The organism is Haladaptatus ordinarius (genome assembly GCF_054177595.1).
In genome coordinates this window covers 1-55,690 of record NZ_JBPEHH010000004.1, presented here as the reverse complement: position 1 = coordinate 55,690, position 55,690 = coordinate 1, and the positions used below count along the sequence as shown (strand labels likewise).

The 55,690-nt window shown below is 61.2% G+C and carries 57 protein-coding genes and 5 pseudogenes (1 of these 62 cut by a window edge); 29 read left to right on the top strand and 33 right to left on the bottom strand.

The genetic code is table 11. From position 1 onward, the window contains the following. The 4 genes from ACR3FF_RS03010 to ACR3FF_RS02995 all read right to left on the bottom strand — a co-directional run. Positions 1-838 carry the 5' portion of an ABC transporter ATP-binding protein gene (locus tag ACR3FF_RS03010; RefSeq protein ID WP_458185919.1) on the bottom strand. Its footprint begins 434 nt before the window's first position, so only the first 838 of its 1,272 coding nucleotides appear in the window; the start codon lies at positions 836-838; the stop codon falls past the left edge of the window. Continuing rightward, positions 838-2,304: an ABC transporter permease gene (locus ACR3FF_RS03005; protein ID WP_458185917.1), complete on the bottom strand. Its 1,467-nt coding sequence runs from the start codon at positions 2,302-2,304 to the stop codon at positions 838-840. The genes ACR3FF_RS03010 and ACR3FF_RS03005 overlap by 1 nt, the downstream gene beginning before the upstream one ends. Before the next feature lies 1 nt (position 2,305). Continuing rightward, positions 2,306-3,322 (bottom strand): ABC transporter permease, encoded by a 1,017-nt coding sequence (locus ACR3FF_RS03000; protein ID WP_458185915.1) that lies wholly within the window; start codon positions 3,320-3,322, stop codon positions 2,306-2,308. A 195-nt stretch (positions 3,323-3,517) separates the two neighbouring features. Beyond that, entirely contained in the window at positions 3,518-5,374 is a 1,857-nt protein-coding gene (locus ACR3FF_RS02995; RefSeq protein WP_458185914.1) for an ABC transporter substrate-binding protein, read from the bottom strand. Between the two features lie 321 nt (positions 5,375-5,695). Between ACR3FF_RS02995 and ACR3FF_RS02990 the strand changes: the two genes are divergently transcribed. The 3 genes from ACR3FF_RS02990 (at position 5,696) to ACR3FF_RS02980 (ending at position 11,464) form a co-directional block, all read left to right on the top strand. After that, positions 5,696-5,869, top strand: coding sequence for a DUF7556 family protein (locus ACR3FF_RS02990; protein ID WP_458185912.1), 174 nt, complete (start codon positions 5,696-5,698; stop codon positions 5,867-5,869). 176 nt (positions 5,870-6,045) lie between these two features. Beyond that, positions 6,046-6,465 (top strand): PPC domain-containing DNA-binding protein, encoded by a 420-nt coding sequence (locus tag ACR3FF_RS02985; protein WP_458185910.1) that lies wholly within the window; start codon positions 6,046-6,048, stop codon positions 6,463-6,465. Position 6,466: 1 nt separating this feature from the next. Further along, positions 6,467-11,464, top strand: a complete 4,998-nt coding sequence (locus ACR3FF_RS02980) for a DNA polymerase II large subunit (RefSeq protein ID WP_458185908.1) — start codon at positions 6,467-6,469, stop codon at positions 11,462-11,464. Positions 11,465-11,669: 205 nt separating this feature from the next. Here ACR3FF_RS02980 and ACR3FF_RS02975 read toward each other — a convergent pair. Next, positions 11,670-12,146 (bottom strand): annotated as a pseudogene (locus ACR3FF_RS02975) (IS110 family transposase); the annotation flags it as partial. Positions 12,147-12,429: 283 nt separating this feature from the next. Continuing rightward, on the bottom strand, positions 12,430-13,530 hold the full coding sequence (locus ACR3FF_RS02970) for a DUF373 family protein (protein WP_458185906.1): 1,101 nt from the start codon (positions 13,528-13,530) through the stop codon (positions 12,430-12,432). Positions 13,531-13,702: 172 nt separating this feature from the next. Here ACR3FF_RS02970 and ACR3FF_RS02965 point away from each other — a divergent pair, with 172 nt between their 5' ends. Beyond that, a complete protein-coding gene (locus ACR3FF_RS02965; RefSeq protein WP_458185904.1) occupies positions 13,703-14,521 on the top strand; it encodes an alpha/beta hydrolase in 819 nt (272 codons plus the stop codon). Positions 14,522-14,569: 48 nt separating this feature from the next. Next, the gene (locus tag ACR3FF_RS02960; protein ID WP_458185902.1) at positions 14,570-15,565 is read left to right on the top strand and encodes a radical SAM protein; all 996 of its coding nucleotides are present in this window, start codon (positions 14,570-14,572) and stop codon (positions 15,563-15,565) included. Between the two features lie 16 nt (positions 15,566-15,581). Here ACR3FF_RS02960 and ACR3FF_RS02955 read toward each other — a convergent pair whose 3' ends face one another. Further along, entirely contained in the window at positions 15,582-16,016 is a 435-nt protein-coding gene (locus ACR3FF_RS02955) for a hypothetical protein (RefSeq protein ID WP_458185900.1), read from the bottom strand. A 188-nt stretch (positions 16,017-16,204) separates the two neighbouring features. On the opposite strand from ACR3FF_RS02955, the gene ACR3FF_RS02950 reads away from it, so the two are divergent. The 5 genes and pseudogenes from ACR3FF_RS02950 (at position 16,205) to ACR3FF_RS02930 (ending at position 19,155) form a co-directional block, all read left to right on the top strand. Beyond that, positions 16,205-16,513, top strand: coding sequence for a hypothetical protein (locus ACR3FF_RS02950; RefSeq protein WP_458185899.1), 309 nt, complete (start codon positions 16,205-16,207; stop codon positions 16,511-16,513). A gap of 164 nt (positions 16,514-16,677) precedes the next feature. Further along, a pseudogene (locus tag ACR3FF_RS02945) lies at positions 16,678-16,935 on the top strand (TRAM domain-containing protein); the annotation flags it as partial. 37 nt (positions 16,936-16,972) lie between these two features. Then, a complete protein-coding gene (locus ACR3FF_RS02940) occupies positions 16,973-17,662 on the top strand; it encodes a Tfx family DNA-binding protein (protein WP_458186004.1) in 690 nt (229 codons plus the stop codon). Between the two features lie 22 nt (positions 17,663-17,684). Beyond that, on the top strand, positions 17,685-18,470 hold the full coding sequence (locus ACR3FF_RS02935; protein ID WP_458185898.1) for an SDR family oxidoreductase: 786 nt from the start codon (positions 17,685-17,687) through the stop codon (positions 18,468-18,470). Between the two features lie 22 nt (positions 18,471-18,492). Beyond that, complete coding sequence (locus ACR3FF_RS02930) at positions 18,493-19,155, top strand: Dph6-related ATP pyrophosphatase (protein WP_458185896.1); 663 nt, start codon at positions 18,493-18,495, stop codon at positions 19,153-19,155. 36 nt (positions 19,156-19,191) lie between these two features. Here ACR3FF_RS02930 and ACR3FF_RS02925 read toward each other — a convergent pair whose 3' ends face one another. The 4 genes from ACR3FF_RS02925 to ACR3FF_RS02910 form a co-directional block, all read right to left on the bottom strand. Continuing rightward, positions 19,192-19,455 (bottom strand): hypothetical protein, encoded by a 264-nt coding sequence (locus ACR3FF_RS02925; RefSeq protein ID WP_458185894.1) that lies wholly within the window; start codon positions 19,453-19,455, stop codon positions 19,192-19,194. A 44-nt stretch (positions 19,456-19,499) separates the two neighbouring features. Continuing rightward, on the bottom strand, positions 19,500-20,489 hold the full coding sequence (locus tag ACR3FF_RS02920; protein WP_458185892.1) for a mannose-1-phosphate guanylyltransferase: 990 nt from the start codon (positions 20,487-20,489) through the stop codon (positions 19,500-19,502). Between the two features lie 101 nt (positions 20,490-20,590). Continuing rightward, positions 20,591-21,187, bottom strand: coding sequence for an HdeD family acid-resistance protein (locus ACR3FF_RS02915; RefSeq protein ID WP_458185891.1), 597 nt, complete (start codon positions 21,185-21,187; stop codon positions 20,591-20,593). Between the two features lie 286 nt (positions 21,188-21,473). Further along, the gene (locus ACR3FF_RS02910; protein WP_458185889.1) at positions 21,474-21,785 is read right to left on the bottom strand and encodes a DUF7091 family protein; all 312 of its coding nucleotides are present in this window, start codon (positions 21,783-21,785) and stop codon (positions 21,474-21,476) included. Positions 21,786-22,000: 215 nt separating this feature from the next. Here ACR3FF_RS02910 and ACR3FF_RS02905 point away from each other — a divergent pair, with 215 nt between their 5' ends. The 3 genes from ACR3FF_RS02905 (at position 22,001) to ACR3FF_RS02895 (ending at position 23,985) form a co-directional block, all read left to right on the top strand. Next, positions 22,001-22,930, top strand: coding sequence for a replication factor A (locus ACR3FF_RS02905; protein ID WP_458185887.1), 930 nt, complete (start codon positions 22,001-22,003; stop codon positions 22,928-22,930). Position 22,931: 1 nt separating this feature from the next. Further along, complete coding sequence (locus ACR3FF_RS02900) at positions 22,932-23,585, top strand: RPA family protein (RefSeq protein ID WP_458185885.1); 654 nt, start codon at positions 22,932-22,934, stop codon at positions 23,583-23,585. Between the two features lie 163 nt (positions 23,586-23,748). Then, a complete protein-coding gene (locus tag ACR3FF_RS02895; protein WP_458185884.1) occupies positions 23,749-23,985 on the top strand; it encodes a hypothetical protein in 237 nt (78 codons plus the stop codon). Between the two features lie 9 nt (positions 23,986-23,994). Here the strand turns inward: ACR3FF_RS02895 and hutH are convergent, their stop codons facing one another. From hutH to hutU, 5 genes and pseudogenes are all read right to left on the bottom strand, one after another. Further along, the gene (hutH, locus tag ACR3FF_RS02890) at positions 23,995-25,566 is read right to left on the bottom strand and encodes a histidine ammonia-lyase (protein WP_458185882.1); all 1,572 of its coding nucleotides are present in this window, start codon (positions 25,564-25,566) and stop codon (positions 23,995-23,997) included. A gap of 31 nt (positions 25,567-25,597) precedes the next feature. After that, a pseudogene (locus ACR3FF_RS27385) lies at positions 25,598-26,029 on the bottom strand (DUF8121 family protein); the annotation flags it as partial. 263 nt (positions 26,030-26,292) lie between these two features. Further along, positions 26,293-27,552, bottom strand: coding sequence for an imidazolonepropionase (gene hutI / locus ACR3FF_RS02880; protein WP_458185879.1), 1,260 nt, complete (start codon positions 27,550-27,552; stop codon positions 26,293-26,295). Then, positions 27,549-28,478 (bottom strand): formimidoylglutamase, encoded by a 930-nt coding sequence (gene hutG, locus ACR3FF_RS02875; RefSeq protein WP_458185877.1) that lies wholly within the window; start codon positions 28,476-28,478, stop codon positions 27,549-27,551. Before hutG ends, hutI begins: the two co-directional genes overlap by 4 nt. After that, positions 28,475-30,235 (bottom strand): urocanate hydratase, encoded by a 1,761-nt coding sequence (hutU, locus tag ACR3FF_RS02870; protein ID WP_458185876.1) that lies wholly within the window; start codon positions 30,233-30,235, stop codon positions 28,475-28,477. Before hutU ends, hutG begins: the two co-directional genes overlap by 4 nt. Positions 30,236-30,321: 86 nt before the next feature. Between hutU and ACR3FF_RS02865 the strand changes: the two genes are divergently transcribed. Then, a complete protein-coding gene (locus ACR3FF_RS02865; protein ID WP_458185874.1) occupies positions 30,322-30,966 on the top strand; it encodes a helix-turn-helix domain-containing protein in 645 nt (214 codons plus the stop codon). Here the strand turns inward: ACR3FF_RS02865 and ACR3FF_RS02860 are convergent, their stop codons facing one another. After that, positions 30,967-31,800, bottom strand: coding sequence for a mechanosensitive ion channel family protein (locus ACR3FF_RS02860; protein ID WP_458185872.1), 834 nt, complete (start codon positions 31,798-31,800; stop codon positions 30,967-30,969). It abuts the gene before it with no gap. Between the two features lie 94 nt (positions 31,801-31,894). Between ACR3FF_RS02860 and ACR3FF_RS02855 the strand changes: the two genes are divergently transcribed. Then, on the top strand, positions 31,895-32,299 hold the full coding sequence (locus ACR3FF_RS02855; RefSeq protein WP_458185870.1) for a DUF8146 domain-containing protein: 405 nt from the start codon (positions 31,895-31,897) through the stop codon (positions 32,297-32,299). 27 nt (positions 32,300-32,326) lie between these two features. On the opposite strand, the gene ACR3FF_RS02850 is transcribed toward ACR3FF_RS02855, so the two are convergent. From ACR3FF_RS02850 to ACR3FF_RS02835, 4 genes are all read right to left on the bottom strand, one after another. Further along, positions 32,327-32,782: a DUF5814 domain-containing protein gene (locus ACR3FF_RS02850; RefSeq protein ID WP_458185868.1), complete on the bottom strand. Its 456-nt coding sequence runs from the start codon at positions 32,780-32,782 to the stop codon at positions 32,327-32,329. 69 nt (positions 32,783-32,851) lie between these two features. After that, complete coding sequence (locus tag ACR3FF_RS02845) at positions 32,852-33,436, bottom strand: cupin domain-containing protein (RefSeq protein WP_458185866.1); 585 nt, start codon at positions 33,434-33,436, stop codon at positions 32,852-32,854. 86 nt (positions 33,437-33,522) lie between these two features. Continuing rightward, positions 33,523-34,365 (bottom strand): polyprenyl synthetase family protein, encoded by an 843-nt coding sequence (locus ACR3FF_RS02840; RefSeq protein ID WP_458185864.1) that lies wholly within the window; start codon positions 34,363-34,365, stop codon positions 33,523-33,525. 42 nt (positions 34,366-34,407) lie between these two features. Then, positions 34,408-34,668: a hypothetical protein gene (locus tag ACR3FF_RS02835; protein WP_458185863.1), complete on the bottom strand. Its 261-nt coding sequence runs from the start codon at positions 34,666-34,668 to the stop codon at positions 34,408-34,410. An 87-nt stretch (positions 34,669-34,755) separates the two neighbouring features. On the opposite strand from ACR3FF_RS02835, the gene ACR3FF_RS02830 reads away from it, so the two are divergent. After that, positions 34,756-34,911, top strand: a complete 156-nt coding sequence (locus ACR3FF_RS02830) for a DUF2080 family transposase-associated protein (protein ID WP_458185861.1) — start codon at positions 34,756-34,758, stop codon at positions 34,909-34,911. 6 nt (positions 34,912-34,917) lie between these two features. Continuing rightward, positions 34,918-36,663: a zinc ribbon domain-containing protein gene (locus ACR3FF_RS02825; protein ID WP_458185860.1), complete on the top strand. Its 1,746-nt coding sequence runs from the start codon at positions 34,918-34,920 to the stop codon at positions 36,661-36,663. Here the strand turns inward: ACR3FF_RS02825 and ACR3FF_RS02820 are convergent. From ACR3FF_RS02820 to ACR3FF_RS02795, 6 genes are all read right to left on the bottom strand, one after another. Further along, positions 36,648-36,764 carry a methyltransferase domain-containing protein gene (locus tag ACR3FF_RS02820; RefSeq protein ID WP_458186002.1) on the bottom strand — a complete coding sequence of 39 codons (117 nt, stop codon included), beginning with the start codon at positions 36,762-36,764 and terminating at the stop codon, positions 36,648-36,650. The genes ACR3FF_RS02825 and ACR3FF_RS02820 overlap by 16 nt on opposite strands. Before the next feature lie 55 nt (positions 36,765-36,819). Continuing rightward, complete coding sequence (locus ACR3FF_RS02815; protein ID WP_458186000.1) at positions 36,820-36,915, bottom strand: methyltransferase domain-containing protein; 96 nt, start codon at positions 36,913-36,915, stop codon at positions 36,820-36,822. A 320-nt stretch (positions 36,916-37,235) separates the two neighbouring features. Then, complete coding sequence (locus ACR3FF_RS02810) at positions 37,236-38,189, bottom strand: electron transfer flavoprotein subunit alpha/FixB family protein (RefSeq protein ID WP_458185857.1); 954 nt, start codon at positions 38,187-38,189, stop codon at positions 37,236-37,238. Beyond that, positions 38,186-38,977, bottom strand: a complete 792-nt coding sequence (locus ACR3FF_RS02805) for an electron transfer flavoprotein subunit beta/FixA family protein (protein WP_458185856.1) — start codon at positions 38,975-38,977, stop codon at positions 38,186-38,188. The genes ACR3FF_RS02810 and ACR3FF_RS02805 overlap by 4 nt, the downstream gene beginning before the upstream one ends. Positions 38,978-39,053: 76 nt before the next feature. Further along, entirely contained in the window at positions 39,054-40,148 is a 1,095-nt protein-coding gene (locus ACR3FF_RS02800) for a helix-turn-helix transcriptional regulator (RefSeq protein ID WP_458185854.1), read from the bottom strand. A gap of 54 nt (positions 40,149-40,202) precedes the next feature. Further along, on the bottom strand, positions 40,203-40,511 hold the full coding sequence (locus tag ACR3FF_RS02795; protein ID WP_458185852.1) for a hypothetical protein: 309 nt from the start codon (positions 40,509-40,511) through the stop codon (positions 40,203-40,205). Between the two features lie 365 nt (positions 40,512-40,876). On the opposite strand from ACR3FF_RS02795, the gene ACR3FF_RS02790 reads away from it, so the two are divergent. Both ACR3FF_RS02790 and ACR3FF_RS02785 read left to right on the top strand, forming a co-directional pair. Continuing rightward, positions 40,877-42,130 carry a DUF7096 domain-containing protein gene (locus tag ACR3FF_RS02790; RefSeq protein ID WP_458185850.1) on the top strand — a complete coding sequence of 418 codons (1,254 nt, stop codon included), beginning with the start codon at positions 40,877-40,879 and terminating at the stop codon, positions 42,128-42,130. Between the two features lie 27 nt (positions 42,131-42,157). Beyond that, the gene (locus tag ACR3FF_RS02785; RefSeq protein ID WP_458185848.1) at positions 42,158-42,619 is read left to right on the top strand and encodes an archaellin/type IV pilin N-terminal domain-containing protein; all 462 of its coding nucleotides are present in this window, start codon (positions 42,158-42,160) and stop codon (positions 42,617-42,619) included. A 52-nt stretch (positions 42,620-42,671) separates the two neighbouring features. Here the strand turns inward: ACR3FF_RS02785 and ACR3FF_RS02780 are convergent, their stop codons facing one another. After that, positions 42,672-43,298 (bottom strand): methyltransferase domain-containing protein, encoded by a 627-nt coding sequence (locus ACR3FF_RS02780; protein ID WP_458185847.1) that lies wholly within the window; start codon positions 43,296-43,298, stop codon positions 42,672-42,674. A gap of 51 nt (positions 43,299-43,349) precedes the next feature. After that, complete coding sequence (gene engB / locus ACR3FF_RS02775) at positions 43,350-43,970, bottom strand: GTP-binding protein EngB (RefSeq protein ID WP_458185846.1); 621 nt, start codon at positions 43,968-43,970, stop codon at positions 43,350-43,352. Between the two features lie 105 nt (positions 43,971-44,075). On the opposite strand from engB, the gene ACR3FF_RS02770 reads away from it, so the two are divergent. From ACR3FF_RS02770 to ACR3FF_RS02760, 3 genes are all read left to right on the top strand, one after another. After that, the gene (locus ACR3FF_RS02770; RefSeq protein ID WP_458185844.1) at positions 44,076-45,404 is read left to right on the top strand and encodes a TIGR00341 family protein; all 1,329 of its coding nucleotides are present in this window, start codon (positions 44,076-44,078) and stop codon (positions 45,402-45,404) included. A gap of 34 nt (positions 45,405-45,438) precedes the next feature. Next, complete coding sequence (locus ACR3FF_RS02765; RefSeq protein ID WP_458185842.1) at positions 45,439-46,155, top strand: SIMPL domain-containing protein; 717 nt, start codon at positions 45,439-45,441, stop codon at positions 46,153-46,155. A gap of 69 nt (positions 46,156-46,224) precedes the next feature. Next, on the top strand, positions 46,225-47,493 hold the full coding sequence (locus ACR3FF_RS02760; protein ID WP_458185840.1) for a DUF389 domain-containing protein: 1,269 nt from the start codon (positions 46,225-46,227) through the stop codon (positions 47,491-47,493). Here ACR3FF_RS02760 and ACR3FF_RS02755 read toward each other — a convergent pair. Continuing rightward, a complete protein-coding gene (locus ACR3FF_RS02755) occupies positions 47,490-48,449 on the bottom strand; it encodes an NOG1 family protein (protein WP_458185838.1) in 960 nt (319 codons plus the stop codon). The genes ACR3FF_RS02760 and ACR3FF_RS02755 overlap by 4 nt on opposite strands. A gap of 99 nt (positions 48,450-48,548) precedes the next feature. Between ACR3FF_RS02755 and ACR3FF_RS02750 the strand changes: the two genes are divergently transcribed. The 5 genes from ACR3FF_RS02750 (at position 48,549) to ACR3FF_RS02730 (ending at position 51,443) form a co-directional block, all read left to right on the top strand. Continuing rightward, positions 48,549-48,929 (top strand): DUF5518 domain-containing protein, encoded by a 381-nt coding sequence (locus ACR3FF_RS02750; protein WP_458185836.1) that lies wholly within the window; start codon positions 48,549-48,551, stop codon positions 48,927-48,929. Between the two features lie 67 nt (positions 48,930-48,996). Continuing rightward, positions 48,997-49,311 (top strand): ASCH domain-containing protein, encoded by a 315-nt coding sequence (locus tag ACR3FF_RS02745; protein ID WP_458185835.1) that lies wholly within the window; start codon positions 48,997-48,999, stop codon positions 49,309-49,311. A 103-nt stretch (positions 49,312-49,414) separates the two neighbouring features. Continuing rightward, positions 49,415-49,894 (top strand): DUF8215 family protein, encoded by a 480-nt coding sequence (locus ACR3FF_RS02740; protein ID WP_458185833.1) that lies wholly within the window; start codon positions 49,415-49,417, stop codon positions 49,892-49,894. A gap of 10 nt (positions 49,895-49,904) precedes the next feature. Next, positions 49,905-50,714 carry a DUF7983 family protein gene (locus tag ACR3FF_RS02735; RefSeq protein ID WP_458185831.1) on the top strand — a complete coding sequence of 270 codons (810 nt, stop codon included), beginning with the start codon at positions 49,905-49,907 and terminating at the stop codon, positions 50,712-50,714. A gap of 102 nt (positions 50,715-50,816) precedes the next feature. Beyond that, the gene (locus tag ACR3FF_RS02730) at positions 50,817-51,443 is read left to right on the top strand and encodes a VOC family protein (RefSeq protein ID WP_458185829.1); all 627 of its coding nucleotides are present in this window, start codon (positions 50,817-50,819) and stop codon (positions 51,441-51,443) included. Between the two features lie 54 nt (positions 51,444-51,497). Here ACR3FF_RS02730 and ACR3FF_RS02725 read toward each other — a convergent pair whose 3' ends face one another. The 3 genes and pseudogenes from ACR3FF_RS02725 to ACR3FF_RS02715 form a co-directional block, all read right to left on the bottom strand. Further along, complete coding sequence (locus ACR3FF_RS02725; protein WP_458185827.1) at positions 51,498-52,766, bottom strand: aminoacyl--tRNA ligase-related protein; 1,269 nt, start codon at positions 52,764-52,766, stop codon at positions 51,498-51,500. A 197-nt stretch (positions 52,767-52,963) separates the two neighbouring features. Further along, positions 52,964-53,107, bottom strand: a pseudogene (locus ACR3FF_RS02720) (MBL fold metallo-hydrolase); the annotation flags it as partial. Between the two features lie 53 nt (positions 53,108-53,160). Then, positions 53,161-53,535 (bottom strand): annotated as a pseudogene (locus ACR3FF_RS02715) (transposase); the annotation flags it as partial. Positions 53,536-53,818: 283 nt separating this feature from the next. Between ACR3FF_RS02715 and ACR3FF_RS02710 the strand changes: the two are divergent. Next, the gene (locus ACR3FF_RS02710; protein ID WP_458185825.1) at positions 53,819-54,178 is read left to right on the top strand and encodes a MarR family transcriptional regulator; all 360 of its coding nucleotides are present in this window, start codon (positions 53,819-53,821) and stop codon (positions 54,176-54,178) included. A gap of 132 nt (positions 54,179-54,310) precedes the next feature. Further along, positions 54,311-55,690: transposase (locus ACR3FF_RS02705; protein ID WP_458185823.1), on the top strand; the 1,380-nt coding region annotated here is incomplete at its 3' end.

Below are 55,690 nucleotides of genomic sequence, written 5' to 3'. Positions count from 1 at the left end.
CTTCTTGTAACTCCTCTAAGAGTTCGAGAATCTGCGCCTGAATCGTCACGTCCAGCGCCGTCGTCGGTTCGTCACAGATGAGCAGTTCGGGGTCACAGGCCAGTGCCATCGCGATGACGGCGCGCTGGCGCATCCCGCCGGAGAACTCGTGTGGATACTCTTTGACGCGTCGAGAGGCGTCCGGGATACCGACCGCTTCGAGCAGATTGATCGCTTCCTTGGTCGCCTCCGACCCGCGAAGTCCCTGGTGGAGGCGGAGTGCCTCCTTGATCTGGTTTCCGACCGAGTAGACCGGGTTCAGACTCGTCAGAGGGTCCTGGAACACCATGGCGATGTCCCCGCCGCGCACGTTTCGAAGTGCCTTCTCCGACATCTTCGTCACGTCGACGTACCCATCCGTAATCTCACCGTCGCGCCGTTCCGTGACGAACACGAAGTCGTCGTCGTCAGCGAGCTGTTCGATTGCTTGCTCGCGAGTCGACACGTCGTTGCTCGTGTCTGCGAGAATCGATTCGAGGTCAGCGTCCGAGGCGTCGAACGTTCGACCGCTGTACGAACTGGCGAAATCCCGGACCACGTCGAGGTCGCCGAACTCGATGCTCCCACCGAGGATCCGACCCGGTGACTTGATGAGGCCCATGATAGAGCGTGCAGTGACGCTCTTGCCGGAGCCGGATTCGCCGACGATACCGACCGTCTCACCACGTTCGATGTCGAACGAGATGCCGTCGACGGCTCGGATGACCTCCTTGTCCGTGAAGAACGCCGTCTGGAGGTTCTCGACCTCCAAGAGGGTGTCTCCGCGGGCGGTCTGTTCGGTGTGTTCTTGGACCGCCATTATGCACCACTCCCTCCTGCTGCGGCGACTTCAGCGCCGCCGTCTTCGCCGGTCTGGCTCTGTGGGTCGATGGCGTCGCGGATGCCGTCACCGAGCGCGTTGAACGCGGTCACGACGAGTACGATGAGCACGCCCGGGATGAACGAGACGTGCCACGACTGCGTCGCCACGTACTGCTGGCCGACGTCCACGGCACGACCCCACTCCGGCGTCGGAGGACTGATGCCCAGTCCGAGGAACGACAGCCCTGCCACCGCGATGATGATACCGCCGAGGCTCATCGAAGCGTACACGAGTAGATAGCCGAGGATGTACGGAGCCATGTGTTTTTGCATCGTCACGCGGGGTTTCTGGCCGAAGCTTTTGGCAGCGTCGATCCACTCCTGTTCGGCTACCTGGAACGCTGGACCACGCACCGCACGCCAAAGGAACGGCCAGCCAGTTCCGGCGAACAGTAACGCCAACAGGAACCCGCCGTTGTAGATGTCCGCTATCCACGTCCCTTGCAAGACGAACGAGAGCAAGATGAGGAACAACAGTCTCGGGAGAGACATGATGGAGTCACCCACGATGACGACCCCGAGGTCGATCAGACCCTTGTAGTACGCCGTCAGCAGTGCGAAGCCTGCAGCGACGAGACCGCTCAGACCGATGGCGACGACGCCGATGAACAGAGACACCCGCGCGCCGTGTACCATGAAGGTGAACATGTCCTTCCCGGTCGGCATCGTTCCGAAGGGGTGCCATCGCCCGTACTCGTCGTAGGTCATCGGACCGACGTTGCCGCCAGCACCTTTCGAACGCGACCCGAGGTTCGCCTCACCGATGAGAATCGTCTCGACCTGTCCGGTGTCCTCGTTCAGATACTTGATTTCGTACGAGTAGGGGTTCTGGATGGTCTTCTCGACCGTCGTCGGGCCGAGCGCGGGGGCGAATATCGCCATCACGACGAACAGGAAGACGATGACGAATCCGAACTTGCCCCACGAGTGGCCCCGGAATCGGTTAACCATGTCGTCACGCGGGGTCCACTCGGCGTACCGGTAGTGCTCTCGGAACGTCAGGTAGCCCCGCCAGACCCAGTAGAGGAACACGAACGCGTACGCGTACACGAGCGCGACGCGAAGCGCCCAGACGATAGCCGGCGAGAGGTTGAGGAAGGTTCCTTCCCAGCCACCCTGTGGCATCTGCCAGCCAGTGTTGTCGAAGTTCTTCCGCGTGAGCAGTGTCGGAAGGTCGGCCAATGCGTCACCGACGGCCGCGAACGGTGCGGCAATCGGTGCCAAAAACGACAGTTTGTCCATCAACTGGTTCCACGGAATCGCCATCACGCCGCTCGCCAACGCACCGAATTCGAGTGCGACGAGCAAGACGAATCCGGCGAGCCACAGCATGGCCGGACGTGGGTTGTCAGCGATACGTTCACGGAGGGGTTTTTCGTTTTCGACGTCAGGAATGCGACTCATATCAGCTACCTCCCTCGTAACCGACACGGGGGTCGATGATTGTGTACAGGAAGTCCTGTAGGATGTTGATTATCACGACGAGTAGGATGAAGACGAACATCAACGAACCGACCAGCGGAAGGTCGCCCTGGATGACCGCCTGGAAGAACAGGGAGCCGATACCGCTGATGTCGAACACCGTCTCGACGAGCACGGACCCGCCGATGAGCAAGAACGCCTCACCCGTGATGATGGGAACCAGCGGGATGAGCGCGTTCCGGAAGATGTGTTTCCAGACGAGCGACCGAGGCGGAACGCCTTTCGCTCGCGCCGTCTCGATGAAGTTCGAGTTGACCGTCTCCAGCACTGCCGTCCGACCGATACGCATCTCGTTCCCCATCGACGCGGACCCGAGCACGAGCGCCGCTGGAGCGATTTTCTTGATGGCCGCGAGAAGTTGTTCGGGGTCCGTGAGGTTGTTCAGCGGCGGTGGGCCGACGACGCCCACCGGAACGATCCAGTTCTGCCAGTTGAATCCAAACAGCAGACCCTCCGAGCGCGAGAGCACCTGCATCAGAATCACCGCCAACCAGAAGTTCGGCATCGCCCGCCAGACGATACCGCCGAACGACGCCGAGTAGTCGCTCCACGTGTTCGGGTTGAGTCCGGCGTAGAAGCCGAGGGGAATTCCGATGAAGATGGCGATGAGCACCGACCAGAATCCCAGCCAGATGGTACGTGGCGCGTACTCGAGAATCAGCGAGTACGCACTCCTATCAGGCTGAAGGACCCACGATTGACCCAGGTTAAGTGTGAACAGGTTGATCATGTAGTCGACGTACTGTTCCCAGAGTGGCTGGTTCAACCCGAGTTGGTCTTCGATTCGATTGTACGCCTGCGGGTCGCCCGTCGGACCTAAAATCGCCGCGACGGGGTCGAGCGGTCCGGCGCGGATGACGATAAACGTTATCGACGCCCCGAAAATCAAGACGGGGATGGACAGTAGCAGGCGACGAGCGAAATACCGCCATCGGCTCATGGCGTTTCGCTCACCACCCGTGCGCTCTCAGTCGTGTCATGCGGTATGTTGCACCCATTGATAACCGCGTTCATGGCTTGTTACGTCCCCGTATTTTGCGTTCCCATCATTATGTCTTGCGATAGCATTACCGCGATTTTTGTACAGAGACGCAGCTATCTGGACATCTCGGCAAAAATAAACGGTGAGAAGTCGTTACTTGCGGTCGCCGACCGTGACGTTGTTGTACATCTGGCGACTGTAGCCAGCGCCACCGTACTTGGGTGCGTCGACCCAGTCGTAGGCGAACCGCTCGCTGAGACCGTGGTAGGTGTTGAGGAACACGACGTCCTCCCAGTTGGCCTCCTCCATGGTGACGTAGGCTTCCTCGCGGGCCTTGAGCTCTTTGTCCGTCGGACCGGGGTTGTTCTGAATCTTCTCCCAGGCCTTCGTCGCTTTCTTGGATGCCGGGGTACCCGACCAGTTCGTGTACGCCTGCGGTGCGGACTTCGACGTGTCCGTCAGTGGCGGGTACAGCAGTCCGAGGAAGTTGTCCGGTGCGGGCCAGTCCATAATCCAGCCGAGCGAGTAGGCTTCGAGGTTACCCTTACGACCGCGTGACAGGAGCGTGTTGAAGGGTGCGTTGTTGATCTTCATGTCGATGAAGGCCGCCTGAAGCTGGTCGCGCAGGAGTTTGCCCAGTTCGGGCCACGTGGTCGAGGACTTGTACACCGTGAACTCGAAGCTGAAGCGGTTGTTGGGGCCGTAGCCCGCGTCCTTCATGACCTGCTTTGCCTTCTCGAGCTGAGACTCGTTGTAGCCGTACGGGTACTTGCTCTCTGCGTGGGAGTTGTACTGTTTCGCACCGCCGGGGTAGATCATCGGCGGGGTGAAGTGGTACGCGGGTGCGCCGCGTTGTTTGAACACTTCGTTGACCATTGTCTCCTGGTTCATCGCGTACGCGACCGCCTGTCGCACCGGTTTCGGGACGACTTCGGTGTTGAACCCGATGTAGTAGGAGTTGATGGTCGGGACCGAGAGGTAGTTCAGCGTGTTACCCTGTATCGGCCCGTACTTTCCGACCTGGCGACCCAGATCGTCTTCTTTGGTGTCCTTGACCTGCGCCGGGTCGTATTTGGACGTCGGGATGAAGCTGGAACCGTACCCCATGTCGGCGTTCTGGTTCACGACACCGTAGGTGTACATCGCCTCGGAGTCCGAAGAGATCTTCCAGTGAACGGCGTCGACTTTCGCCTTCTCGCCGTGGTAGTCTTCGTACTTCGTGACTTCCGCTTCGACGTCGCTCTTCCACTTCGTGAACTTGAACGGACCGGCACCGACGGGGTTCTTCGTGGCGAACTTGCTCTGTTTCATCTCGCCGTCGTGACCCTTGATGTCGCCGACGATTCCCTCGGGGATGACCGCGAAGGAGGTGTACGCGAGCATCTCCAGCGTGGCGTGGAACGGCTTTTCGAGCGTCATCTCCAGCTCGTAGTCGCCCGTCGTCTTGAGCGCCAGCGAGTCGGGTTTTGCGACGGTCAGTTCGTGCGTCTCGCCCTCGCTGTCCTTGTAGGTTTTCGTCGTCGACTCGTGTTTGACCGCGATGGAGTCGAGGATGAAGTACGCACGACGGGAGTTCGTGGACTCGGCGAGACGACGCCACGAGTAGACGACGTCTTTCGCCGTGACTTCCTTTCCGTTGTGGAATTTCACACCCTCTTTGAGTTTGAAAGTGTACGTCTTCTTGTCGTCGGAGAGGGAGTGTTCCTTGACGAGGAGGTTCTCGACGGAAACCTCACCGTTCGGGTAGTTCATCAGCGGATCGAAAATCTGCTGAATCACCGTACCGGAGGCCGTGTCGGTCGCCTTGACCGGGTCCAGCGTGCTCATCGTGGAGTTGATGAGCTGGAGTTTCTTTCCACCCCCGTTGTTGTTGTTGTTGTTATTGTTGTTGTCGTTGTTACCGCTCCCGTCGCCATCGTCACCGGTACAACCGGCGAGGGCAGCAGCCGTTGCCGCACCTCCAGTCGCCTTCAAAAACCGCCGACGGGTCAGGTTGTCAGTATCTGTCATCCACAAGAGCCTTGTGTGTCACGGCGGATAAACTTACCGTTTGGGATTGGCACCATTACCGTCTTAAACGGCCAGTTTATTGCAGTAAGGAGGCGCATCGGTTTTCTATATTGGACGGATTATTTCTATAGTTATAATAAAGAGAATGTCATAACTGCGCTGTAACGGAAGTAAGTGTCAATGGACGTATCATCCCCTATATTCATGAAATACCGCCTTACGGGCGACGTCATTCCGCATCTCCGTCTCGGTTATATCATTTTCTAGAATATGTTTCGTCGTTTCGGTGCGCTTATATCCCTTGGTACGCTTTCTCAAAGTATGACACCGGATACGGCTACAGTGTCGGTGCCTGTCGCAGACGACTCCGAGGTTATGGCCTCGGTGGATGATGGCGGACAGACGAAACGGCTCGTCATCGCAGACGTCTCCTGTGACGACGCGTGGATATCTATGCGCACGTCAGACGTAGCCTCGCTTCCGGCCTGGCGATAATCCCACTTTCGCTCCGTCGCTTTTCCGTCCGTTCGTGCTCCGAGCCACGACGTTCATATCAACCCACTGACTGGAAACGAGTGCTTTCTCGCGAAAGCGACACCTTCCGTTTCCAACAGGTCGGGAAACGGTGCGATACTGAACCTTTTTTGTCCCTGGTGCGGTTCCATGCAGACATGGACTATAGGGAGGTCACCGGAGAACGGGAGTTCGTCGCCCGGCTGGGACACGGGGCGGACTGGCGCGCAGAAATCGAGTCGCTGGCGGACGACGAGGGCATAGACGCCGCCTGGTTCGTCGCCATGGGCGCAGTACAGGACGCCGAAGTGTGGTTCTACGACCAGACAGACCAGGAGTACCGCGAGGTGCGCTTCGACGAACCGCTCGAAGTCGCGTCATGTGTCGGCAACGTCTCGCTCCTTGACGGCGAGCGATTCGCCCACACCCACGCTGTGCTCTCGCGCCGGTCGGGACAGGCACTCGCTGGGCATCTCGATTCGGCAACGGTGTTCGCCGGCGAGGTGTACATGCGAACCTTCGACGAACCGCTGGTGCGCGAACACGACGATTCGACGGACCTGGACCTCTGGCTGTAACATGCGGGAGGAAGACCGGCGATACTTCGAACGGCTGGAATCCCAGTTAGACCGAGCCTTCGACGTCGCCGAGACGGCGCGCGAAAACAGCGGTGACCCGAAGCCGGAAGTCGAGATTCCGGTCGCCAAGGACATGGCAGACAGAGTGGAGAACATCCTCGGCATCGAGGGCGTCGCGGCGCGCGTCCGCGAGCTCGAAGGACAGATGTCACGCGAGGAGGCGGCCCTCGAACTGGCGAAGGACTTCGCGGACGGGAACGTCGGCGACTACGAAACTCGCGCCGGGAAAGTCGAAGGGGCGGTTCGAACCGCAGTCGCCTTACTGACCGAGGGGGTGGTCGCCGCGCCCATCGAGGGAATCGACCGCGTCGAACTCCTCGAGAACGACGACGGAACCGAGTTCGTCAACGTCTACTACGCTGGACCGATTCGCTCCGCGGGTGGGACGGCACAGGCGCTCTCGGTGCTGGTGGCGGACTATACTCGCGCACTCATCGGAGTGGACGAGTTCAAAGCACGCGACGACGAAATCGAACGCTACGCCGAGGAGATCAACCTCTACGACTCCGAGACCGGATTGCAGTACTCACCGAAGGACAAGGAGACGAAGTTCATCGCCAAGAACATGCCCGTCATGTTAGACGGCGAGGCGACGGGCGACGAAGAAGTGTCCGGCTTCCGTGACCTGGACCGCGTCGATACCAACAGCGCCCGTGGCGGAATGTGTCTCGTTCTCGCGGAGGGTATCGCACTCAAAGCCCCCAAAATCCAACGATACACGAGGAATCTAGACGAAGTCGATTGGCCGTGGCTCCAGGACCTCATCGACGGTACCATCGGGACGGACGACACGTCCGAGGACGAAACAGCGGCAGACGACGACGCTGAAGAGACGGAAAGTGAGGAGAACGCGGAACCAGACGAACCGACGGGGCCGCCACGCGTCGAGCCCGCAACGAAGTTCCTCCGCGACCTCATCGCCGGACGCCCCGTCTTCACCCACCCCAGTCGAGCCGGTGGCTTCCGCCTTCGATACGGTCGGGCACGAAATCACGGGTTCGCAACCGCAGGCGTCCACCCGGCCACGATGCATCTGGTAGACGACTTTCTCGCGACCGGAACGCAAATCAAAACCGAACGCCCCGGGAAGGCGGCAGGCGTCATCCCGGTCGATACCATCGAAGGACCGACCGTCCGTCTCGCCAACGGCGACGTGCGGAGAATCGACGACAGCGCGGAGGCCCTCGAAGTTCGAAACGGCGTCGAGAAGATACTCGACCTCGGCGAGTATCTCGTCAACTACGGCGAGTTCGTAGAGAACAACCACCCGCTCGCTCCCGCGTCGTACACGGTTGAGTGGTGGGTGCAGGACTTCGACCACGCGGGCGCGGACGTGCAAGCGATGCGCGACAACCCGCACGTCGACCTGGACGACCCGTCGGCCGAAGAAGCGTTCGAGTGGGCCACGGAGTACGACGCCCCACTCCACCCGAAGTACACCTACCTCTGGCACGACATCTCGGTCACCGAGTTCGAGGCGCTCGCCGACGCTGTCACTGCGGGTGAGATTCGTGACGGTTCCCTCGTCCTCCCGAACGACGACGGGCTTCGCAAGACGCTCGAACGACTCCTCGTCCAGCACTCGCAAGGCGAGCGGATAGAGATTCCCGACTGGCGACTGCTCGTTCGCTCGCTCGGCGTCGACGGCGACCTGACCCGCAGGTGGGACGACCTCTCCCAGCACGCCCGCGAGTGGGGCGAACGCGAGGACGGTGACAACGCCGTCGAGGCGGTCAACGAAGTCGCCCCGTTTCGGGTCAGAGAGCGTGCCCCGACCCGAATCGGGAACCGGATGGGCCGCCCCGAGAAATCGGAAAAGCGCGAGCTCAGTCCGGCGGTCCACACGCTCTTCCCACTCGGCGAGGCGGGTGGCGACCAGCGCGACGTGGCGAAAGCCGCCGCCCACACGGACGGGATGGCCGGCACGCGCGGTGAAATCGAAGTGCAAGTCGGTCGCCGGGAGTGTGCCGACTGCGGTAACCGGACATTCGAATGCCGGTGTCCGGAGTGCGGCGGAAACACCTTTTCGCACTTCGAGTGTCCGGACTGTGACACCGAAGTCGAGCCTGACCAGTCTGGCCGCGCGGAGTGTCCCCGCTGTGAAATCCCCGCCACCAGCGTCGAACGACGGACCGTGAACGTGAACGAGGAGTTCCGGAACGCCCTCGCGTCTGTCGGCGAGCGCGAGAGCGCCTTCGACGTGCTGAAAGGCGTCAAGGGACTCACCTCGTCGAACAAGACCCCCGAACCCATCGAGAAGGGAATCCTCCGGGCGAAACACGGCATTAGCGCGTTCAAAGACGGGACGGTTCGCTACGACATGACCGACCTCCCGGTGACCGCGGTTCGTCCGTCGGAACTCGACGTGAGCGCCGACCAGCTCCGAGCACTGGGATACGAGACGGACATCCACGGCGAACCCTTCCGGCACGACGACCAGCTCGTCGAACTCCGGATCCAGGACATCGTCCTCTCGGATGGGGCGGCAGAACACCTGCTCAAAACCGCCGACTTCGTGGACGAACTGCTCACCGATTACTACGGGGTCGACCCGTACTACGAAATGGACGAGCGCGAGGAACTGGTGGGCGAACTTGTCTTCGGAATGGCTCCCCACACATCCGCGGCAGTGGTCGGGCGAATCGTCGGCTTCACCAGTGCGGCGGTGGGATACGCGCATCCATACTTCCACGCAGCGAAACGTCGGAATTGCTTCCACCCGGAGACGAAGGTGTGGTATCGAAACGAGGACGAGGAGTGGCAGTACGACGAGATTCAGCAGTTGGTCGAAAAGCGATTGGAAAGTCCGAGAGAAGACGATTTCGGTGCGTTGGTAGAAGAGTTGGATTGTGAAATCCTGGTTCCCTCGATAGACGACTCCGGAAACGTCGTTCGGAAACCCATCGAAGCCGTCTCGAAACATCCCGCACCAGACCATCTGGTCGAAGTCGAAACGCGAAGTGGGCGAGAGATTACTGTGACGCCTGACCACTCGATGCGTCGTTGGACGCCTGACGGAGTCGAAGAAATCGAAGCACGCGACTTAGCTACTGGTGACGAAATACCCTCTCCAAAAGAAATCGAGTTTGAAGGAGAATGCCTCTCGATTGATCTTCTCGAAAAGTTCCTGCACCTCGACTCCATCCCGAACGAGGACTTGATGGTGAGAGGACTTGGCAAAGAGAGACTCAAGAACCTCTTTGATTCTGCGACTAGCGAGAGAGGCTATCTTAAGCCAGTCGCAGAAAAATTAGGTAAAAGCGATTCCTCGGTTTACAATTGGGTCAGCAGAGACAGTGTTCCGGTATCGGTGTTCATTGAATTACTCGGTACCCGAAGAATCCTCGAAGAACTCCCTCAAGATATCGAGCTTGGTATTCGTCGCGACACTGCTTCGATGAGCCGAAGCCTGACTGTTGGGCCGGAGATAGCGAAAGTCCTCGGTTACTACACTGCAGAAGGATTCACTCGCTCTGAAGAAGGTGGATTCTACCAGATGACCATCTGCACACCCGATGAGGAACCTCGGAAACATATCATTGAAACCCTCGAAAACGAACTTTTGGCGACGCCCTACGAAGAGAACGAATGGAAAATTACGACTTCGAGCAGACTGGTTACTTTACTCTTCGCAGAAATCCTTGACGCTGGTAGTTCCGCTGAAGAGAAACGAGTCCCAAACTGCATCGTGAATTCTCCGAAATCCGTCATCAAAGAGTTCCTTCGTTCTTACTTCAGCGGCGATGGGAGTGTGGCAAGTGATAGAGTTGATATTCGCGCACACACTGTCAGCGATGAGCTGAAGAACGACCTCGTGGCGATGCTGAAGCGGTTCGGGGTTGTCAGCAAGGTGTACACGAAACTTCGTCGCCCTTCTACGGGAGCAGTCGCCGAGTTCTACGGCGAAGAACCGACATCTGAATTCGAATCTTGGGTTCTCAAAATCACCTCAGAAAACGCTGCTCTCTTCGGAAACAAAATCGGATTCGATCTAGAAAGGAAGGCTGAAACGCTAGAAAATGTTCTTGATTCTACTCCAATCCGATCTCAGCGTATCTTCAGTGATGGCGGTGAGCTCTGGCTTGATGAGGTCGAATCCGTCGAAATTGTGGAGAGCGATACCAAGAATACGTATTCGCTAACCGTCGAAGATACCCACACACTCGTCGCAAACGACCTCTACGTCGGCCAGTGCGATGGCGACGAGGACTGCGTGATGCTCCTGATGGATGGCCTGCTCAACTTCTCGAAGGAGTTCTTGCCGGACAAGCGCGGTGGTTCCATGGACGCCCCATTGGTGATGTCCTCGCGCATCGACCCCTCGGAAATCGACGACGAGGCGCACAACATGGACATCGTCGACCAGTATTCGCGGGAGTTCTACGAGGCCACGCTGGAGATGGCCGACCCCGAAGACGTGGACGTCACCATCGCGGAGGACTACCTCGGTACCGACGAGGAGTACACGAACTTCCGGCACACCCACGACACGTCGAACATCGCGCTCGGACCCGACCTCTCGGCGTACAAGACGCTGGGGTCGATGATGGACAAGATGGACGCGCAGTTGGAGCTGGCCCGAAAGCTCCGGGCGGTGGACGAGACGGACGTGGCAGAGCGCGTCATTGAGGGACACTTCCTGCCGGACCTCATTGGAAACCTGCGGGCGTTCTCCCGACAGGAGACGCGATGTCTGGACTGCGGCGAGAAGTACCGGCGGATGCCCCTCTCGGGCGAGTGCCGGGAGTGTGGCGGGCGCGTGAACCTGACCGTCCACCAGGGGTCGGTGAACAAGTACATGGACACCGCGATTCAGGTCGCCAACGACTACGACTGCCGCGAGTACACGAAACAGCGACTGGAGATTCTGGATAGGTCGCTCGAAAGCGTCTTCGAAAACGACAAAAACAAGCAGTCTGGCATCGCCGACTTCATGTGATTTCCGCGAGGAACGGCGTGAGAGCGGATGATTTTTGGTTCAGCTTTTGCGAGGAGTGGTCTGCGAACGAAGCAAGCAGACCTGACGAAGTGAACTACCCCGCCCTCCCGCGTTCGGGCCTCCTCGGCCCTCACTTGTTGCGGTGGGAGCTTCCTGTTTCTGTGTCGAAACGTGCAGACCCCGTTTCCACAGCGTCCACAAGAGCGAGGAACTCTCGTCCCTCGACACTCAGCGGTTTTACTTTCCTCGTGATGCCGTTATCGGCGAGCAAGCTGTGGATTTTGTTGGCGAATTTGGTCCGATCTTCGACCAATGTCTGTCGCCCGCGCACTCGTGCGCGGGCTTCCCGAATCTCGTCGGGAGGAACGTAACTCTCCGGAACGGAGTTCAGCCGGAGCAACCGCACGAGTTCTTTTGCGTCGACGCGATCAGTTTTCTTGTCCGACTGAGCGATGAGCGTCAGTTTGCCTGGATGAGCGACGGTTACGTCCAAGTACTCCGCGAGAGTATCATGAACGTGGTAGTAATTGCTGGTCGCCTCGATCACCGCACGAGACCCAGCGTATCGCTGGGCGAGGTCGTCGAGGTTCGCGTCAAGAACGCGAACCTCGACAATCTCGCCAGCGTCGTCCATTACTGCCACCTGTGCGTACCGCTTGTGTAAGTCGATTCCGAGGTACATGGTCTGTACCTCCGGGATAGAACGCCGGTGCGTGAACCAGAAATTCACCTATGCGGGCTTTCCCGGATGCCGCGAGGCGCGGCATCCGGGCTGTTGCGCCCATAACTCGGCTTCTTTCGCACTCGGACCAGTCAGCACCACGCGCTCTCCGGCGCGGAATACAGCTCGGTCTCTTGCGTCCCATGCTTGATTTACGCTCCGATGGGATAGCAGAATTTCCATCGAGTCAGCACGGCTACTGAAACGTGTTATCGTTTGAGGATTCCAATAGGGCCAAGGTGGCTCAACTCGCTCGCGCTTGCCCGGAGCGCGAGTACCGCGATTCGGCGATGGCGAAGACGAGCGTGCTGGTCAGTCCCAGCAGCGTTCCCGCGGTGAGCATCCCCGCGAGAAACTCCAGTGAGGCGCGGTCGATGAAGTAGGCGCTAACGGCGTACAAAACGCCGCCGATGGCGAGGACGTAGAAGGGGGCGTTCAGATAGCGCCACTCAAACTCGTCGTCGAGGTACTCGTCCGTTATCTGGCCGAGGCTAGAGGTGATACCCGCCGCAGAGAACCACACCACTGCGCCGTAGACCAGCGACGCGAGCACCCTGAGCGCGCCGATTTCGACGCCCTCGTACTCTGCTCGCACGGCCTCGAGCGTCTCCACGCCGCTGACGCCGCCGATGACGAGGAGGGCGGCAGCCACGACGTAGGTGATGAGCGTCACGCGACCGGCGTAGAGACTCGTCCGGGTCTTCTCTGCGGCGCGGTCGACCAGTCGTTCGAGGCCGAGGCCCCGAAAGAGGACGTACAGTCCGAGGAGGGCGGACGTCCCACCGAGCACGACGGCACCGGGCATCCCGTTTCTGTCCGCGAGGAGTGCGAGCGGGTAGATGAGCAGGAGGATACCGAGTGGGACGAGAATCGTTCCGCGCGTCTCGGGGTCGTTCAGCACCTGTTTGATGGTGTAGTACATCGACTCTAAGTCCTGGGCCTGCCGGACGACCACTCGCCGGACGCCGTCGACGGGAACGCGCGAGCGAATCACCGGAACGACGCTCTCGTCCTGTGCTCCGTCGGTGACGATGACGGTGGTTATCTCCTCGCTCGTGCTGATGCTCGCCAGCACGGTGTCTACTTCCGCGCCGACTTCTCGGTTGGCACTGATGTCGCCACCCTCGTTGCCGGTGACCACGGCTACTTCGACGCTCTCGTCCGCCTGGATTCGGTCGTAGAGGTGGACACCCTCGAACATGACGTTCACGTCACTGTCTTCGGGGTCGGCGGTGGCGAGCGCAACCGCGGCAGACTCGACTGCGTCTCGACCGATGACTGGAGTATCGAAGTCGGTTTTCCGACCGAGGTCGTCGTCGAGGTCGACACACAACACCAACAGCATGGACAGTTGGTACGCGGGGGATGTTTAACTGTTTTCGGGAGTGACGGGGCGGAACCGCCGCCTCGATATTGTCAAAATGTGCCGACCACCTGAGGAATATTTCAGCTAAAACGACGTATAGAGCGACATTAGGCAGCGGATAATAATACTGCCATGAACGAGTGTGATACCCATGAGTCGAACGCCGACGCGCCGACGCCTCCTCTACACGGTCGGGGTCGCAGCCACCGCAAGTCTCGCAGGATGCTCGTCCCTCACTGGCGACGAGACGACGACCGACAGCGGAACCACTGACGGTGGAACCACCGATACGCAAGCCGGAGAGACGACGTCGAGTGAAACGGCCACGACGAACGAGACGACCGACGAGACGATCACCGGAACTGCGCCACCAGAAGGCGGTGGTGACGTCCAGTTCGCCACCAGCGGTGGCGCGACGGTTCAGGGAACACTCCTCGGTGATGGCTCGTGTGGCATCGTCTTCGCCCACGGGGCCGGCTTCGACCGGAAGAGTTGGCTCCCAGAGGCGCGGAGACTCGCCGAGAAGGGGTACACCTGCCTCACCATCGACTTGAATCTGGACGACGGGAGCACGACCGCGGAGTACGTCCTCGCGGCAGTTCAGTATCTCCGCCAGCGAGTCGGCGTGAAGAACGTAGTGCTCGTGGGTGCGAGCGCGGGCGCGAATGCCGTCGTGCGTGCGAACGCGCAGGCGAAAGAGAATACAATCGACGGGACGCTCGCACTCTCGCCCGGGAAGGCGGCGGACGTTGCCAGCCAGATGCAAGGGTGGAAGTTGTTCGTCGTGGCCACGGAAGACGACGACCGATTCGTCCAGACGACAAAACAGATGTACGAGAATGCCTCGCGGCCCAAGCGCCACGAGATGCTCAGCGGGAGCGCACACGGACAGGAAATCTTCAAGTCGAATCCGTACGCGATCAGGTCGTTGATGAACGAATTCCTGAAGACGGTCTGTGGCGACCAGTAGCGCGATTCGCACGCTTTTTTAAGCTCGGGCGGTAAAAGCCGACAACGAATGATTTCCAAGGGCTGTGAACAGTGCGCCGAAGGTGGCAAGATGGTACTTTTCGTCTACGGCTACTGCGACCAGCGTGACTGTTTTTACTGCCCACTCGGTGAGAACCGGAAGAACGTGACCGACGTGTACGCCAACGAGCGACTCGTCGAGGACGACGAAGACGTGATTCGGGAGGCAAAGCGGATGGACGCCCTCGGCACGTCCATCACGGGCGGTGAACCACAGGAGGCGATGAACAAGACCTGCCGGTACCTCTCGATGCTGAAAGAGGAGTTCGGTGAGGACCACCACACCCACCTCTACACCGGTATCACGGGCGGACGGGAGAACATGCGCCGCCTCTCGGAGGCCGGACTGGACGAGATTCGCTTCCATCCGCCCTACGAGCAGTGGGGTGAACTCCACGGCACCAAGTGGGAAGACATCCTCTACATCGCCCGCGAGGAGGGACTCACCCCGTCCTTCGAGATTCCGGGTATCCGCGCCGAAGAGGAGTTCCTCGACTTCCTGGACGAGGGCGCGGCGGAGTTCTGTAACGTCAACGAGTTCGAGATGTCACAGGGCAACTACCGCCGAATGCAGGAAGCGGGCTACGAACTGCAGGAGGGCCACATGTCCGCGGTCGATGGGTCGAAAGAGGAGATTCTGGACGTGATGGGCGACCACCCGCGCGTGTACTTTTGCACTTCGGTGTTCAAGGACGCCGCCCAGCATCGCAACCGCCTGAAACGCATGGCTCGTCAGATTCGCCGGGAGTTCGACGACGTGACCGACGACGGCACCCTCGTCTACGGCAAGACGTGGACGTCAGAAGAGGAGTTCGTCGAACTCGGCGTCCCCGAGGAGTTCTATACGGTCAAGTCCGACCACATCGAGATCGCGTGGTGGTTACTCGAAGAGATGATAGAGGAAGGCGACGTCGAGCGCGGCGAAATCGTCGAGCAGTATCCGACCTACGACGGGCAGGTCGTGGAACGGACGCCGCTGGCCTGAAATCGGCCGGGTGAGGTCACTCGCTCGATTCTGATTCCGCCGATTCGGAATCTTCTGACACCCATTCTGTTTCTTCGAATCTCGCAGAGTCGGCGTCGGCAGGCCGTCTCCGGAACGCATAGTAGACGGCGAACAGTGGGCCGAGCGTGACGAGGATTCCGAATCCGACGAGAGGCCGCCCGAGGAGTAGAATCGAGTACACGAACGCGAACACGACGAAGAAGCCCAGGAGTCCGAGTAAGACTCTCGTCGACCCCGACATCGGTCGTGAATCGGTTTCGGCGTAGTAGGCGACGGTGAGGGCGAGTACGGCGTTTCCAGCGAACAGTCCGAACCCGGTACCGACGACCACGCCACCGGTAGCGAACCCGCTGAAGAGCGAGAGAATCCACGGTGGAAACCCGATAGCGAGTCCGAGGACGAGCAACTGATTGGGGGTAGGGTGGTTCATACTCACACGTGTCTGATGGATATAGAATACTTTTCGTATTCTATACCCATGATTTTCGACAGAAACGAGCGTGGCCGAAGTCGAAACGATGGTGAGCGTCCGAGTTCCGAGTCGGGAGACCGACAGCGTGTGGTCACGAGTTCGTAATTTCCGACGGCGAAGGTGGTCGGTGAAGACCGCACCGCAGCGTGACGAAGACCGGACTCGCGACACAGCAGGAACCACGGCACAGCAGGGATCGCCAGGACACCATTCCGCAACCGCGTGCTGACGGGCGGTCCGAACCGTCGGGGCCGCTCGTCTGCGGCGTCCCCGCCCCTCCCCGGTTGCTCGGGCGATTCGTGCGGTCGGCACGAATCGCCATCGCCGCGTATCGAACGCGGCTGGGCGGCCTTCCGCCACGCAGTAGCCGGTACCACACCCACCAGAAATCAGCAGGCCAATCGACCGCCAGCGAGCTAGCACACACACCGCGAGTGAATGAGCGGAGTGACTGAGCGAGCGGGCGCAAGGCCGACCATTGGGAGGCCGCCGCGCTTTTGATCAACCTTTTGCCAGGGAGGAAGGCCAGCGGGTGCGCGTACTGTCGCGCGCCCGCTGGCACCCGACCGCAGCAAAAGGTTGCGGAAGTGTTTAGACCCGTGCCACTAGATTCTACACCATGCCAGACTGTCCACTCGCCGACGACTGCCCCAGTTTCGAGGAACGAATCGACGGAATGGGTTGTCATCACTACGGCGACCGCGGTGGTGCCGAGTGGTGCAACCACTACAGCCAACCCATCCGTGAACTGAAAACCGCGCCGGTCAAACTGGGCGAGGAGGTCGTCGTCGAAATCGACGACATCCACGAGAGTGGATCGGGCGTGGGACGCACCGAAGACGGATTCATCGTCCTCGTCGACGGTATCCTGCCCGACGCTCGTGCGAAAGTGAAGATCACGAACGTCAAGAGCAATCACGCGACTGCCGACCCCGTCGAACGTCTCCCGATGGACCCCGACGAGGGAGACGACGAGAGCGAAGAACAGGAGACGGCACGGGACGACGACCGCAAGAGTCGCCGCCAACACCTCGGAAGTCGAGACAACTTCTGGGGCGGATAATCCCACCGGTGGACAGTCTTTCGCGAGTGGAGGACGGACAGTCAAACACACCAGAGGAAACCAGATGAGCGAAAAACTCGACGTGGACGACGTTCTCCGGCGATCAGGGTTCGACGCCGAGACGAGCGTGCTCACGCGGCGACAGGCGGAGGTGTTGGCGCTCCGCGAACACGGGACGCCACAAGCGGACATCGCCGACCGCCTCGGCACGTCACGTGCGAACGTTTCTAGCATCGAGTCGAGTGCCCGCGAAAACGTCAGTAAGGCCCGCGAGACAGTGGCGTTCGCGGAAGCACTCCGTGCTCCGGTCCGAGTCGAAGTCGAGCCGAACACCGACCTCTACGACGTTCCCTCGTGGGTCTACGAAGCCTGCGACGAGGCGGGAGTGAAGGTAAACCACGCCGCCCCGGAACTGATGAAACGAATCAGCGACGAGGCCGGTGCCGCTATCGAGGGACGGGAAGTTCGCGAACCGCTGCTCATCGGCGTCACACACGAGGGCGAGGTGACAGTTCGACAGCCGGTTCCCGAGGAATTTTAGCCTCCCTCGGTGACGAGGAACTATGCACCTCGGATTGGAGGGCAACACGGCACTGGTAACGGCGAGTTCGAGCGGACTGGGGCTGGCGAGCGCGAAAGCACTGGCCCGTGAAGGCGCGAACGTCGTCATCTGCGCGCGCGGCGAAGACGACCTCGCAGCCGCCGAAGAGGAAATCGACGGGATGGGCGAGGGAACCGTCCTCGCGGTTCCGACCGACATCACCGACCCGGACGAAGTCGAGTCGCTCATCGAGGCGACCGTAGACGAGTTCGGCGGTCTCGACCACCTGGTCACGTCCGCGGGCGGACCACCGAGCGGGCCGTTTCTCGACACGACCGAACGCGACTGGTACGCCGCCTACGACCTGTTGGTGATGAGCGTCGTCTGGCTGACAAAGCGGGCACACCCCCATCTCGTCGAAAGTGATGCGGGAACCGTCGTGAACATCACCTCGACGAGCGTCCGAGAAGCCATCGACGGACTCGTGCTCTCGAACGCGGTTCGCCGGGGTGTCGTCGGGTTGATGAAGACGCAAGCCCGCGAGTTCGCCCCCGACGTTCGGGTGAACGCGGTGCTCCCGGGCGCACACGAGACGCCCCGGATTCAGGAACTCGTGGAAGCTGCCCTCGAACGCGGCGAGTACGACAGCTACGAAGACGGCCTCGCGGACTGGGCGAGCGACATCCCGCTGGACAGGGTCGGCGACCCGATGGAACTCGGCGACGCAGTCGCGTTCCTCTCCAGCGACCGGGCGAGTTTCATCAACGGAGCAGCGCTCCCCGTCGACGGAGGGCGGCTACGAAGCTGAACACCGAAACGAAATCCAACCCATGGCGAACCCGACGACGGTGCTCTCGTGGAGTGGCGGGAAGGACGCTGCGTTCGCACTGTACGAACTCGGCAGAGACGACGTGAGCGAACTACTCACGACCATCTCCGAGAACGGTCGAAGTAGCATGCACGGCGTGCGCCGAGAGCTGTACGAGAGACAGGCCGATAGCCTCGGCCTCCCGATTCGGTTCGTGGAACTTCCCGAAGACTGCTCGAACGAGGAGTACGAATCGCGGATGGCGACCGTGATGGCCGACTACGCATCCAGTGGCATCGACCGAATCGCATTCGCCGACCTCTATCTCGAAGACGTCCGAAGCTACCGCGAGAAGCGACTCGCAGAGACCGAAATCGAAGGCGTCTGGCCGCTCTGGGAGAGGGACACCGCCGACCAGATTCGGTCGTTTCTCGACGCCGGATTCCGGGCGACCGTGGTCGCCGTGGATGGCTCCACGTTGGACACGTCGTTCGCTGGCCGAGACCTCGATACAGGATTTCTCGCCGACCTCTCGGACGACGTCGACCCGTGCGGTGAAAACGGCGAGTTTCACACGTTCGTCCGGGACGGCCCGGTGTTCGACGTGCCTGTGTCGGTGGAGGTCGGAAAAACGGTTACGCGTCGCGTCGGTGACGGCGAGTATCACTACTGCGACCTGCGATAGGCCTCGCTACGGCTCGCTACGATTAGTGACGGGTAGTCAGGATTCTATCTTCTCGACTATCTGTTTGGCCTCGTCGCGAGCCGTATCCTCGCCAGCCTGTTTCTTTATCAGGACGCTCTGGACTTCCCAGTCGTCGCTTCCTTCCTGCTTTCCAGTTCGGACCTCCGCCCCCTCGGAGACGTCCTGTGCGGCGTGCTCGGCCCAATCGGGCGTTCGAATCGTGTCGAACTCGTCGGGGTCGCGGAATCGGACGTGGATGTACTCGTCTTCCGTCTCGACCGACTGGATGGATGGCGTCATAGCGTTTCGGCTTCCACGCGGAGACGGAGAAAGGTGATGGCTAGTCAAAATAGGCCGTCTTCGCGCAATGCCGAGACGACCTCGCGCACGCGCTGAGCGTCCGATTTCGGGACGACCAGCACGCGGTCGTCGTAGGCCGCGACGACCAGGTCGTCCACGCTGACGAGACTCACGTGCTTGTCGCTGGCGACGACGTTTCCGCTCGCGTCGATGGCGAGGGCGTCGCCGAGGACAACGTTCTCGCCGGAGACGAGTCGTTCGAGCGCGTCCCACGACCCGAGGTCGTCCCACTCGAACCCGGCGGGGACGACGTAGGCGTCGTCGGTCCGCTCCATCACGGCATAATCGACGCTCACAGGGTCGACGGCGTCGAATCCGCGTTCGGGGTCGCCGTCTTCGAGCGCGTTTACGAGGGGGGAAAGTGGGGAATCGCGTGCCTCTCGCAGGATGGCATCCGGCGTCCACGCGAACAGGCCGGCGTTCCAGTAGAAACCCTCTTCGACGAATCGGTCTGCGGTCTCGGCATCGGGTTTCTCACGAAACTGTTCGACCTCGAAGTAGCTTCCGTAGTCGGGTCCGGGTTCGATGTATCCGTATCCCGTCGCCGGACGAGTCGGTTCGATACCCACGGTGATGACCCCCTCCGTTTCAACTGCAACCGAGGCAGCGCGACGGACAGTGGTCTCGAAGTCGCCCGCGATGTGGTGGTCGCTCGGCAGACAGAGCAGAACGCAGTCGCCGACCTGCTCGCGGATTCGGTGGGCGGCGTAGACGAGCGCTGGACCGGTGTCCTTCGGGTCGGGTTCGACGAGCACACCGGCTTCGGGTACGTGTTCGTGGACGAGTTGGGCGTGCTCCGCTGCGGTAGAGACGAACGTTTCGTCGGCGAAGCCTGCGCGCTCTACGGTTCGAGCGAGCAGGGAGTCGTCACCGAGGAGCGAGAGGAACTGTTTCGGGCGATGGCTTCGACTCGCGGGGTAGAGTCGCGTGCCGGTTCCACCGGCCATCACCAGCGCGACGAGCGGACGGTTCATGTCTCGGCGAAGGGAAGGAGGTGCCTAAAATCACCCTATCGACGCGCGATGGTCGCAACTCCTCTCTCTGGAACGTCGTTCGAAAAACGAGTGGTCGTCGTTCAGGCGCCGCGCGGTTCCGTCTCCGAGACGACCCCTTCGCGGGCCGCGGTTCGGGTTCCCTGGGCCATGAACATCATCGAAACGCCGGTCGCGAGCAGGTTCACTCCGAATAGGAGACCGACCGCCCACAGCGCGCTGGACGGGAATCCGACCCAGATGAGACTGGCGATGAGCAGAGCGAGGACACCGCTCACGACGAGTCCGCCCCAGCCACGCTCACCGCGAGCCTGGAAGCCCATGACGATTTCGACGATACCCTCGACGAACAGGAACACCGCCACCAGGATGGTCAGCGTCGTCAGTCCGACGACCGGGTTCGCCATCAGCGAGATACCCGCGATGGCGTAGATGACCGCGAGGAGTCCCTGTCCAACGAATCGCTTCCATCCGCCGGAGAAGGCGCGACCGACGTGGACTAACGACCCGACGACCAGTAGCGCGCCGAGCAGAATCGATAGGGAAACGCCTGCCACGAAGGGCGAGAAGATGGCGAGAACGCCGATCACCGCGATTATCGCACCCGCCACCATGGCTCCTCGCCACGGCTCTTCAGTACCCGATACCACTTTCGCACCGCTCTCCATCTCAGTACTCATTTGTATCTCCAAGTATCACATACGCTAGTATAGTATATAAATTAGTAGATTGGTTTGAAGGAAATCTCCGGGACGAAACCATTTGCCGAGAGAATCGGGTGGGAGGACACCCCGTATATCGAAGAATGGCGCCGTGTCTCCATCCTTCAACCAGACACGATTGGTTTCTGAACTGTCGTCGTTCGAGCGTGGTCGGGAAACGTCCCATTTCTCGACTGAACGGTCGTTCGGTTCGGAACCTGCGAGAAAAACGGCCGTCCAGAGCGGGTAGTCGAGACCCTGTATCTCACCACGTCTCGATGGTCCTCTCGTGGATGTCTTCGACGCAACCCTCGCAATCGGGATGGTCCGGATCGAAACAGGCCGGGCGACTCATCTCGTCGAGCGCCACCGCCCGGCGTTCGGCGTACCGTCGGCAGACGATCTTCGCTCGACCCTGTTCGTCCTGGGGTAGGTCCGCGAGCGTCGTGTCGTGGGCGTTTCGGTAGGCCTCTCTGGCTTCCTTCACCTGTCGGTCTGCCGACTGGCGGGCCTCGGCGTACTTCTTGCCCGCTTCCCGAACCTTGTTGCGCAGGAAGCGTTCGAGGCGGTCGTCCATACCCCTCGTTTGGTGGTGGGGGAACGAAAGGTTTCCCCGAACGGTGTGGCGTCCTGTGGACGGAATGCGCGTTCTTCGACGTCCCCAGATCGGGTTCGAGAAGGGCCAGTTCCAGCGCTTTCACTTTCACTCTGCATGCGCACGTAACCTTTTATATCATCGCGCACCAACCACGATACGTCTCCCACTGAAACCAAAGCGGAGACGGAGCAACCATGACCGATGTGCGACAGCACGCAGAAGAGATACACGAACAGTTCTCCGACCATCTCGACGTAACTGTAGACGACGTAGCCTCGCGTCTCGACAGCCTCGTCAACGAGTACAAAGTGCCGATGGAAGAGGCACGGCGAAGCGTCACCAGCCACTACCTGGACGAGGCGGGACTCGAACGCGACGACATCCGCACGGGCGGGACGAGCGAAGTGCAGGCCGCAGACATCGAAACCGACGAGCAGTGGGTGAACCTCACCGCCAAGGTCGTCGACCTCTGGGAACCGCGCAGCGACGCCGTCGGCCAGGTCGGCCTGCTCGGCGACGAAAGCGGCACCATCAAGTTCACCAAGTGGGCCAAGTCCGACCTCCCAGAACTGGAGGAGGGCAAGGTCTACCGGCTCGGCAACGTCGTCACCGACGAGTATCAGGGTCGTTATTCGGTAAAACTCAACCGCACGACGACCATCGAGGAACTCGACACCGACATCGAAGTCGGCGACAACGAATCCGAGGTCGAGGGTGCGTTGGTGGACATCCAGTCCGGCAGCGGCCTCATCAAACGCTGCCCGCACGAGGACTGCACGCGCGTCCTCCAGAACGGGCGCTGTTCCGAACACGGCGAAGTGGACGGCGAGTTCGACCTTCGAATCAAGGGCGTCCTGGACGACGGTGTCGACGTTCACGAGGTCATCTTCAACCGGGAAGCGACCGAGGAACTGACCGGCACCGAACTGGACGAAGCCAAGCAGATGGCGATGGACGCGCTCGACACGACCGTCGTGGCCGACGAGATGCGCGAGATGACGCTCGGCCACTACTACCGCGTGGCAGGCCCGACCATGGGTCGGTACCTGCTGGCGAACGATGTCGAACTCCTCGACGAACCAGTGGATGTCGAAGCGGTTCTCATCAAAGCGAGGTCGATGTAACATGAGTGAAGCACCTACCAGAGAAGTCGCACGCCGCACCTTCGCGGCCGAGTTCAACGACGCGAGTTACACGTTCAAAGAGTCGGAGGACGAACGCGCACCGGTCTACCTGCTCCTCCCCACGGGCGAGCGGGCGAACCGCGTGTTCGTCGTCGGAACCCTCACCGAGAAAGAGGACGTCGGCGACGACAACGAGTACTGGCGCGGGCGAGTCGTCGACCCGAACGGAGACACGTTCTTCGTCTACGCGGGCCAGTACCAGCCGGACGCCGCGGCGATGCTCCGCGAACTGGAACCACCCGCCTACGTCGCCATCGCCGGGAAGCCCCGGACGTTCGAGACGGACGATGGAACCGTGAACGTCTCCCTCCGCCCCGAATCCATCACCGTCGTCGACGAGTCGACGCGTGACCGCTGGGTGGTCGAAACCGCCGAGCGTACGCTCGAACGCATCGAAACGTTCGACGACGACTCGAATCGCTACGCCGCGATGGCGAAACAGGAGTACGACGCCGCCATCGAATCGTATCGGGACAACGCCATCAAGGCGCTGGAAAGTCTCGGTACGAGCGGCGATTCGAACGACGAGTCCGACACAGCTGACGGAGTTGGCGAGTCCGACGAAAGCGACGAGACCGAAACGACGGTACAGTAGCGTTTCACCTCTTTCGAGAGGTATCGAACGCGCAGATAGTAGTCACAGAGCACCGCCTATCGACCGATATCGGTTGGCACAGAACGCCAAACGTCAGAATTCCACATGATGTGTGACACACAGCGACGGACCGTGCGACGAACGACCCAGCCCATCGAGAGCGATGCCCGACGAACGTAGCTCACCGAGCGGTAGTTGGCAGGACGTATACGACGCGATGGAAGCTGATACGTCCGCCGAAGGGCCAGCACGGCCCTGCCCCGACTGCGGTTCGGAATCGACGCGGGTCTTTCGGCGGGTATTCGAGTGCGACGAACACGGCGTCTGGGCGCTCGACAGAACTGGCACCCCCCGGACGGGCGGTGACACGAGAACGGCGTGGCGACCGGAAGCCGACTGATGGCAGTCGCTACTCGAGCGGTTCGTCTAGTGCGTCTTCGACGCGCTCTTCGAGAAGACCGGACCAGACGAGCGTCTCGGCGGCGGAGATGTCGTCGTGGATGGGCCTGTCGTCGGTGAGCGGCGGCACGACCTCGCGAACTGCGTCGTAGGCCGCGCCAGTCCCGATACCGTGTTCGAGTTCGTCCGAGACGAATTCCGCGGCCTGTGCACCACAGAGGAGTTCGATACCGACGACAGCGAGCGCGTTTTCCACTGCCCGACGTGCGTTGTACGCGCTCTGTGCGCTCATGCTCACGTGGTCTTCCTGATTGCCGCTGACAGGAGTGTTGTCCATCGAGGCGCGACCGGTAGAGCGGTTCTCGTTCAACAGCGCCGCCGCAGTGTACTGGGCGATCATGTATCCAGAGCGAAGCCCGCTGTGCTCGGTGAGAAATGGCGGAAGGTGTGACTCCTGGACGTTCGGATTGAGCAACCGGTCGACCCGGCGCTCCGAGATGGCCGCGAGTTCGGTGACGGCGTTCGTCAGGTAATCCAGCGGGAGCGCGAGCGGGTCGCCGTGGAAGTTGCCGCCCGAGAGAACGGCGGCGTCGCCGGTTCCGCTCGCGCGGCTGTTGACCGAATCGGCAGGGAAGATGAGCGGGTTGTCGGTCGCGCTGTTGAGTTCGGTTTCGACTGCCTCGCGGAGGTGCGCGACGGCGTCCCGAACCGCGCCGTGAACCTGTGGAAGACAGCGAATCGAGTAGGCGTCCTGCACCCGGTCGCAGTTGCGGTGGGATTCGACGATTTTCGAGTCGGCGGTGAGTCGTTTGACGTTCCGCGCGCTCTCGGCGTGGCCCGCGTGGGGGCGAACGTCGGCGATGACCGAATCCGCCGACGCGGTGGTTCCCATCGTCACCTCGGTCGTGAGCGCGCCGGCGACGTCCGCCGCCCGAATCGCTCGCTCCGTATCGCGGACGGCCAGAGCGGCGAGGCCGACCGACAGTTGGGTGCCGTTGATGAGCGCCAGTCCCTCCTTGGCGGCGAGCGTAAGTGGGTCGAGCCCGGCGGTTTCGAGCGCGTCCGCGCCGTCCAGTCGCTCCTCGGCGACTGTCGCCTCGCCTTCGCCCATCAACACCAGCGCGAGGTGGGCGAGGGGTGCCAGGTCACCGCTGGCTCCGAGGCTCCCGCGCGATTTGACGACGGGGTGGACGCCCTCGTTTAGCATCGTCACGAGGTGGTCGACCACGACCTCGCGGATGCCAGAGTAGCCCTTGACGAGCGCGTTGACGCGCCCGACCATCATCGCCCGGACTTCCTCGCGGCGCAGTTCGCGGCCCGCACCGGCGGCGTGGCTCCTGACGAGGTTCTCCTGGAGCGTCTCGATGTCCTCGCGGGGGATTCGTTCGTCCACCAGTTCGCCGAAGCCGGTGTTGACGCCATAGACGGCTTCGCCGCTCTCGACGACCTCTTCGACGCGCTCGCGGGCAGTTCGAACTCGTTCGCGGGCTTCGTCGGGGACGAAGACCGTCGCATCGTCGCGTGCCACTCGCTCTACGCCTTCCGGTGTGAGTGATTCGCCGTCGATTCGGATTTCGGTCATCGTACTCTCACCTCAGTTCGTCTTCGAGCAGTCACCGTCGATTGCCCGAAAACGGGACTCGGTCGTCTACCTCTGCGACGTAACGTCCATCCAGCACTCCCGTGCCCGTGACGACCTCTCGGATACGGACGCCGATTTCGTCTAGCAACCACCCGTGCGGTCGAACGAGGAAGTTCACTCCGATGGAGCCGACGCCGACCGGGCCGAGGTCGGGAACGTCGAGCACGGTCGTTCCCTCGTCGGTGTCGTCGTGAAAGTCGATTTTCGGGTCCGGGCTGCTGTCGAACGTGTCTAAGTACACGTCCGGTGGAACGCCAGCCGGTGACCGCCCGAACCGCAACTCGACGCGGAACCGTTTCAGGTGCGTGTCGTTTCTGTGCCACGTGTGGAACTCCAGTGGGACGAGACCGCTCCCCAGTGGCGAACCGTACTCGATGCCAACGTTCAGGAGTCGTTCGTCGTCCTCGAAGAACGTCTAGTACGTACCCCGTTGTTCGTCCGTGCGCTCGGGAGAGTGGAGGGTGGTCGTTCGTCCGGGAATCGAACAGCCAGCCAGCGACGCACAAGCAGCGACGCTGGCTCCGTGAAGGAAATGGCGGCGGCGCATGTTCCTCGGTGTTTGCCCTCGTCGCAAGTACTTTGTGTTTTGATAGATCGGCGTTCGGGTCGGAGGGGGAACCGTGTTCGAGGTGACGTCCACTCCGGAACAACCCGCTACCGAGACGTCTACGCACGATGAACCACCTCACCGTCTTTCACCACGGCCTCGACTGCATTCACACCGAAGTTGTAGGGGACGTAGACGTAGTTCGGCGCGTCGAGCACGGCGAAGTCGCCGGGCGTTCCGGGCTGGAGCGTTCCTGTCCCGTCCTCGATGTCGAGCGCCTGCGCGGCGTGTTTCGTCCCCGCGACCAGCGCCTCGGCGGGGGTCATCCCCATCTCGACGCATGAAAGCGACGTGGCGAAACCCATGCTCTGGGAGTAGCAGTTCGGGTTGAAGTCCGTGGCGATGGCGACGGGCGCGCCCGCATCGAGGAACGCCCGTGCGTCGGCGTACTCTGCGCTGAGTCCGAAGGCGGTGCCGGGGAGCAAGACGGGCACCACGCCCGCCTCGGTGATGGCGTCGATGTCCGCCTGTGTCGCGTGAAGGAGGTGGTCGGCGCTCGTCGCACCGAGGTCTGCGGCGAGTTGCGTCCCGCCGATGTGCGCGAGTTCTTCGGCGTGAACTTTCGGGGTCAGCCCGTGTTCTGTACCGGTCACCAGCACGCGGCGCGACTCTGGCACGTCGAAGACCCCCTCCTCACAGAACACGTCGCAGAACTGCGCGATGCCCTGCGAGGCGACCGCCGGAATCTGCTCTTCGACCACCTCGTCCACGTAGTCGTCCGCATCTCGTCCCTCTGGAACCGCGTGAGCGCCCATGAACGTGGGAATCACGTCGACGGGATGCTGGTCGTCGGCCTGAGCGATGACGTCTAGCATCCGGAGTTCCGTCTCGGTATCGAGCCCGTAACCGGATTTCACCTCGACGGTCGTCGTCCCGTGCGCGAGCATCGTATCGAGGTGGCCGAGGAGGTTCGAGAGCAGTCGCTCGTCGCTGGCTTCTCTGGTCGCCCGGACGGTGCGAAGGATGCCGCCCCCCTCCGAGAGAATCTCCTGGTACGTCTTCCCCTGCAGTTTCGCCTCGAACTCGTCGGAGCGGTCGCCCGCGAACAGGGCGTGGGTATGCGGGTCGACGAACCCGGGAACGATTGCCTTTCCGCTGGCGTCGATTGCGTCGTCTGCGTTCTCCGGCGGATACTCGCGGGTCACGGGTCCGGATGCGCCGATGCGTGCGACCTCGCCGTCGACCACCGCAATCGCTGCGTCGGTGTAGATTCCAAGGTCGCCATCCTCCTCCACGGTGATTATCTGTGCGGCGTCGTGGACGACCACCGTTCGGCCGTGGTCAGAACCGCGGTCGGAACCGTGGTTCGGGTCGCTCATCGGCCACCTCCCAGCGCGGCGAGGAAGTGTGCGACCGCTCGCGCACCGGCACTCGCCGTTACGTTCTCGCGGTCGAGGTCGGGCGCACACTCGACCACCTCGAATCCTGCAACTCGGTCGTCGCTCGCGGCGAGACGAAGCATCCGGAACAGCTCACGAGACGAAATGCCGCCCGGTGTGGGGGCACTGACCCCCGGTGCGGCCGCGGCGTCGAGCACGTCCATATCGACGCTGACGTAGACGGCGTCCACGCCGTCCATCGCGGAGAGTGCGGTGTCGATGGCCGACACGGAATCCTCGCCGACTTCCTCTGCCGTGACGATTTCACCGTCTTGCTCGCGGACGAAGTCGGCGTAGGCGGTGGTCGTCTCGAAGTGTCGCGCACCGACGCAGGCGTACGAATCGAGTCCGGCGTCGAACAGTTGACGGTAGGGGGTCCCGCTGGTCGGGTCGCCGCGCACCTCGCGGACGTCGAGATGCGCGTCGAAGTTGACGACGCCGAGCGAACCGGCGTCCACGAGCGGTTCGGCGTTCGGGTACGTGAGGGAGTTGTCGCCGCCGAGGAAGACGGGGACGGTGTCTTGCTCGTGGACCGTAGCGGCGGTTTCGCGTACCAGCGACTGCGCTTCGTCGACCGACCCCGTCTCTTCGAGTCCAGTCACGTCGCCGAGGTCACCGACAGCCTCGACCGGCCCCGCGTCGAAGTGGTGCGATTTCGTCCCGGCCAGCGCGTCGCGTATCGCACGCGGGCCGTCCCCGGCCCCCTTCCGACCGATGACTGCGCCGTCGTACGGTTCGCCGACGAGGACGGCGTCGAACTCGGCTGCGCTGTCGAGGTCGGTCGGAGATACGACGTCCGCGAACTGCTCGTCGTTCGGGTCGGCGGACGTCCCCGCCCACTCGAAGGTGTGTGTCAACTCGCTCATCGTCGGTCCCGCATCGGTATTGGCACGTTCGATTTTTCGGCCTGTTCTATCGCCACGTCGTAGCCCGCGTCGGCGTGCCGAATCACGCCCATTCCGGGGTCGGTCGTGAACACGCGGCGAGCTTTCTCGGCCGCCAGGTCGGTGCCGTCGAGGACGACGTGGTTGTTCGCATGGAGCGCGTTGCCGATGCCGACACCACCCCCGTCGTGCACGCTCACGATGTCAGCGCCCGCCGCGCAGTTGAGCAGGGCGTTCAGGATGGGCCAGTCGGCGATGGCGTCAGAGCCGTCGCGCATGGCCTCCGTCTCGCGGTTGGGACTGGCGACCGAGCCAGCGTCGAGGTGGTCGCGCGTGACGACGATGGGGGCCTCGATTTCGCCCGCCGCGACGAGTTCGTTGATTCGGAGGGCGAAGCGTGCGCGTTCCGTGAGACCGTCTTCGTCGCCTCCGCTTCGATGCTCCTCCGGAGCATCGCTCGTCTCGTACCCGAGCCAACAAACGCGCGACGGAAGTCCCTGGAACTCGACCTGCTCCTGTGCGAGGTCGATCCAGCGGTGGAGTTGGTCCTTCTCGGGGAACAACTCTTTTACCGCTTTGTCGGTACGATAGATGTCGTCCGGATTGCCAGAGAGCGCGGCCCAGCGGAACGGTCCCTTCCCCTGGCAGAAGAGCGGGCGGATGTAGGCAGGAACGAAGCCGGGGAAATCGAACGCGTTCTGCAGGTCCCGGTGTTCTTTTACCTGCCCGCGGATGTTGTTGCCGTACTCGAAAGCGACCGCCCCACCATCCTGGATGTCGAGGATACCCTGTACGTGGCGTTCCATCGTGTCGAGGCTCTCTTCGACGTACGTTTCCGGGTCGCGCTCCCGAAGTTCGTCGGCTTCTTCGACCGTGTAGCCAGAAGGATAGTAGCCCTCCAGTTCGTCGTGGGCGCTCGTCTGGTCGGTGACGACGTCCGGAACGAAGTCACGGGCGAGCATCCCTTCGAGCATGTCGGCGGCGTTGATGTGGACGCCGACGGAGTAGGCTTCGCCCGCCTCGGCCGCCTCCGTCGCGTTGCGGATGGCCTCGTCCAAGTCGTCGGTCTTCTCCATGCAGTAGCCCGTCTCGATACGACGGTCGATTCGGGCTTCGTCCACCTCGGCGGCGATGCAGACGCCGTGGTTCATCGTCACTGCGAGAGGTTGGGCACCGCCCATCCCGCCGAGACCGCCCGTGACGACGATTTTTCCTTCGAGGCTGCTGTCGTAGTGGTCGTCCGCGAGGGCGGCCAGCGTCTCGTAGGTGCCCTGGATGATACCCTGCGTACCGATGTACGCCCACGAGCCAGCGGTCATCTGGCCGTACATGATGAGGCCTTTCGCTTCGAGTTCGTGGAAGTGCTCCCAGTCGTCCCACTTCCCCACGAGGTTCGAGTTGGCGACGAGCACCCGAGGAGCACGTTCGTGGGTCGTGAACCGACCGACGGGTTTTCCCGACTGGACGAGCAGCGTCTCGTCGTCGTCGAGTTCGCGCAGTTCGGCCATGATGGCGTCGTAGGCGTCCCAACTGCGGGCCGCCCGTCCCGTGCCGCCGTAGACGACGAGGTCTTCGGGGTTCTCGCCTACGTCCGGGTCGAGGTTGTTGTTCAGCATGCGGAGGGCTGCCTCCTGTCGCCAGCCCTTACACTCGATGTCCGTACCGGTCGGCGCGCCACGATACTCACGCCACTGGTCGCTCGGTTCGCCGACGCCGTGCGATTCTGCTCCGTCGTTCATACTGTGTCGTACGGACGCGAGCGCAAAATACCCAGGGCCACGCGTACGGAGGGTTCTTTAAATACCGTCCGCGAAAAGTGAGCGTGATGCACGAGGTCGTACTGCAAATCGGTCAACCCAGCGTGTGCGCGGACGCGACTGCGGGAACCGAGACGACCATCGAACTGTGGTGTAACGACCACTGTGACCTCCTCCACGTCAGCGGCCCATCGGGAGACGAAGCAGTGGACCACCTCGACGGACTCGTCGGCGTGCGTGAACTGCTGGTCGAAGGTGACGAGCGACTGGCGATGACCGAGGCCTGTCTGAAAGACCGCGAGGCCGACACGGTCGAACCGTTTCTCGCCCGGCACGGCTGTCTGCTCGTCCCGCCGCTCCGCTACGCCGAGGGCGAGAAGTGGTGTCGGGTGCTCGCCCTCGATTCGGCGAACCTGACCGACCTCTACCGCGATGTGGTGGACGAGTTTCCGGTGACCGTCGAATCGAAGCGCGAGATATCGACGGTGCCCGGCGACCGCCCACTGCTCACGCCCGAAACCGCCCTTCCCGACCTCTCGTCCCGACAACGGGAGGCGCTGGTGACGGCCTACGAGTGGGGCTACTACCGCATTCCGCGCGAGACGACGACCGCCGACATCGCCGAGGAGATGGGAATCGAGCGCCGAACCGTAGAGGAGCATCTGCGCCTGGCGGAGAACAAACTGGTCGAAGGGATGGTGACGTTCTTCTGATTACTCGGCCAGTGTGATACCCTCCTCGTCGAATCGTCGGTCGACCCGCCGGAAGAACTCCGAGCGGATTGCGACGAACTCCGAGTGGTCGGGGTCGTCAATCCAGAAGCGCACCTCGACGCCGACGCGAGAGTCGGTCATGTCGACGATTCGAACAGATGGCTCGGGGTCGTCCAAGACGGCGTCGTGGTGCTCGGCCACCGCCAGCAAAATTGCGCTCACCGCGTCGACGTCCGCCTCGTATCCGATGGGGAACTCGTGACGGATACGGAGTCTGTCGCTGGCGACCGGATTCGTCACGGCGTTGGTCGCGAGTACGGAGTTCGGGACCGTGATGAGTTCGTTGTCGAAGGTCCGGACGCGGGTCACCCGGAAGGTGATGTCCTCGATGACGCCCTCGTTTTCCGTCCACTCTATCCAGTCGCCGATGTTGAATCGCGGGTCGGTGACGATGAAGATACCACCGACGAGGTTCGACGCGATATCGCGGGTCGCGAAGCCGACTGCGATGGTCAACGCAGCCGCGAGCGTCGCAGAAGCGCCGAAGACGTCCACTCTGGCGAGGTCGAGCGCCAGGAGTATCCCCACGAACCAGATCGCCGCACGGACGACGCGCAGTATCGCCACCCGGATGGTGAGGTTGACGTTTCGAATCCGGAGCGCGCGGCCGACCAGTGGTTCTACGAGAAACCGACCGATAGCGTAGAAGACGACGAGCGAAACCGTGAAGACCGCGATTCCCCAGAGATATCCCGGAATCTTATCGAGCAGTTCCACGCTGTCGAGCAACTCCTGGGACAGCGCTCGAACCCGAACGGAAGCGTCTCCCGGCACGTGGATTCGTGACGGACGATACGCACCTCAGGGTTGTGGCCCACGCACGTCTGACGAATGCTTAAGTAGTGTCAGGTCACTAATCTACACAACGATGGGTAACAAGAACAAGACCATCTCCTTCCGGGTCAACGAGGACGCCTTCGAGACCCTGCGGGAGATAGCGGAGAAACGCGACATCTCGCTGTCGGCGGTGTTCCGCGACTACGTGGACATGCTGGTCGCCCACGACGGGAAGGTACAGGTCGTCCCCGAGAACCAGGTCGGCGAGACCGACGACACCTCGTTCCCGCCGAAAGTCGAAGTGCCCAAGAGCTTCGTCCGCGAGCACGAACGGCTCGAACTGGAGGCCGAGCACCTCCGCGAGCAACTGCAAGAACACAAGCAGTTCGTCCACCACCTCCAGACGAAGGTAGACGACGAGGGCGAAGAGGAGGTCATCCACCTCGAAGAGTTGGACGACGAACTGGAGACCGACGAACCGTTCCAACTCGGATAAGCGGTAGGTTGGCGATTTCGACGCAGATTACCCCGACAGCGAGTGTTTCTTCTGCCGGGCGCGCGCTTCCATCGATTCGTCGCCTTCCACGTTGGCGAGTTCCTCAACCGCTTCGAGCGTGCGCACCGAGTCGTCCAAAAACGAGAGGACGTCGCCCGAGTAGGCGTACACCATGTAGTCGTCGCTCATCACGTCCACGATGGCGTCGGGGCCGAGGCCACCCTCGCGCAGTTCCAGCAGATAGCGCATGAACTTCCGCTCCGGACAGCCACAGTAGGGGTTGCTCTGGCAGTCACAGTCGAGGAAATCCTCGGCGAAATCGAGGACGCGGTCCCGAGTCGCCTCGTCCAATTTCTGGAGTCCCTCGCCCTGAAAGAGGATGTCCAGCGTCGCACCCTTGAACGCCCCTTTCGGGATGTTGGTGTCCAACTGCGAGGAAATCTGACGATGGTTTTTGACGTAGATTTTGTCCGTGATAGCCACGCTTGATAGGTTCGTATTCGGTTCTGCCGGATAAGCGTGTCGTCGAGGGAGAATCGGACGAGATACCGATCAGCCGGCGAACGGTGGCGTCTCGAACTCGGCACCGCACTCCGAGCAGACGACGACCGGCCGGTCATCCTCGCCAAGCGTGACGCGGAGTTTGTGGCCACACTCGGGACACCCCTGCGGGACGCGCTCGGCACCGCAGTCCGGGCAGACGAGCGTATGCACGCCATCGCCAGTCTCCAGACGCATATCGTCGTGAGCACACTCGGGACAGTCCACGGGAATGCGCACGTCGTCGCTGTCGCGGGGTGCGCCGAAGGCGAGGACGGCGAGTTCGTCGTCGGAGTCGTTTCTCCCCGACTGGAACTCGCCGGGCGCGAATCTGATGATCTCGCCCGCACTGACGGTGATTCTCCCCCCACCGCTCCGTGGCGCGTACGTCTCGAAGGTCACTTCTCCCGCGACGACGACGAATACCTCCTCCTGGTCCATATGGGCGTGGAGACCGCCGGGGAGTCCATCACCGGGAGCGACCCGATAGTGATTTATCGCGACGTCGATCGTTCCCAGTGGTTCCGACAGTCCGTTCCGGTCGCTATCGTTCGCGACGGCGCTCGGTTCGACGTTGGCGATGGAAACGTGATTCATATCAGTCAGTTCGAGCGGTAGCAACAAATGCGTTTAGGAGGTGAAAGCGGCCTCTCGGAGAGAGGTCGTCCGGAATCGGCCGTACGTCAATGTTCGCGCGTGACGACGAACTGCGCGAAATCGCGCAGATAGTCCAGCGCCTCGGAATCCGGGGCGTTCACCCTGTCGAGGGCGGCCAGGGCCGCCTCGGACTGCTCGTGGGCCAGTTCGTTCGCCTCGTCCGCACTGAGGTCGGTGACCTGGACGATAGAGGGGCGGCCGATTTCCTCGTCCTGTCCGGTCGGCTTGCCGAGGTCGTCGGGGTCGGCAGTCTCGTCTAACACGTCGTCTCGAATCTGGAACGCGACGCCGACTCGTTCCGCGTACTCCCCGAAGGCATCGACCGCTTCCGCGTCGCTCCCCGCCGCCAACGCGCCGAGTTCGGCGGCGGCACGGAACAGGGCCCCCGTCTTCCGGCGGGCGAGTTCCATGTACTCCGACTGGTTCGACGGAAAGTCGACGAGTTCCGACGCCTCACCCATCCCGAGTTCGATCATCGACTCCGCGACGACCTCCATCGCACGGGGGTCGGGCGAGAACAGTTCGAACGCCTCACCGAGCATCCCGTCGCTGGCGATGATGGCAGGTCCGTGGCCGTACTCGGCCCACGCGCTCGGAGTTCCCCGGCGCACGTCAGAGCGGTCGATGATGTCGTCCACCACTAGCGAGGCATCGTGGACGAGTTCGATTCCCACCGCAAAATCGACCGCATCTTCGGCGTCCCCACCCGCCGCCTCGCAAACTAACACCGCAACCGTCGGTCGAACTCGCTTCCCACCCGAAAGCGCCGTGTGTGCCAGCCGCTCCGACAGTTCGCGTGGCTCGACCCGCTCGACGACCTCCTGCAACCGGTCTTCGACGAGCGTCCTGCGGGCCATCAGGTACTCCATTCGTGTGTGCTTCAGGACGGGGGACGCAAATACGTGACGGGTTCAATCCGCTGTCAATACGGCCCGAACCGAGAGAAACGTCGGTTCCTGCGACACGCGCTCGAACACCCCTGGAAATTTCCCCCGGAAGCTCTCGGTCGGCCGGGCCTCTTCCAGTCGGTCGAGTCGAAAGCCCGCATCGAGCAGTGGATTCACCATCGCCGAAAGCGGTCGACGGTAGGTCGGCACTTCGACTGGCTCGCCGAAACTCGTCCAGACTTCGCTCACCCGTTCGGTCTCGAAGTAGTTCTCGGGGTTGCGCAACTGCTACGAAAAACGGCAGTGAACAGCAGTCATTCCATACAAACCAACCCGTACCTTTATGTTTATTCGAGGTTTAAACAGTAGTATATGGCTGAGTTCACATTCGAGGGACGGGAAGCCCTCGAAAAAGAGGCAACCAAGATTGGTCACGGCGCACACGTCCTTGTGCCAAAAGCATGGCTTGGCAAGAAAGTCGCCGTCATCCGCCTCGAACAGCAAGAAACAGCAAACAGCGACGAGTAACTCCTGATGGCATCCACGCACCTCTCACTCCCGATTCGCCTCCCATTCGAGGAGCGAGAGCGACACGCTCGATTTGACACCCTTACGACTCGTATAGCGAACGCACTCGTCGAGCGATACTGGACGCCCGAACACCTCGAAGGAATTGACGACTACTCGTATCAAGCGTGGAAAGACTTCGACGAAACCGAAGCGTTCGCAGATGTTGACCTGTACCTCCCGAGCAGGTACAAACGCTGTGTGATGCAGAAAGTCGGTGAAACACTACGGAGCCACGCTGACAAGCGTGAGGCGTTCCAATCAATCCAGTTCGTTCTCCCCGACCACAAGATTCGACGTATCCACACCCGACGAATCAAAGAACGACTGTGGGATTCAGAGGAATACATCTCATCCGGGTATGTTGACTTGCTCATCGACCAACTCAATTCGTACTATGACCGCCACGGTCGGTTCCCCAAATCATACTTCGAGATGCAGAACTGCCCCTCGTACTCGAAAGGTGTCTTACCGTACTCCGCAGACGATGGCCCTACTTCGGGACAGGCTGTGAAGTACGGGTACGACGAGTCTACGCAGACGCTCACAGTCAACCTCAAAACACCAGACACGCTCGAACCAGAGACTCATGGTGATTGGACGTGGACAGAACAGGAGTTGGACAGCTACGAAGCGTTCCACGAACTGCTCGAACACGGCAATCTCTCCGCACCCTCCTTCCAATCCACGACAACGAAAACCGGGGCCGAATACTACGAACTCTCATTCCCCGTGGAAGTCGAACCCGCAGAAAAATCTGACGACGTGGAAACCGTCTTAGCGATTGATGGTGGACTCCGCAAAGACGCTACCGCTGTCGTTGTCAACGAGGACGGTGAGCAACTCTCTGTTCCGTATTTTATTCAGAACACGGAGCGGGAACGGATGAAGCATCTCGCTCGGGAACGCAATCAACTCAACGCCAAACTCGCGTATCTGCGACGAGAAGGTCGTGACCACACGGAACCGTTCAAACACGTTCACGCAGAGTATGAGCGCGTGAACAACAAGGTTCGTCACAAGCGAGAGCAACTCGTTCATGACGTTGCGAATCAAGTCCTCGCACTCGCGCTCGTGTACGACGTGGACGCGGTTGTTCACGAAGACCTGCGGAGTCTGTCACCGCCTCGTGGTGAGGGGCAACTCTCGTGGGAACTCAGTTCGTGGGCGCGTCGGGAGATTATCTCGAAAATCGAGTACCGGGCTGACATCGCCGGACTGCACGTGGAGAAGGTGCGTCCGGGCAACACGTCCCGGTCGTGCCCTCGATGTGGTGCGACTGGCCACACTACAAAGTCACCTGACCATTCGTTCGAGGTGTGGTGGGGTGGGCACTTCTGCTGTGATGACACACGGTGTGGCTATCAAGCCGACCGGGATTATGTCGGCGCTGTCAACGTGGCGCGTGTGTTTTACAGTGAGACGGTAACACTACACCACGAGTTCACGTCCTCGTATATCGGGGATTCTGAAATCGTGCCAGCTAGCCGTTCCGCTGGCCCGCGTCTCGTGTGCGGTGAAGCGCCTCTTGCGTTTATCGGACAGTCTAACAATCAGAGGGTGACTGCTGGTGGTGGGTCGGCGTTTATCGCGCCCGCTGTCACCCCGACAGAGACGAAAAACAATAGCAGTAAATCAAATTCCGTGTCAAGCCCAGCGGCACACACCACCTCTCAATTCGTGAAGAGGACTGCTGTTTACTGCCGAAAATAGGAACGGTGCCCACAGGAGAAAACGAGAAGTCCCCCGGTACGAAGCACGCGAGCCAGTTCCGCAAAGAGCGACGACCAGTCTTCGACGTAATCGAACGCCAGCGAACTGTAGACGAGGTCGAATCGGTCGGCTTCGAGGGGGAAGTCGATGCCGAGGTCACCGGAGAACGTTCGCCTCGGGCGCTCGTTCGCGGGCGTGTGTAAGCATCGCCGGACTCACGTCGAGCGCGGTTACCGTGGCACCGCGCTCCAGCAGAGACGCCGTCGTGATTCCCGGTCCACAGCCGGCATTGAGGACGTCCCACCCCTCGACGTCCGGAACCAGTCCCTGCGTCGTTGGGCGTTCGAGGTCGGCGTTGAAGGGCTTCGTCAGCGCGCGCTCGACGTAGCGTCGGCCAACGTCTCGTAGGCCGAGAGCGCCAACGGCCGCGCTCGCTCGTCGGTCATAGTGTCTCGTCCGCGAGCGAGAAGAAAAATGTCGCTATGTGACCCGTTCTCCGGGTTCAGAGACCGCGTACGACTCATTTTTCCTGCACTCACACCGTTCGAGCAGCAAAAATCTGGACCAAAAACCTAGCTGAACTGCTCGATGAGCTCCGGCACCACGTCGAAGAGGTCACCGACGATACCATAATCGGCGATGTCGAAGATGGGCGCGTTCGGGTCGGTGTTGATGGCGATGATGGTGTCGGCACCCTTCATTCCAGCGACGTGCTGGACTGCACCTGAGATACCGATGGCGAGGTAGACATTCGGCGTCACCTGCTTTCCGGACTGGCCGACCTGCCGGTTCTTCGGAAGCCACCCGTTGTCGACGATGGGACGCGACGAGGACAACGTCGCATCCGTCGCTTCCACGAGGTCTTCGATGAGCGGGAGGTTCTCCTCCTCTTCGATACCACGACCAATGCTGACGAGGAACTCCGCTTCGCTGATGTCCACGTCGCCGCCGCCGACCTCTTCGAAGCCGGTGACGGTCGAGCGAATCGCGGATTCGTCCGGTTCGAAGTCGAACGCGGAGATGTCCGCGTCACCGACGCCCTCTGCCTCGGGCCACTCGGCACCGCGAATCGTGATGGCGAACCGGTCGCCCTCCACTTCCACCGTCGTCTCGACCTTCGACCCGTACATCTCGCGGGTCGCCACGAGTTTCTCGTTGTACTCGAAGCCGACGGCGTCGGTGACGAGTGGCAGGTCGAGCCGATTGGCGATTGCGGGCGCGTAATCCAGTCCGTTCACGCTGTTGGGCATCAGGACGAACGTCGGTGCGAGGTCGTCATACAGTGCCTCGATTGCCTGGACGTACACGTCATGGTTGAACTCCTCGCCGTATTCGACGGTGTGGATGGCAGCCACGCCCTCGCGGTCCAGACTGTCCGCAAACTCGTCTACGTTACCGCTGATGACTGCGAGGTGCAGGTCGCCTCCCGCGGATTCGGCGAGTTCGCGCCCGGCAGAGATGACTTCGAAACTCTCGTCGCGGAGTTCGCCGCGACGGTGCTCCGTGATGGCGAGAACGTCGCTCATTCTGCCACCCCCTTCTCGCGGAGCACGGTAGCCAGTTTTCCGGCGGTCTCCTCGGCGCTTCCCTCGAATATCTCGGCGTCACTCTCGCTTTCGGGTTCGTACATGTCGGTTAGCGTCAGGTCGCTCTTCACAGCGTCGGCGTCGAGACCGAGGTCTGCGAGCGTCTTCGGTGCGATTTCCTTGGACTGCGCCTGGCGGATGCCGCGCAGACTCGCGTACCGCGGTTCGTTGATACCGGTCTGAATCGTGAGCACGGCGGGGAGTTCCACGTCGGTCAGTTCCTCGACGCCGCCCTCCAGTTCACGACGAACGTGTGCGATGCCCGCGTCCGCGTCCAGGTCGAGCGCGTTCACGACTGCGGCCCACTCGAATCCGATGGTTTCGGCGAGCGACACACCCGTCGCACCGAAGGCGTCGTCGGCCGCCTGGACACCGGTCAGCACGAGGTCGGGGTCTTCTTCTTCGACGACGGCGGACAGAATCTTCGTCTTCGTCTCGATGTCGAGCAGTTCGGGGTCTTCGAGCGCGTCGTCCCAGACGCGAATCGAGCGGTCGGCACCCTTGGCGAGCGCCATTCGAATCGTCTCTTCCGCGCGTTCCGGGCCGATGGTGACCGTCACTACTTCGTCGGCGACGCCCGCTTCGTTCAACTGGACACCTTCTTCGACGGCGTAGTCGTCCCACTCGTTCAGGTCGTACTCGAGGTATCGGTCGTCTACCTCGGTCCCCTCGACTTCGAAGTCGTCCGCGAGTTCGGCGATTTCCTTCACCGTTACAAGGACCTTCATGGTCAATTCGTTTCCGGGTAGGAGGTAAACGTTTTCGAAACTGCCGACAATGGAATTGCCGTACCTTTCTGATTATTTACTTATTCTCGAAGTCAGTTGCGTTCTCGTCGGGTAAGCTGATGAGGTTCTCGCGCCCGATGCGAAGCTTGTCGATGCGTCCCTCGTCGGCCATCGATGAGAGCCGTTGGGAGACTTTCGCGTTCGACCAGTTCGTCTCGGTGACGATTTTCGCCTGCTTCATCCGGCCACCGTTCTGCTCTAGCAAGTGTTCGACTCGTTCTTCGTCGGAGAGGAGTTCGAGGTTGGGTTCGTCGTCCGGTTCATGCTCCGAATCCGGTTCCGGCGACGTGACGGAGGGGGCTTCCGAGGAGGAGTCGTCCACCGACTCGTTCTCCTGGCGTTGTATCAGAACGTACAGGCCCGCGCCACCGGTGCCGAGGACGAGCAGGATGAGGGCGATACCTTCGACGCCAGCGAACGGATTTTTCCGCTCGATGGCAGAGTCTTCGACGTAGGTCACGTCGATTTCGCCAGGGTACAACGACGTCGGCCCCTCGACACGAATCGTCCCGTTCCGGTGACCGAAGTTCGGAGAGCTCTGGATTTCGTACCGCGTCGGCTCCTCGACGACGAGTTGCTGGTCGGCAGCGAGCGACGGGAGCCACGTTGATTCGCCGTCGTCGAGCAAGAAAGCGTCACGGAGAATGATTTTGTCCCCCTCGACCCGCATAAAGTTCATCCAGACGAACGAAAGTGAGAGCGTTCCCCCGCGGTTACCGACAGTGTACGAACGGTCTACCTGTCGTATCTTCATCTCACGGCCGGTTTCGGTCTCCACCTGAGCGGAGATGCGACGGAACAACTCCGCCGAAAAAGCCACGTCTGCGTTCCCACGTTCGAACCTCTGTCCGAGGTTTTCGAACGCAGCAGTTTCGTTCTCGTTACGGAGTGGGAACTCCATCGTGACGTTCCACCGGGCGTCGCCGTTCGGTTGTGGAACGAGACGAATCGTGGTTCCGTTCACCTCCGTCGCGTTCGCTGCCGCCGTCCGGTTTACAGCCGTATCATCGACGCTCGTCGGCGGCGACTGATGTGCGGCGGTTGTGGTAGCGACGGTTCCCACGAGAAGGAGGGAAAGAGAGACCACGAGGAGGGCGGAGTGTAACCGCATACCCATGTGTGGTTTATTGGGTAAGAAAATACTTTCCATCCGAGCGATAAAACATCAGTAAATGATATCCTCCTTGCCGTTCACGGCGAGATTTCCCCATCCGCGCTCGGGGTCGCCCCGGCCATCGCACCCCGCAAAACTAGTGCGTGGAATCCGGTTTGTCCGACGGAGGCAAATCCACCACCCACTTGCACGGGGTGTCTCGGTTCGTGCGCAGTCCGTGAGTCCCGTGAGGGATCTGGCGTAGTTGGCGTCCCGAAGGACGCGGTATCTCCTTGCACCGTGCATCCCCATTCCCCACGAAGGGGTCGGGGGATACCCCCGGACGCCGATTTCTCTGCGTCCGGGCACAGGTCGTGCCATCGACCAGCGTCACCTCTCTGCCACGACGGTGACGCTCACATGGGCGAGGTTCGCATTTTGATTACTGTGTTTCCACAGCCTCGTGACGCCCTTGCGGGAACGGTATGGTAGCCTTCGTCGTACGGGCGGACATCAATCCAACCGCCAACTTTTGCCGGTGAGTTACCGCAGAGACGACCCCAGCGGGCTTCACCGCGTGGTTCGGACTGAAAGTGGTCGGATTCACGCCCGGCCGGAAGGCCGGGATTCTCTCTCTCTCTCTCTTTGCTACAGGTAGTTTGCATGAGTTCTTTTTTCGCCACCGTTCAAACAACGGTTGTCGAATCCCGCACGTATTTTAATGAAGAGGTTCGTACAGTAACCGTATGAGTCGGGTGCTTCCCGTCGTATTAGCAGTCCTCCTCATCCTCTGTTCGCCTACCGCAGCGTTCAAAGCGGGGGCGGAAACGTCTGTTTCGCCGACAACGGACGCGGAGAATCCGGCGAAGCCGCCGGGAGTCAACAACACGACTTCGGAACTGAGTCCGGGAAAGACGCCGCAAGCGGCGACACACAAACCGTCGATCAATCTCGGCGTTGCGCTGGAGATGGACAGAACCGAAGTTCGAGAGCAAAAGCGGATGTACGCGCTCGACGAGCAGTTATCGAACACCGCGAGTAGAGCAGAGAAAGAGCAGGTTCTCATCCGCTATCAGTTCGAACTCAAGTCTGAACTCGCGTCGTTGAAGAACAGAGAGCGAACGATTAGCAGGCAGTACAGTAACGGAAAGCTCTCGACAAGTGCGTACGCTGCGCGGCTCGCCGTCCTCGACGCGAGAGCGGAGAACATAGAGCAGTCCATCGAGTACATGGACACGCAAGCAGAGAGCGTGCCTCGATTCTCACCCGAGAAAGAGTCTCTCAAAGCCGATATCGTCCCCATCAGCGGTCCGGTTCGACAGATGCTCCGCGACACGTATCGCAACGAAATCACACCACGGTCGGTGTACGTGTCGGCGACGGAACGGGGAGTCGTTCTCGCGGCCATCCGTGACTCACAGTTCGTTCGAGAAGCGTACCGGGCGGATTATCGGAACCCGGACAAGAGTGGACAGATGACGCTCCAGAAGGCACAGAACCACACGTATATGCAGTACCCGTTGCTCTCTAGCTTCGACAATCGGGAAGTCCACGCGGGAACCGATCAGTTGATCTCGACCGGCGTGCTCGTCTCACGATTCGTCCATCCACAGGGGGTCATCGAGGCGTACCTCGATAGTGGCACGAAGAAGATATTCCGCGAGATTCAGTACAAAGACCTCACCGGAAAGCATCACGTCCCCTACGGAGACCCCGTCCGAAACAACACGACGAGCCTCGAGATTATCGTCAACCGCACGTATCCCGGTGGCCCACTTCGCATCAACGTTACGGACGCGGACGGGAACCCGGTGAAAAGTCACGTCCTGGTCGGTGGCGACGCCGTCGGCGACACTGGACCCGATGGCGTCTTGTGGACGGTCGCTCCCCATCGACGGTTCACCGTCTCATCCACCCACGAATCGGAGACGGTCAACGTGACGCTCGATCCCTACGGGACGGCGCAGACGAACGCGACCTCCGGAACTCCCGAAAGTTAAAGTAGCGAAACGGGACCACTCGCCCCCGTGCCGAACCGTGCCCTCTCACCCGTCGTCACAACGGTCCTACTAGTCCTCGTCACGCTCGTCCTCGCTGGAACCATCGAAACGGTCGCACTCGATTCGGCGTCACTCCGAGAGCCGAAGCTGGTCGCCGTCGACGTCTCGGCGGACGCAGACGCCGACCGCCTGACGTTCGTTCATCGTGCCAGTGAGTCGTTGGCTGTCGATTCGCTCGTCGTCCGCGTTCGAGTGAACGACACCCCGCTCGAACACCAGCCACCGGCTCCGTTTCTTCTCGGCGAGGGGGTTCCGGCCAGGGCCGACCGGGGCGTTCAACAGCACAGCAAACGGGACGTGGGACGCTGGCGAAACTGCGAGTCTGGAACTGGCGGGAACGAACCGTCGTTCGAGCCGGGTGATAACGTCGTGGTCCGAATATCCATGGGTAGGAGAATGGTCGCGGAGGTGACGATGACTGCGAGTTAGAGACTGCCGAAACCGGGTCGGCGGGTGGTTCGGTCGCGTCTTCGGTCCGTCCTCAGTCGTTCTCGGGCACGCGAGCGACGGTCGTGATGGCGATATCGGGGTCGTAACTCGGACCCATTTCCCGATGCCGAACGTCTTCGTACCCCGCGTCCCGGAACATCCGGTCCGCTTCGGCACGGTCGTAAAAGAGCATGATGGCGTCGGCGAGTCGCTGCATGATGCCGGTTCCGGGATAGTTCGGGCCGACAACGAGTACCTGCCCGCCGGGTTTCGTCACGCGGCGGATGTCACGGAGGGTTGCAACCGGGTCGGGCCAGTACTCGATAGACCCGGACGACCAGACCACGTCGAACGAGTCGTCTTTGAACGGGAGGCGTTCGGCGTCTCCACGATAGAAGCTGACGGGGTCGTGCTTGCCGAGTTTCGCCCACGCTTTCTCTAGCTGGTGGACGCTCTGGTCGAGCCCGTGGACGTCGTCGCTGTGTTCGAGTAGTCCCTCGGTGCCGAAACCGGTACCGCACCCCACGTCGAGCACTCTGTCGTCCGTATCGATGTCGAGCATCGACAGCGCCTCGGTGCGCATCTCCTCGTTCCAGATGAACGGATTGACCGTATCGTACACCTTGGAGAGATACTTGTAGAAGATTCGTGCTCGGCGTTTGTCCTCGAGGATACCCATCGTCCGGCGCTTAGAACTGGGTTGTCATGAATCCCCCCCTTTCGCCCCGACCTACGAGAAGAATTTGAGCAGGTCGTCGCGCTTTTGGTCGTGTAAGTGGGTCTTTACGGCCTCGTTCAACGCGTCGATGTTCCCCCGCTTTGCACTGATAGGGGCGATGGTGTCCTGCCACTGTTTCCACGGCGGGTGCAGGCCGAGGCGGTCACAGAGGTCGTCCAGTCGCTCGTCTTCGTCGTCGACCTTGTCCATCTTGTTCACGGCGACGACGACTGGGATGCCCACGTCACGGAGGAAGTAGAACATCTCCACGTCGTGTGGAACCTCGTCCTCGCCGGAGTGGCGGTCGATGATGTCCACGACGCTCTTGCCGTCCACGACGAGAACGCCGACGAGGATGTTCTCCGCGTACTCTTCTATGTACTGCACGATGTCGGTTTTTATCTGCTCTCTGTGCGCTTCGGGCACGCCGGACATGAACCCGAACCCCGGAAGGTCGGTGAGTACGAAGTCCTCGCTCGACCAGTCGAAGTGGTTCGGTCGGCGCGTGACGCCGGGTTTCCCGCCCGTTTCGAAGCGGTGGCCCGTCAGTTCGCGCATCAGCGTGGACTTTCCAACGTTAGAACGCCCGACGAACACGATTTCTGCGCTCCGGTTGGGGCGGTCTTCGAACATACGCACCCTTTCCACCGCCGACGCTTAACCGACGTGCTTTCGTTCGAGCTTTCAGTTCGCGTTCGACCCGTCGATTATATCAGTAGCCGAACCCCATCGTAATCTGTGCGACTCGTACAGGTTTCTATCCCGACGGGCGAGCGCGAGACAGTCGTGGAGACGCTCGAATCCGAGGGCATCGACTACTTTCTCACTGACGAAACGGGGGGGCGGAAGTACACCGCGCTTGCGACGTTCCCTCTTCCACAGAGCGCGGTGCAACCGGTCATCGACAAACTCTACGACGCGGGGTTGAGCGACGACGCGCACACGGTCATCATCGACGCTGAAACCGACACGTCTCGCGAGTTCCAGCGACTGGCGAAACGGTACGACGCCGAGAACGGGGGCAACCGAATCGCTCGCGACGAGGTTCTCACTCAAGCGCGTGAACTGACGCCCCAATTCCGGACGTTCATCTTCATGACCGTCGTGAGCGCGGTCGTCGCGACGGCGGGACTCTTACTCGACTCGCCCGCCGTCGTCGTCGGGTCGATGGTCATCGCGCCGCTGGTCGGTCCGGCGCTCGCGGCGGGTGTCGGCACCGTCTTGAACGACCAGGGCCTGTTTCGCCGAGGGGTAAAACTGCAGGCACTCGGCGGTCTCGTCTCCATCCTCAGCGCGACAGTGTTCGCCCTTCTGGTTCGAAATCTCTACCTCTTCCCGCCGAACACGGACGTGCTGACCATCTCTCAGATAAGTGGGCGACTGACGCCGGATTTCCTCTCGCTCATCGTCGCCCTGGGTGCCGGGGCAGCGGGCGTCATCAGCCTCGCGGCAGGTGTGTCTGTCGCGCTCGTCGGTGTGATGATAGCGGCGGCGCTCATCCCGCCCGCCGCGGCGGTCGGAATCGGTATCGCGTGGGGAGAGCCGATGATAGCCATCGGTGCAGGCGTGCTCGTCCTCGTGAACGTCCTCTCTATCAATCTCGCTGCTATCCTGACGCTCCACTACATGGGCTATCAGCCGAAGAGTTGGTTCGATACGGAACGGTCTCGAGAGGAAACCATCCGTCGAATCGGGGTCCTCCTCCTCGGTATTGCCCTGGTGTCGCTCTTCCTGGGCAGCGTCACGTACACGACGTATCAGAGCGCGCAGTTCGAACGACAGGCAGACGAGACGGTTGGTCGAGTGCTCTCCGAATCCGAGTACCAGAACGTAAAGAAGCTCGACATGTCGATTCACTATCGCCAAGGGGTTCCGTTGGGGACTGACAGGTACGCCCAGTATCTTCCCTTCCGAGAACCCGACAGGGTCGTCGTGACCGTCGGGCGGCCACGCCAGCAACCGTACCCTGAATTAGCAGACACGATACGCGACCGAATCGAACGTCGTACCGGCCGGTCGGTGTCCGTCCAGATTCGATACATGGAACTCGACGAAGTTTCGGGCTGAATTATTTGTCAGCTGGAAGTGTACTCCCCTCGCTATGCGACGCGCACTCATCACGGCGCTGGGGGTTTCCGTCCTGCTCGCTTCAGCGGGGTGGGGAACTGCCGGTGGCGTGATACAGGAGAACGAAACGGACAGAGCGAGCGCGACGATTCGCGTCTCGGCGGTCGGTGAAGCACAATCGGAGCCGAATCGGGCGATTCTTCGAGTCGCAGTCGTCCAGTCGGCCGACGACGCGGAGACCGTTCGCACGCGACTCGCCCAGAACGTCTCGCAGATGCGGGCGGCGCTCCGACAGGCCGACGTGACCGACGACCAGATTCGAACCGTCGCGTTCGACATCGGCGAGGACCGCGACGAAACGGGCGTTCCCGCCGACTTTCGAGGAGTTCACGCGTTCGAAATCACGCTGAACGATACGTCTCGCGTGGGAGAGGTCCTCGATACGGCAGTGAAAAACGGCGCGAACGAGGTCGATGGAGTGGCGCTCACGCTCTCGGAGGCACGGCGCGACGAACTCCGAGCACAGGCGCTCCAGCGAGCGATGCAGAGCGCGCGTACCGATGCGGAGACCATCGCGGGTGCGGAGAACGTGACTGTCATGGGCATTAGAAACGTCTCGACCGAAGAGTCGTCGTTCGTTCCGGTCGAAGCCCGCGCGACCACGGTGGCCGACGCTGGCGGGAAGACGGAGGTAGAATCCGGCCCGGTGACGGTCGCGGTTCGGGTGGTGGTAACGTACGAGGCTCGATAGGGGCGAGACACGAAGCGAGACCGAGACAACGGCCTGAACGCTTTTGTCACGGTGTGTGGTTGTGCTCCCGTGCGTCTAATACACGTCTTCGTTCCGGAGGGTCGACGGGAGGCCATTCTCGGGGTGCTCGACGAACAGGATGTCGATTATGTCGTCGTCACTGCCTCGGGCATCGCCGATGGAGGGATGCTGGTCGAATTTCCGCTGCCGACCGACGCCGTCAGCGACGTACTCGGGACACTCCGCGAGGCCGGTCTGGACGAGGAGTCGTACGTCGTCGTCGGCACGGCGGCGACGGCAGAGACGGCCACGATGGGACTGTTAGAGGACCGATACGCGAGCGATTTCTCACCGTTGGCGACCACAGAACTCCGGTCGAAGTCGCGGGATATGTCACGAGACCCGTACTCGTACGTCTGGTTGATCGTCCTGTCGGCCGTCATCGCTGCTGGAGGATTGCTCGCCGACTCACCCGCGGTGGTGGTCGGGTCGATGGTCATCGCCCCGCTCGTCGGTCCGATTCTCACGACCGGCGTCGGCACGGTCACGGGCGACTGGAAGATGACCGCCGACAGCGTTGGATTTCAGGTAGGAGGTATCGTCGTGGCGGTGGTAGCCGCGGCACTCTTCGGACTCGTTCTCCGAACGACCGGATTTGCACCCGCCGAACTCGAAGTCTCCACGCTGGAACTGGTAAACGTTCGGATCGCGCCGACGCTCGTCACGGTCATCATCGGCCTCACGGCAGGGTCGGCTGCCGCGTTCGCGCTCACGACGGAAGGGCCGACGGCACTCGTGGGCGTGATGATCGCCGCGGCGCTTCTGCCAGCAGCGGCGACGACTGGTATCGCCCTCGTCTGGGGGACGTTCATCGTGGCACTCGGGGCGGCGGTACTGCTGGCGGTGACTATCGTCGCCATCAACGCCGCCGTCATCGTCACGCTCTGGTATCTCGGTTACCGGTCGGAGGGAAGCGATTCGTCTCTCTTTTCGAGTGCCGTCCGTATCGGCGCAGTGCTCGTTTTGACCGTCGTCGTCGGAGTCGTTCTCGTCGGGACGTACCACCAACTGTCGTTCGAACGGGCGACGACGAGCGCGGTCGAAGACGTACTCTCGCGTCCGACCTACGACAGACTCGACGCTGTGTCGGTTCGACCCGAGTACTCCGCTGTCGGGGGGTCTCGAACCATCACAGTGACGGTGAGTCGAACGTCGAACCGGTCGTATCCGAACCTCGCCCGGACCATTCAGCGACGCATCCGAGACCGAACGGGGAGAACGCCCGAAATTCGCGTCCGCTACGTGGACTATCAGGTCGCCGAACCGGGTTCCGGCTAGCCGTCGAACGGCAGTTCGGGTTCGTAGCCGATGGCGTCGACGGCGGCGTCGAGCGTCTCCGTGACGTTGTCGTCGTCCTCGATGCTCATGAACAGGTCTGCCTCGACGTCGGTCGAGAGGTCCGCCTTGTTACAGACGGTGAGGACGGGCACGTCGCCGAACTGCTCCTCGACGGAGTCTCTGAGTTCGAGTTGGGCGTCGAGCGGGTAGCCACAGTAGGCGCTCGCATCCACGATGAACAGGATGCAGTCGGCGAGGTGAGTGAGAGCCGAGACCGCCTGCGATTCGATGGCGTTTCGCTCGTCGGCGGGACGGTCGAGCAGGCCAGGCGTGTCCACGATCTGGTAGCGAATGTGGGCGCGCTCGAAGTGGCCGACCCGAACGCCCTTAGTCGTGAAGGGGTACTCGGCAATCTCGTTGCGTGCGTGGGTCACGCTGTTGACGAACGACGACTTGCCGACGTTGGGGTAGCCTGCGACGACGACCGTCGGGTCGTCGGGGGAGATGTCGGGAAGGACACGAAGGTCGTTTCGCGCCTCGCCGACTCGGTCGAGGTCGGCTTCGACCTCCTCGACGACGTCTGCGAGACGGGCGAACCCCTGTTTGCGTACTTTGCGGGCGTAGTCGATGTCGCCACCGAGTTTTCCCTGATACTCGCGACCGATCTCTTTCGTCTTCCTGGAGGCCCACTGAATCTCGGAGAGGCTCTTTCGCACTTCGTCTACCTCCACGACGGCGTCCGCGAGTTCGTAGTAGAAGGGGTCTACCTCGTTGAAATCGGGCCAGGACGTGACGACGTTCTGGAGGTTGTCCGAGAGGACGTTCGAGGCGGTCTGGAGCATGGACTGTTGGGCCTGGATACCGCTTTTGGCCCGGCCCGCCCGTGCCGCCCGCGAAAACGCCTTGTCGATGAGTTCCTCCGACGTGGGCGTCGTCGGCAGGGTCTCGAAAATCATGGTCACTCGTATGGCCTCCCCCCTTAAAAGGGCGTCCATAGCGCCGTTCGACCCGTCTCGGCGGGACGCTTTTGCTCGTCGGTCACCTACCTTCGTGGCATGACCGACTGGTACGCAGTCTTCATCGGGTTCGTCGTCTCGGTACTCGCGGGAATCGTTGCCTTCGCTGTCCCCGGAATCGGCCACGTCGGGGCTGGACTCATCGGTGGATTCGCAGCGGGATACGTCGCGGGCGGTGGACTCGGCCGAGGCTTCTGGCATGGATTGCTCGCCGGGTCGCTCGGCGGACTGGTCGTCGCGTTGTTCCTCGGATTCGCCGGAACCATCGTCGGCGGCCTGGCAGGCGGTCCAGTCGGGTCGCTGTTCGGCGGGGCCGGTGTGTTCCTGGCGGCCGTCTTCGTCGCCTTCCTGTTGGCGCTCGACAGCGCCCTCGGCGGTGCACTCGGCGGGATTTTGAACGGCGAAAAGCGGCAGTCGTAGTCGGGACAGTCAGAGACCGCAGTGTCGAAAGGGCAGTCGTTTTCTGGGCGCAGGTCGAACCGTCGCTATGGCTCACATCGACGCCAGCACGGTACTTCCCGCAGAGCACATCCAACAGGCGGTTGCGTCGGGCCGCGTCTCCCAGTTGCACCGCGGCGACCAGTACGCCGAGGAAGGCGACACCTTCGACATCGACGGCGAGACGTTCGAAGTGGTCGAAGTCACCGAGCGAAAGCTAGGCGATTTGACCGACGAGGACGCGAGAGCCGAGGGGTCAGAGAATCTAGAGGAGTACAGAGAACGCCTGAATCAGGCCCACGAAAACTTCGAGTGGGACGACGACGCGACGGTGTATCGCCACCGGTTCGAGCGAGTGAAGTAGTCGAGGAGGTCGTTCGACGGACGGGTTCCCACCGGTGGAGTGGTCGGGCGCCTCCATCCCCTTCACCCCACGTTTATATGCAAAGCTACCGAAACTTTTCGCCATGACGAGTCGCGGCACCGAGTACACAGTAGAAGAGCGGCAGCTTCGACCCCGTGATGGGAAACAGGGTATCGAGAGGTGGATCGAGAACGTGTTTTTCGCCCTCGGTGAGGTGACGTTTCTCTCCCTCCCTGCGTTCACCGCGCTGATGGACGCCGACCCGAACGCGGCGGTAAAATACGCCGCGCTGTTCGTCTGGGCGACGCTCACGCTCGCTATCGGTACGCTTCGCGGCGAGAGATTCGGGGCCGCGTGGCCGTCCATGTCACCCCTCTCGTTCGTCGTCCGACTCGGATACTACAACGCGGTCGTGTTGCTGGTCACCCGCGCCGGAGTACGGGCAGACCTTGCGTTTCGTTCGCCAGTCGTGACCGCCGGCGTTGCGGTCGTGCTCTCGGTCGGTGCGGCAATGGCGTTGCCCCGACTCGTCCCAGCGGTCACTTCCCGTCTCGCGTACGCGGCGGACAGTGTGCTGACGTAGAAGCCGACACATGCGAGACACAGATTACGACCCGACGACGTGCCCCGCTGCTGGCTGTAACTACGAGGATTCCATCCGCGCAGTCGCCGCACACGTCAGCGGAACGGACGACGAGCGCCACGCCTGGGACAATCTCGTCTTCGACGGTGCTCGCGACTTCGTGATGCAGGAGAAACGACGTCAACGAGACGAGGCGCACTCGTCCACGTCGGCCACGCAGTCGACTGCGCTCGATGCGACGCCGTCGTCCGATTCCCCATCTCGCTCTTCGTCGACCACGTCGTCACCCCCCAGCAACGAGTTCGACGCCGACGAACCGGTCGAACTGGACCTCGATTTCGCTCGAGATGCGCTTTTGTTGTTCGACCTCGTCCACCGGTACGACGCCGCCACGCTGGAAGACCTGGATACGTTTCGCCTGGTGAACCTCTACACGTTGCTGTCTACCGTCTCTCGCGGAGCAGACGACGCTCGCAAGCAGGTCCGAGACGTTCTGGCCGACAGCTTACAAGACGACCGCGAGGTCGCCGCTGACTTCGGGTCGGTGCGTCGCTACACCGCCCAACGACGGAATCTGAAAGACGAGAGAGTCGTCCGCGCCGAACTGGAGCGTGCCGGCATCGACCCCCGCGAGGCGACGAGTTTCGACACCAAGAAACTCCGGCAGTTCGCCGAAGAGCGCGGGCTCGACGAAGCGAGCGTCTTCGACATAGAGGAGCGAACGTACGTCAAGAAATCGAGCGAAGACGCCGACGACCAGCGTCGAGACGCCTTCGAACGACTCGACCGCGAGATACGGGCGCTGGTCGAAGACCTGTGAGGCCGACCGCTCCCGATTCGCACTGACATCGATGCCACGTGGTGTCGCCGCTGTCCGCGAGAGTATAACTTCGACCGCGACGAATCGTGAGACAGCGAAATCATGTCCGACGACACCACCGACGCCCCGATTACGGCCGAACGTCCCGACAGCGCGTTCCACGTCACCGGTACCGACCACGTCACGCTCGTCGGGAGCAACGAGGAGGACACTATCGAATTCTACCGGGACGTGCTCGGCATGCCGCTCGTCTTGCGTCAGCCGAACCTCGATGCGCCGAACGTCACCCACCTGTTTTTCGACTCGGGTGACGGTCGCATCGTCACGTTCTTCGTCGAAGAGGGACGCGAGTCGAATCCCGCCCCGCAACGAACCGGAGTCGGCGGGGTTCACCACCTCGCGTTCCGATTCGACCCGGAACGCGTCGCCGAGGTCAGAGAAGGGCTCGAAGAACACGGCCACGGGTACAACGAGTTCGACCGCAGCATCTTCTACTCGCTGTACACCAGCGACCACAACGGACTCGTCATCGAACTGACGACCGACAAGTTCGACATCCCCGACGACAGGCGCGCCGAGGTCCTCGCACTCGCCCAGCGAAAGCGCGAGGAAGACGGTGCCGACTACGCCAGAGAAGAACACCTGGAAGCCGCGCTCGAAGAACTCGGTATACCGGTCGAACCCGTCGACCTCCCCGACGCCCCGACCGGTGCTGGCGGGTTGAACTGACGACCGCCGGTCTCGGTTCGCAGTTCCGACGAGTACGATCTACCACCATCGAATCTACGACGAACTGGAATCGACCGCCTCCGAGACTGCCTCGGGTTCGAGATACCGAGTCTCCCCATCCCGTGTCTCGATTTCGACCTGGCCGGTTTCGCGGAAGTGGTTCCCGAGGATTATCTTCACGGGGATACCGAGCAGGTCGCTCTCGGCGAAGCACTCGCCGATACTCTGTTCCTCGTCGTCGAAGAGGAGCGCCTCTTCGACCTTTTCGTGCAGGCGATTTGCGACTTCCCAGACCTCGCCCTCGTGCTGGAGGGGGAGGATGGCGGCCTCGTAGGGAGCGACGCTTCCGGCGTCGGTCACGGGCCACCGACAGCCGTTCGAGTCGGCATGCTGTTCGATGAGCGTCTGGATGAGGCGCGTCACCCCGATTCCGTAGCTTCCCATCTCGACGGGATAGGACGACTTGTCGCCCGCGTCAATGGTCAACTCCATCGCGTCGGAGTAGCGCGTCCCCAATTTGAACACGTGGCCGATCTCGATGCCCTCGCTCGCCGTGAGCGAGCCGTCACACCGGGGGCAGTCGCCTCTGTCGGCGTACTGCTCGAATTCAGCGTGTTCGTCGGTTACGGCGAATCGACAGCGGTCGCCTGCGCACGCGACGAGTTCGCAAGAACCCTCCTCGACGGGGGCGACGAACTCCTCCGAGGCAGAACCGCCCATGACGCTGTTCTCGGCATCGGCGATGACGAACTCGACGCCGAGCGCGTCGAAGATTCGCTCGTACGCGTCACGGACGCGCCGATACCACGCTTCGAGCGATTCGGCGGTGGCGTGGAGGCTATAGGCGTCCTTCATCGTGAACTCCTTCGTCCGGAGCAAGCCGTTCCGGGCGTGGTCGTCACGGTGTTTCGTCCCGACCTGATAGAACAGGAGGGGCAGGTCGTCGTACGAGCGGACGTAGCCGTCAGCTAGATGGACGATACCCTCTTCGTGCGAGGGTGCGAGACACATCTCCTGTCCGTCGCGGTTCTCGAACGTGAACATCTCACCTTCGAAGTTCGCCCAGCGACCGCTCTGTTCCCAGCGGTGTCGGTACTGGAGTTGGGGGAAGCTCACCGCCTGCCCTCCGATGGCCTCCATCTCGGCTTCGATGCGACGGATGACGTTCCGGCGAATCCGCTCGCCAGTGGGCGTGAAGCCGTAGAGGCCGCTGCCGAACTGCCGGACGAGACCGGCACGGAGGGCCAGTCGAACCGACTCCCTGGCTCGGCTGCGTGATTCGCGGCTGGTGAAGAGGAACGCCTCAGTTCGACGCACGCCCATCACCTCCAACAATCGCTATGACGTGCTCTCGTTCGTGAATCGCGCGGCGACAAAACCAGTCAGAATCTGTGTCGGTACAGCTATCGCGGAACCCAGCCGCGAGCCGCGCTGGACTCGCGGTTGAAATCGTCTCTCGAATAGTTGCGACGCATTACGAACTAGAGTTTCAGAGCACGTAATAAATAAGTGCCGACAGATTCGACCCAGGCGCTGACGGGCACCACTCGACCGTCGATTTCCGCTCGGCCGGAGTCAAGCAGTTTACGATCGGGCGTCCCGTCGACCTGATAGCCGGTCATCGTGATCTTGTTCGTCAGAATCGCCCGAATCTCCGAGATATGACATCCTCCGCGCCCTGTAGGGGGCGGTTTCCTCCGTAGGAGTCTCAGCCGGTCTAAGAGTCCCCGGAAACAACATTCCCGACACGGTGGACGGTACTTGGGTCTGTGCGCTGTTTTTTGGGACTTTCGTGAGGGTGTGGTATCCCTGACCAATCGTGGTCGTCCCACTCGAACCGCACGGGCCGTGCCATCGGCCTGACTGCCTGTTCTACGTGCCGCTTCAGGAACGTTTCTGACGCCGTAAGGTCGGCGTGGCCCTCGAACCCACACGGACAGGTGAGTATATCCTGATGACATGTTGTTCGGTCTGTGCCACCGCACTGCGGGCACTCCTGACTGGTCCATGCTTCTGACCGGACCTCAACCGAGATGCCGTATTCCTCAGCGGTACAGGCCAGTCGCTCGGTGAGTTTCTTGAACGCCCAGTAGGTCATGACTGGCCCGCCTATTTCGCTTGTCCACTTGAGTCGGTTGCAGTTTGACGATTGTATGCACATCTAACTACACGCTACGAGAGCCTATTTTCGATGTTCTTGACCGGACACCAAGTTTCGCTGTTTCCCACATTCGGTGTTTTCGGCCGCAAGAAGACGTAATACAGTCGTTTAATATTATTCGTAACCCCCTCCCGCATTTCTGGGCACGGAAATGCCCCGTCCACAGTAACAAACATGCCAAACAACTATGTTCCAACAGTCCCAACACTAGTCTATGTCGAGCGGTACTATCGATATCGACGAGTTCGAAAACGCTGACGCCGACGAATTCGAGGAACGGAATGACACCGAGCGAATCGTACTGTTCCTCGACAAGAATGACGACCGGGCGTGGAAGGCGGCGACGATTGCCGAGCGACTCGGGCTGGAGACGGACGCTGTCAGTGCGATCCTCTCACGATTGAAAGAACGCGAGCTCGTTCGGCATAAGCGCCCGTACTGGGCGATCACGGACAACAAGGAACGGCTCCAGTCGGCCTACCGGCTCCACCGCCATCATAAGACGGCAGACGAGCAGTACGGTGAGGAGCGTCTCGAGGACCTCCAAACCGACGAGATGGAAGAAGTACAGTGACTGAGGGCGCAGTAAAAAGGGGCACGATTTGACGACTCATAGGCCACAAGTGAGCATTGAGTAGCTTATTAAAATTATTTACAATAGCTATACATTGCTTCAACCCTATTAGTTGCTATACTGGATAAAAATATGTTTAGAGAAAATTACGAGCACCGACAGGAAGCACTCTTTTCTCCCGTCAAAGACCTTCCTGCCGGACCAAAGAAGAAATTACGGAATCACTGGTCTACCCATTTTTACGAACACGTTTTCACCCAGATTGATGAGAGAACGTTCGGGCGGCTATACCACGGTGGGTATAGCCGCCCGAACAAACCGGTCAACGAGTTGGTCTCGCTGGAGATCATCAAACACCTGCTCGGACTCTCTGATGAACAGCTCGAACACGCCTATCTGTTCGATTTTCGCATCCGGAACGCGCTAGGCAAAGAGACGCTCGGCGACAACATCTGCGCGAAAACGTTCACCAACTTTCGCCGCCGGCTGCTTGAATTCGAGGAAGCAACAGGTCGAGACCTGTTGCACGAGGTCTTCGAAGACCACCGCACCTACCTCCAGGACGAGTTCGAGATCGACGCCAGTACCCAGCGAATGGACTCGACGTTCATTGAGGCCAACATCAAGCAACTCTCCCGGATCGATCTCATCGCCAAAGTCGTGCACAACTTCCTGGACGATCTCCCCGATGAGATCGTCCAGGAACTCCCAGCGGGAATGGACGAGTTCGCCGAGACGGAAAATCTTGAGCTCTCGTACGAACTGGAACCGGGAGCAGTTGACTCGACGATGGAAACGCTCGCCGAACATGCTGCCTGGCTCGTTGAGCGGTTCGCCGATGACAAGAAATCTACTGAGTGTGTGAGTTTTGCTCATCTCCAGCAGGTTCTTGACGAGCAATGCTATCGCATTGACGAACTGGAAGACGACGAGGTGGATCATGAGGAGGATGACGACGATGATGACCATCCCGGTGACCCGCCGTCACCGGGATGGGAACCAATCAGGAACTTCACGTCCTCCGAGGACGAAACAGACCAGGTTAGTGGTGAGACTGACCCGGATCGGGATCGCGTCGGGCTGAAAGAGCCCGACGAGATCAGTAGCGACTCGATGCAAAATCCACACGACGTAGATGCGACATACCGCCGGAAGGGCAATGAGTCCCACTATGGATACAAAGCGAATGTCGCCGAAACTTGTGACGGCGACAATCCGTTCCGTCTCATTACGACGATTCGGGTAGATACCAACAACACGGACGACGGCGACCTTCTGGCGGTGGATGTGGCAGAGTTACCAGCCGAGACAGGATTGACTGATCTTCTGGTGGACGGTGGCTATACGCACAAGGAAGTGGAGTCGTGCTGCGGTGATCAGGGGATCACGCAGCACTTTACAGGGCTGACTGGGCAGCCGCCTCCTGAAGAGACGTTGTCACTCGCAGACGCAGAGTGGGACAAGCACAGAATGGTTACGTGTCCTACCGGACACGAACCATTCGAGCAGCGA

Bases quoted from the DNA above. Each gene is read 5' to 3' on its own strand.
- ACR3FF_RS02895 (WP_458185884.1), top strand. From the start codon at position 23,749: ATGCCCGACGAACGTAGCTCACCGAGCGGTAGTTGGCAGGACGTATAC.
- ACR3FF_RS02900 (WP_458185885.1), top strand. From the start codon at position 22,932: ATGAGTGAAGCACCTACCAGAGAAGTCGCACGCCGCACCTTCGCGGCC.
- ACR3FF_RS02735 (WP_458185831.1), top strand. From the start codon at position 49,905: ATGCGAGACACAGATTACGACCCGACGACGTGCCCCGCTGCTGGCTGT.
- ACR3FF_RS02755 (WP_458185838.1), bottom strand. From the start codon at position 48,449: ATGATTTTCGAGACCCTGCCGACGACGCCCACGTCGGAGGAACTCATC.
- ACR3FF_RS02985 (WP_458185910.1), top strand. From the start codon at position 6,046: ATGGACTATAGGGAGGTCACCGGAGAACGGGAGTTCGTCGCCCGGCTG.
- ACR3FF_RS02965 (WP_458185904.1), top strand. From the start codon at position 13,703: ATGAGTCGAACGCCGACGCGCCGACGCCTCCTCTACACGGTCGGGGTC.
- ACR3FF_RS02730 (WP_458185829.1), top strand. From the start codon at position 50,817: ATGTCCGACGACACCACCGACGCCCCGATTACGGCCGAACGTCCCGAC.
- ACR3FF_RS02840 (WP_458185864.1), bottom strand. From the start codon at position 34,365: ATGGAGTACCTGATGGCCCGCAGGACGCTCGTCGAAGACCGGTTGCAG.
- hutG (WP_458185877.1), bottom strand. From the start codon at position 28,478: ATGAGCGAGTTGACACACACCTTCGAGTGGGCGGGGACGTCCGCCGAC.
- ACR3FF_RS03005 (WP_458185917.1), bottom strand. From the start codon at position 2,304: ATGAGTCGCATTCCTGACGTCGAAAACGAAAAACCCCTCCGTGAACGT.
- engB (WP_458185846.1), bottom strand. From the start codon at position 43,970: ATGTTCGAAGACCGCCCCAACCGGAGCGCAGAAATCGTGTTCGTCGGG.
- ACR3FF_RS02910 (WP_458185889.1), bottom strand. From the start codon at position 21,785: ATGGACGACCGCCTCGAACGCTTCCTGCGCAACAAGGTTCGGGAAGCG.
- ACR3FF_RS02790 (WP_458185850.1), top strand. From the start codon at position 40,877: ATGAGTCGGGTGCTTCCCGTCGTATTAGCAGTCCTCCTCATCCTCTGT.
- ACR3FF_RS02750 (WP_458185836.1), top strand. From the start codon at position 48,549: ATGACCGACTGGTACGCAGTCTTCATCGGGTTCGTCGTCTCGGTACTC.
- ACR3FF_RS02920 (WP_458185892.1), bottom strand. From the start codon at position 20,489: ATGAACCGTCCGCTCGTCGCGCTGGTGATGGCCGGTGGAACCGGCACG.
- ACR3FF_RS02955 (WP_458185900.1), bottom strand. From the start codon at position 16,016: ATGAACCACCCTACCCCCAATCAGTTGCTCGTCCTCGGACTCGCTATC.
- ACR3FF_RS02795 (WP_458185852.1), bottom strand. From the start codon at position 40,511: ATGGCACGACCTGTGCCCGGACGCAGAGAAATCGGCGTCCGGGGGTAT.
- ACR3FF_RS02725 (WP_458185827.1), bottom strand. From the start codon at position 52,766: ATGGGCGTGCGTCGAACTGAGGCGTTCCTCTTCACCAGCCGCGAATCA.
- ACR3FF_RS02915 (WP_458185891.1), bottom strand. From the start codon at position 21,187: ATGAGTACTGAGATGGAGAGCGGTGCGAAAGTGGTATCGGGTACTGAA.
- ACR3FF_RS02825 (WP_458185860.1), top strand. From the start codon at position 34,918: ATGGCATCCACGCACCTCTCACTCCCGATTCGCCTCCCATTCGAGGAG.
- ACR3FF_RS02740 (WP_458185833.1), top strand. From the start codon at position 49,415: ATGACGAGTCGCGGCACCGAGTACACAGTAGAAGAGCGGCAGCTTCGA.
- ACR3FF_RS03000 (WP_458185915.1), bottom strand. From the start codon at position 3,322: ATGAGCCGATGGCGGTATTTCGCTCGTCGCCTGCTACTGTCCATCCCC.
- ACR3FF_RS02780 (WP_458185847.1), bottom strand. From the start codon at position 43,298: ATGGGTATCCTCGAGGACAAACGCCGAGCACGAATCTTCTACAAGTAT.
- ACR3FF_RS02935 (WP_458185898.1), top strand. From the start codon at position 17,685: ATGCACCTCGGATTGGAGGGCAACACGGCACTGGTAACGGCGAGTTCG.
- ACR3FF_RS02865 (WP_458185874.1), top strand. From the start codon at position 30,322: ATGCACGAGGTCGTACTGCAAATCGGTCAACCCAGCGTGTGCGCGGAC.
- ACR3FF_RS02930 (WP_458185896.1), top strand. From the start codon at position 18,493: ATGGCGAACCCGACGACGGTGCTCTCGTGGAGTGGCGGGAAGGACGCT.
- hutI (WP_458185879.1), bottom strand. From the start codon at position 27,552: ATGAGCGACCCGAACCACGGTTCCGACCGCGGTTCTGACCACGGCCGA.
- ACR3FF_RS02960 (WP_458185902.1), top strand. From the start codon at position 14,570: ATGATTTCCAAGGGCTGTGAACAGTGCGCCGAAGGTGGCAAGATGGTA.
- ACR3FF_RS02800 (WP_458185854.1), bottom strand. From the start codon at position 40,148: ATGCGGTTACACTCCGCCCTCCTCGTGGTCTCTCTTTCCCTCCTTCTC.
- ACR3FF_RS02925 (WP_458185894.1), bottom strand. From the start codon at position 19,455: ATGACGCCATCCATCCAGTCGGTCGAGACGGAAGACGAGTACATCCAC.
- ACR3FF_RS02845 (WP_458185866.1), bottom strand. From the start codon at position 33,436: ATGAATCACGTTTCCATCGCCAACGTCGAACCGAGCGCCGTCGCGAAC.
- hutU (WP_458185876.1), bottom strand. From the start codon at position 30,235: ATGAACGACGGAGCAGAATCGCACGGCGTCGGCGAACCGAGCGACCAG.
- ACR3FF_RS02830 (WP_458185861.1), top strand. From the start codon at position 34,756: ATGGCTGAGTTCACATTCGAGGGACGGGAAGCCCTCGAAAAAGAGGCA.
- ACR3FF_RS02995 (WP_458185914.1), bottom strand. From the start codon at position 5,374: ATGACAGATACTGACAACCTGACCCGTCGGCGGTTTTTGAAGGCGACT.
- ACR3FF_RS02745 (WP_458185835.1), top strand. From the start codon at position 48,997: ATGGCTCACATCGACGCCAGCACGGTACTTCCCGCAGAGCACATCCAA.
- ACR3FF_RS02905 (WP_458185887.1), top strand. From the start codon at position 22,001: ATGACCGATGTGCGACAGCACGCAGAAGAGATACACGAACAGTTCTCC.
- ACR3FF_RS02810 (WP_458185857.1), bottom strand. From the start codon at position 38,189: ATGAGCGACGTTCTCGCCATCACGGAGCACCGTCGCGGCGAACTCCGC.
- ACR3FF_RS02990 (WP_458185912.1), top strand. From the start codon at position 5,696: ATGACACCGGATACGGCTACAGTGTCGGTGCCTGTCGCAGACGACTCC.
- ACR3FF_RS02765 (WP_458185842.1), top strand. From the start codon at position 45,439: ATGCGACGCGCACTCATCACGGCGCTGGGGGTTTCCGTCCTGCTCGCT.
- hutH (WP_458185882.1), bottom strand. From the start codon at position 25,566: ATGACCGAAATCCGAATCGACGGCGAATCACTCACACCGGAAGGCGTA.
- ACR3FF_RS02855 (WP_458185870.1), top strand. From the start codon at position 31,895: ATGGGTAACAAGAACAAGACCATCTCCTTCCGGGTCAACGAGGACGCC.
- ACR3FF_RS02980 (WP_458185908.1), top strand. From the start codon at position 6,467: ATGCGGGAGGAAGACCGGCGATACTTCGAACGGCTGGAATCCCAGTTA.
- ACR3FF_RS02710 (WP_458185825.1), top strand. From the start codon at position 53,819: ATGTCGAGCGGTACTATCGATATCGACGAGTTCGAAAACGCTGACGCC.
- ACR3FF_RS02805 (WP_458185856.1), bottom strand. From the start codon at position 38,977: ATGAAGGTCCTTGTAACGGTGAAGGAAATCGCCGAACTCGCGGACGAC.
- ACR3FF_RS02970 (WP_458185906.1), bottom strand. From the start codon at position 13,530: ATGCTGTTGGTGTTGTGTGTCGACCTCGACGACGACCTCGGTCGGAAA.